Raw genomic sequence first — 57,671 nt, forward strand, 5'->3', positions numbered from 1 at the left:
GCATCCGGATCCCCTGCATCACTCCGGTCGTTCCGATTCGGTACGACGTCCCGCAGCCGCTCGATCAACGGACGCAGCGCGGCCTTCTCGACCGCTCTCTCCACCGCCTGCACCGTGACAAACCTCGCCAGACCCAACGGGTCCAACTTGCCGAACGACTCGCGGTAGTCCGTCAGCAGTCCCTTCGCCACCAGCTGCAGCAGGACCGTGTTGTCGCCCTCGAAGGTCGTGAACACATCGGTGTCCGCCTTCAGCGTGGCCAGCCTGTTCTCGGCCAGGTACCCCGCGCCGCCGCAGGCCTCCCGGCACATCTGGATCGTCTCGGTCGCATGCCACGTCCCGAGCGCCTTCGTCCCGGCCGCCTGCGCCTCCAACGCCCGCCGGTCGTGCTCGCCCTGGTCGTCGTTGAACACCCGGGCGAACTCTTCCACCAGCTCGGCCTGCGCGAAGTGGAGTGCATACGTCCGCGCGAGCAACGGCAGGAGCCTGCGTTGGTGCATCCGGTAGTCGAGCAGGATCGCCTCCTCGTCGCTTCCCGGAGCGCCGAACTGGCGCCGCTGAGCGCCGTACCTGATCGCGATCGTCAGCGCCACCTTGCTCGCGTTGATCGCCGCGCCGCCGACCGACACCCGGCCCTGCACGAGCGTGCCGAGCATCGTGAAGAACCGGCGGTCCGGGTTCTCGATCGCGCTGCTGTAGTTGCCATCCACATCGACCTGGGCGTAGCGGTCGAGCAACGCCTCCCGCGGCACCCGAACCTGGTCGAAGACGATCCGCCCGTTGTCGACACCGTTCAGCCCGAGCTTCGGCCCGCAGTCCGACAACGTGACGCCCGGAAGCGCCGCACCGTCCGCACCCCGGATCGGCACCAGCAGGCAGTGCACACCGTGACTCTCGCCGCCGACGATCAACTGCGCGAACACGGCCGCCATCCGCCCATGACGTGCCGCGTTGCCGATATAGTCCTTCCGCGCCGCCGTCGACGGCGTGTGCACGACGAACTCTCCCTTCGCCTCGTCGTACGTCGCTGTCGTGCCGAGGGCCTGCACGTTTGACCCGTGACCGGTCTCGGTCATCGCGAAGCAGCCGAGCAGCCGTCCGCTGACCGCATCCGCCAGATACCGCTCGTGGTGCTTCTCGGTCCCCAGGTGCTGGATCGCGCCGGCGAACAGACCGAACTGCACACCGGCCTTCACCATCAGCGACAGGTCGCCGAACGCCAGCGTCTCGAACGCCGCGATGAACCCGCCCAGGTCCCCCTCGCCGCCGTACTCCTTCGGATAGCCCCGCGCGGGCAGCCCGTCCGCCGCCGACTGCAGCAGCAGGTCGAGGATCCGGTCCCGGTACTCGTCCCGCGGCAGCCGGACCGCGAGGTCACCCAAGTCAGCGTGCGCTCCCAGCCCTGCCCGCACGACGTCCCGCGCCGCCCTGTGCGGCCCGTCCAAGTAGTCCCGCATCGCCGATGTGCTCATGTCCTATAACTTACGAGGAATCGCCACTACTTTCCGTCACGGCCTCGTGACTGTGGAAAACCTGGCATCAATCCGCATCTGCGGCGGTAGGCTGTCTCCCGTGCCGAACTTGCGGGTCAGCGAGGTGGCCGCGCTTCTGGGGGTCAGCGACGACACGGTGCGTCGCTGGATCGATCAGGGCCGGTTGCCGTCGAAGCAGGAGAACGGGCGGATGGCCGTCGACGGGCGAGCGCTCGCCACGTTCGCCCAGGAGCTGGCGGACTCACCGGAGCCCGGTCACACCGCCGCGGCGTCGGCGCGCAACCGGATGCGAGGGATCGTCACCCGGGTGCTCAAGGACGGTGTGATGGCCCAGGTCGAGATGCAGGCCGGGCCGTTCCGCGTCGTGTCGCTGATGAGTCGTGAGGCCGCCGACGAACTCGGCCTGGAGCCCGGGGTGGTGGCCGTCGCCTCCATCAAGTCCACCCACGTCGTCGTCGAGATCCCGGAGGCATGATGTTCCGCCGTACCGCGTTCGCCGTCCTTGCCGCGGCCGCCGCGCTTGCGCTCGCCGGGTGTGGCGACGACACCCCGGCGGCATCGTCTCCGTCGAGCAGCTCGTCGGCCTTGTCGGGCACGGTGAACGTGTTCGCCGCCGCATCGCTAACTGGCACGTTCACCCAGCTGGGCAAGGACTTCGAGGCCGCCCACCCCGGCGTGAAGGTGACCTTCAACTTCGCCGGCAGCTCCGCGCTCGCGAAGCAGATCAACTCGGGCGCGCCCGCGGACGTGTTCGCGTCGGCGGCGCCGAAGAACATGGACGACGTCAAGGACAAGGGCGCATCGACGAACTTCGTGAAGAACACGCTGGAGATCGCCGTACCGAAGGGCAACCCGGGCAAGGTCACCGGGATCAAGGACTTCGCGGACAAGAACAAGAAGATCGCGATCTGCGCCGCGCAGGTGCCGTGCGGCGCGGCGGCCGCGAAGGTGTTCGCGGCGGTCGGGATCACCGCGCAGCCGGACAGCCTCGAGCAGGACGTGAAGGCGGCGCTCACCAAGGTCAGTCTTGGTGAGGTCGACGCGGCCCTCGTGTACAAGACCGACGTACTGTCCGCCAAGGACAAGGTCGAGGGCATCGAGTTCCCGGAGTCGAGTAAGGCCGTCAACGAGTACCCGATCGCCACACTGACCAAGGCTCCGAACCCGGACGGCGCCAAGGCGTTCGTCGACTATGTCTTGTCGGACAAGGGCAAGGCAGTCCTGACCGCCGCGGGCTTTGACGCACCGTGAGTCGTCGTAGCAGGAGCACTAGTGGGCGGCTGCCCCTAGTACTTCTGCTGCCTGCTCTGCTCGGGTTGGCGTTCCTGCTCGTCCCGTTGGTCGGTCTGCTGATCAAGGCGCCTTGGTCGACGTTGCCGGGACGCCTGTTCAGTGCCGATGTGTGGCAGGCGTTGCGGCTGTCACTGGTGTGCGCGACTGCTGCTACTGCGTTGTGCTTGCTCCTAGGTGTTCCGCTGGCCTGGTTGCTCGCCCGCGGCGGGCTGCCTGGGCGGAGTGTGATCCGGGCGTTCGTGACGGTTCCGCTGGTGCTGCCGCCGGTGGTTGGTGGCGTTGCGTTGTTGCTGGTACTCGGACGACGCGGTCTGGTCGGTCAGCACCTCGACACGTGGTTTGGCATCTCGCTACCGTTCACGACTGCCGGTGTGGTTGTTGCAGAGGCCTTTGTGGCTATGCCGTTCCTGGTGATCTCTGTGGAGGGCGCACTGCGTGCTGCTGACCCGCGGTACGAAGAGGCGGCCGCAACACTCGGTGCCGGACGGTGGCTGACGTTCCGGCGGGTGACGCTGCCTTCGATCGCACCTGGTGTTGTTGCCGGGACAGTGCTCTGCTGGGCGCGTGCCCTGGGTGAGTTCGGCGCCACCATCACGTTCGCCGGCAACTTCCCGGGCCGTACGACGACCATGCCGCTGGCCGTGTACCTGGCGTTGGAGACTGACCCCGATGTGGCCGTCGTACTGAGCCTGGTGCTTCTGCTGGTGTCTGTCGTCGTACTGGCGTCTCTCCGCGAGCGCTGGATCGGTGGGCTCCGTTGACTCTGTACGCCGATGTGCAAGTGAGCCGTGGCTCCTTCGAGCTCGCGCTGGACCTGACTGTCGAGCCAGGTGAGGTTGTCGCGCTTCTCGGCCCCAACGGCGCCGGCAAAACCACAGCGCTCCGTGCCATCGCCGGACTGCTTGCATTGGACCGCGGACGCATTGCCCTCGACGACACGGTGTGGGACGAGCCGCCGCGCACCTTTCGTACGCCGGACCGCCGGCCGATCGGCGTGGTGTTCCAGGACTACCTCCTGTTCAACCACCTGAGCTGCTTGGAGAACGTGGCCTTCGGTCTTCGCGCCCGCGGCGTGGAGAAGCAGACCGCCCGGATGGAAGCCACGCGCTGGCTCGAAACAGTCGGCTTGTCGGAGTACGCCCGTACTCGTCCCCGCGCTCTGTCCGGCGGACAGGCCCAACGCGTGGCCCTGGCCCGGGCACTGGCCACGGACCCCGAACTCCTGCTGCTCGACGAACCACTAGCCGCACTCGACGCCGGTACGACGCTTCACGTCCGAGCCGAACTGGGCCAGCACCTCAATCGCTTCGAAGGCCGCACCCTGCTGGTCACCCACGACCCGCTCGACGCCATGGTCCTGGCCGACCGCCTGGTCATCATCGAGAACGGCCAGGTAGTCCAGGAAGGCAAACCCACCGAGGTGGCCCACCGCCCCCGCACCGACTACGTAGCTCAACTGGTAGGCCTCAACCTCTACCGCGGCGACGCTTCAGGCACCACAGTCAGACTGCCCGAGGGCGGCACGATCACGCTTGCCGAACCAGCCACCGGCCCAGTCCACGTAGCGTTCCCGCCCACCGCGGTCAGCCTCTACGTGGAGCCCCCGTCCGGCAGCCCCCGCAACACCTGGCCCGCGGTAGTCACCGGCATAGAACAGCACGCCCACACAGTCCGAGTCCGCCTGGATGCCTCCCCTACCGGCCCCGCCGACCTCCTCGCCGACATCACCCCCGCCGCAGTAGCCGACCTCCACCTGACCCCCGGCCAACCCCTTCACACCACCCTCAAAGCCACCGAGGTCCACACCTACCCGGTCTGACCGCGGCGGCGGTACGAGGCAGCTGGCTCGGGGTTACGGGCTGTGATGTTGTTGCTGTTGATTGACATGCCCTCGCGGGGGGATTCACGCTCAGGATTCGCGGTTCGGTAACAAAGAGTGCTTAGTTACTCACTCGTAGTGCGTGGGTTCTTCACACGAGAGTGATGACATCGTGCACTACGCCGACCCCGGTCGCGGCGCCCAAGATGTGGCGGGGCCACGAAAGGGGGGTCGGACAGTCATGCACGAGAGTTACGAGTTCTACTGCCTTGCGGATCGGCGGTTCTACGAGACGCCGGCCAACCGTGGTGCGCAGCATCCGGATTTCGCCATCACGCAGCGGCCGGTGCCGACCGGGTGGCAGCACGTGCCGGGTGAGCAGTGGATGCACTACGCGCCTGACGGTCTCCGGCTTCCTCAGCAAGGCTGGAAGATCCACGTCTCGGCACAGCTCAAGGATGTCGAGCGGACGCTCGAGGCCGTGTGGGAGTACTGCGTCCCGCGCGGCATCGCGTTCAAGTTCCTGCGCAACGAGGCCGTCCTCGTGATGACGAACTCGAAGGCCGCTCCCCGCGGGTCGAGCGGCAAGCTGGTGACGATCTACCCGACCGACGACACGCAACTCGAGCTCGTACTCAAGGAGCTCGACGAAGCACTTCACGGCGTCGAAGGCCCTTATATCCTGAGCGATCTGCGCTACGCCGAAGGTCCGCTGTTCGTCCGGTACGGCGCCTTCGTCAGCAGGTACTGCCTCTCCCCGACCGGGGAACGCGTCCTGGCAATCGAGGACGCCGAGGGCAATCTCGTCCCGGACCACCGCGGCCCGACCTTCGTCCTGCCGCCCTGGATCCAGCTCCCGGACTTCCTGAAGCCGCACCTCGACGCACGCAACGCCGTCACCACCAACGACCTCGCATACACGATCGACGGCGTCATCCAGTTCTCGAACGGCGGCGGCGTGTACCTCGGCCACCACAACGAGACCGGCGATCGCGTCGTACTCAAAGAGGGCCGCCCGCACGCGGGTCTCGACATGGCCGGCCGGGACGCGGTCGCGCGGATCGCCCACGAGCGCGACATCCTCGAGCAACTCGACGGCCTCGACGCCGTACCGAAGACGCACGACTACCTGCAACTGGGCGACCATCACTTCCTCGTGCAGGAGCACATCGATTCGGTGTCGCTCCAACGCGAGCTGGTACGCCGTTACCCGCTGACGCATCCGGACGCGACCGAGGCCGACAAGGCGACGTACGCCGAATGGGCGACCGCGATGATCGCCAAGGTCGGCGAGGCAGTCGGCCAGCTGCACGAGCGCGGTGTGGTGTTCTGCGACCTGCATCCGGACAACCTGCTGCTCGATGTGAACGGCAAGCTGACGCTGATCGACTTCGAGGTCGCGACCAGGGCCGAGGACCACGCCCGGTCCACACTCGCCCATCCCGGGTACGCCGCTCCGCAGGACCGGCAAGGTGTCGACGTCGATCGGTACGCGCTCGCCTGTATCGCACTCGGTGTTTATGCGCCGCAGGCAACGATCCTGCTGAATCTCCATCCCGGCAAGGCGTTCCAGCTCGCTGACATGATCGCCGACACCTTCCCGGTGCCGCGCGCCACGCTCGATGAGGCCGTCCGGACGATCGTCGGCGCCAACACCACCAACGAGCTCGAAGACCTGGCGCTGCCCGGCAAGGCCGAGTGGACCGACGTACGCGCGGCGCTCGCCAAGGCGATCGTCGCCGCAGCGACCCCGGAACGCACCGACCGCCTGTTCCCCGGCGACATCGCGCAGTTCCGCGACGGCGGCGGCATCAACCTCGCCACCGGAGCAGCCGGCGTCCTCTACGCGCTCGCTAGGACAGGCGCCGGGCGCTTCCCGGAGTACGACGACTGGCTGCGCAAGCAAGCCCTCAACACCGCGACCGGCCCCGGGCTGTACGACGGTCTGCACGGCGTAGCCCACGTCCTCGACGAGCTCGGCCACCGGCAGGACGCGCTGGACCTGGTCGAACGAACCCTCACCGACGACTGGAGCTCCCGCGAGCTCGGGCTGCACTCCGGCCTGGCCGGCATCGGCCTGAACCTCCTGCACTTCGACACCGAGCCGGCGCTCCGAGCGAAGGCAGTACGCGTCCTCGACCTGGTCGCAGACCGGCTCGACCACGACGTACCAGAAATCAGCGGCGGTCAGCACGCCCGCGCCGGCCTCATGTACGGCTCCTCTGGTCCGGCGCTGCTGTTCCTCAACGCGTTCGAGCAGCTCGGCGACACCGGTCTGCTCGATCTCGCGGAGATCGCGATCCGGCAGGACCTCAAGCGCACCGTGCTCACTGAGGACGGCATGCGTCAGGTCAACCAGGGCTGGCGGACCCTGCCGTACCTCGAAGAGGGCTCGGCCGGCGTCGCGCTCGTCCTTGAGCGCTACCTGCGGCACCGCCCGTCCGAAGAGCTCACAAACACCCTCGACGAACTGAAGCGCGTCACGCACTGCTCTTACTACGTCCAGCCTGGCCTGTTCATGGGTCGCGCCGGTGTTCTCCTGGCCGCCGCCTCACTCGGTGACCAGGTCGACGACCTGGTGCACGGCCTCGGCTGGCACGCGATGCCGTTCGAGGGCGGCCTCGCGTACCCGGGCAACCAGTTGCTCCGTCTCTCGATGGACCTGGCCACCGGATCGGCCGGCGTCCTGCTGGCTCTGGGTACGGCGCTGCAGGACGCGCCGGTGTCCCTCCCGTTCCTCGGACCTCCCCAGTGGTCCGAGTCCTCATCCCGACGACTTGCACCGAAGGAGGTGTAAACACATGGCACTTCTCGACCTTCAGGGTCTGGAGACCCCGGGTTACGGCCACGGCGGCCACCACCACGGCGGCTCCACGCTGACCGTGCTGGGCTGCGCTTCGCAGACCCCGAGCAACCTGAGCCTGCTGCTCTGCCACTGATACGGCACCTGTATGTCAGGTAGTGAGGCCCTGGGTGGGCGCAGGCCTACCCAGGGCCGACCTGTCTCCGAACCGGTAGCCCCGAGCCCGCGGGCTCGTTGTGTTGGTGGACAAGGAGAGAGTGAGGTGATTGTCTCCGTGCAGTCTTATCCATGCGCCGAGCGTCTGACGCTCGTGGAGCAGGTGCACGGTTGTACCGTCGCGGACCCGTACCGCTGGCTCGAGGACCCTTCGGCGTCCGAGCACTGGCTGCGGGACCAGGACGACCTGTGGCTGACGTACGCCGCGTCGCTGACCAACCGGTTCCGCTGGAAGAACCGGGTGAGGCAGTTGTCCGACGTCAGCAGCGTGTCCACGCCCGTCTGGCGCGGCGACCGCTGCTTCACCCTGCGCCGTGAGACCGGGCAGCAGTACGCCGTGCTGAACGTCGACGAGACGCCGCTCATCGACCCGAAGCAACTCGATCCGAGCGGTCTGACCACGCTCGACGCCTGGCAGCCCTCTCCGGACGGCACCAAGCTGGCATACCAACTCTCCCGCGGCGGTGACGAGCGTTCGTCGCTCCACGTCCTCGACGTGCTGTCGGGCGAGCTGATCGACGGCCCGCTCGACGGCTGCCGCTACTCCCCCGTGGCCTGGCTCCCGGACAACGAGACCTTCTACTACGTGCGCTTCCGTCAGGTACGCCGCCACCGCCTGGGCGACCCCGACGACGCCACGATCCTTGCCGACGAGGCGTCGTACGGGCTGGAGATCAGCGCGAACGGTCGCTGGCTGACGATCTGTACGACGACCGATGTGTGGCTCGCCGACCTGACAACGAACGCGCCCCCACGGCACCTCCCGCAGGACACGACCACGATCATGTCGGTCGGTCCGGACGGCCGTTTGTACGTCGTCACCACCCAGGACGCGCCCACCGGTCGGATCTGCGTCGGCGACCCGACCGAGCCGACCGTCTGGCACGACTACATCCGCCCGAACGCACCGCTAACCGGTCTCGCCGTCCTCGACGACGTCGTCCTGGTCAGCACGGCAACCGAGATCGCCGTCCACGACCGCCCAACCGGCCGTCGGCTCCGTACCCTCGAATTGCCCGTCCACGGGTCCATCGGCTCGCTCACAGCGCACGGCAATCGCGCCTGGTTCAGCTACACCGACAGCGTCACGCCGCCGACGGTCTGGTGCTACGACGCGAGCATGGGGCAAACGACCGGCCGGTCAGAGTCACAGGACCTTGAGACACACCAGCTGGCGACCAGTTCCGGCGTCGAGCTGCGGGTCATCGGCAAACCAGGGCCGCGTCCCACGATTCTCTACGGGTACGGCGGGTTCGGGCAGGCGCTCACCCCGACGTACTCCGCCTTCGCGCTGGCCTGGGTCGAAGCCGGCGGCTCGTTCGTCACTGCGACCGTCCGCAACGACACCCGCCACAACAAGCAGAACAGTTTCGACGACTTCATCACCGCCGCCGAGCACCTGATCGCCGAAGGCTGGACGACCGCCGACCAGCTCGCCATCTGCGGTGAGTCGAACGGCGGTCTCCTGACGGCGGCAGCACTCACCCAACGCCCGGAACTGTTCGCCGCCGCGGTCTGCTCAGCACCGCTGACCGACATGATCCGCTACGAACTCTCGGGTCTCGGCGAGCGCTGGACCGCGGAGTACGGCTCGGTCAAGAACCCCGACGACTTCAAGACTCTGGCGAGCTACTCGCCGTACCACCGCGTCGCCGACGGCGTGAAGTACCCGGCCGTGCTGCTGACGGCGTTCGGGAACGACACCCGCGTCGACCCGCTGCATGCGAGGAAGCTGTGCGCGGCGCTGCAGCACGCGACGGCGAGCAGCCGGCCGGTGCTGCTGCGGTTCGAGCCGGACGCCGGACATACGACCGGCGGCATCAACCTGGCCGCCGACATCCTCGCCTTCGTCGCCGATCAGACGGGCCTGGGCTCATGATCAGCTTCGGAGAGGTGGCGAAGCACGGTCGGGGCTGGTTGCCGTTGATCGGGGTCAACGCACTCATCGGCAGCGCCGTCACGCTCGCACTGCCGACGATCCTCGGTCGTTCGGTCGACTCGATCGTGGCCGGCACCGGCTACACGCGCTGGCTGGTCGTCGCGGCCGCGCTCATCGGACTCGGGATCGCGGCGAGCATCGTCGACGCGTTCGCCGGCGCGGCCTGCGTCGCCGAGACCACCGCCTGGCTGCGCCATCGGCTGGTCCGGCACGTCGTCCGCGGCGGTCCCGGCGGTACGCGCGACTTCGAGACCGGCGACCTCGTCACCCGCGTCTCGGCCAACGCCACCGACGCCGCCCAGGCCGGACCGGCCGCGGTGACCGCGATCGCCGCCATCGCTCCCCCGCTTGGCAGCCTCGTACTGCTGGCAGTGATCGACCCCTGGCTCGCCGCCGCGTTCTTCGGCGGCGTCCTACTCGTGGTCGTCGTCCTCTGGACCTTCGCCAAACGGACCGCCGACGTCAGCCTCGCCTACCAGGAGACCCAGGGCCGTATCGCTGCCCTACTGTCCGAGTCGCTGACTGGCATCCGCACCATCACGGCCGCCGGTACGACGGAGCGCGAGGAGCGCCGCATCCTCGGTCTGCTCCCCGAACTGCACCGCAACGGCGTCGTCACCTGGCGGATCCTGGCTCGCTCCGGCGCGCAGGCCGCGGTCGTCGGCCCGCTCGTTTTGGTCGCCGTCCTGGCCGTCGGCGGACTGCAACTCGTAGCCGGCAACATCACGGCGGGCGAGCTGTTCGCTGCCTCGCAGTACGCCGTTCTTGGCGCCGGTCTCGGCAACCTGACCGGTGTGCTCGGCGAGCTCGCCCGCGCCAAGGCCGGCGTCCGGCGGTCCGCCGAGGTGATCGGGGTCGAGCCCGTCGCCCACGGCACCTTGACGCTGCCGGCCGGTCCCGGGCAACTGACGTTCGACGGGGTCAGCGTGGTCGCCGACGGGAACGTCCTGCTGGACAACGTGAATCTCGATCTCCCGGGTGGGATCACGATCGCCGTCGTCGGCCCGAGCGGAGCCGGCAAGTCCGTCTTCGCGGCGGTCGCCGCGCGGCTGCGGGACCCGTCGACCGGTCAGGTCTCGCTGGACGGCGTACCGCTGCAGGCCGTCAGCCGGCGTGCGCTGCGCAGCGCGGTCGGGTGCGCGTTCGAGCGTCCGCAGTTGGTCGGCCGGACGGTCGGCGAGGCGATCGACCCGCACACGGTCAGCCCGGTCCGTACGCTCGCCGCCGCCCGCGCCACGCACGCCCACGACTTCGTCAGCCGCCTGCCCGACGGGTACTTCACTTCGTTGCGCAAGGCACCGATGTCCGGCGGCGAACGGCAACGCCTCGGCCTTGCCCGCGCCTGGTCGGCCGGTCGCCTGCTGGTCCTCGACGACGCGATGTCGAGCCTGGACACCGCGACCGAACGCCAGATCAGCCGCACCCTCACCGAGGACCGGCACCACCGCACCCGCCTGATCGTCACCCACCGCCCGGCTACCGCCGCCCGCGCAGACCTGGTCATCTGGCTCGACCACGGCCAGGTCCAAGCCATCGCTCCGCACGCCGACCTCTGGCACAACACGTCGTACAGATCTGTCTTCGGATGAGACGAGAGCTGTCGTACGGCGCTGCCGCGCTGCGGAAGCGGGCCACGGTCAAGTTGATCGGGTGGTCGGTTCCGGAGATCCTGCCGACGGCGGTGTACGGGATCGCGGTGGCGCGGGCGACGGACAGCTTTCTCGATGGACACGCGTGGCAAGGAATCGCCTGGCTGGGTGGGTTGATCGTGACGGCTTGCCTGGGGGCGGCCGGCGCGCGGCAGGTGTACGGGCGGCTCGGTGAGCTGGTCGAGCCGTTGCGGGACGATCTGGTACGCCGGGTTGTCGGCGGCGCGCTCCGGTCCGGGGACGACGGGGCGGTCGCGCGGCTGAACCGGCAGGTGGAGATCGTCCGCGACACGTTCGCGGGTCTGGTCCTCGTACTGCGCAGTTTCGCGGTCACGCTGTTCGGCGTACTGACCGGGCTGTTGTCACTCGCTCCGCTCGTTGCCGCATTCGTCGTACCGCCGTTCTTGCTGGGGTTCGTGCTGTCGCTCGCGGTCCTCGGGATGGCAGCAGACCGGGTGCGCGCGTCGCTGACCGCGGACGAGGAACTCGCCGCGTCGGCCGGGATGGTGTTCGGCGGGGTGCGCGACATCTCCGCGGCCGGCACCGAGGAGTACGCCGAGTGGTTGGTCGGCCAGCCGATCGAGGCCCACGCGGCGGCGGAGCGCGCGCTGGCGAAAGTGTCGGCGCTGCGGACGTTGTGCTTCGCGGTCGGCGGTTGGCTTCCGTTGCTGATCCTGCTCGCGGCCGGGCCGTGGCTGGTGGGGCGTGGAGTCAGCACGGGCACGTTGCTCGGGGGCCTCACCTACGTTCTGATCGGCTTGCAACCGGCGCTGAACACGGTGATGAACGCTCTGGGCGACAGCGGCCTGCGGTACGTGATCACGCTCGGCCGGATCCTCGACGCCTCGACACCCGCCGAAGAACCGCGACCGGTCGACGAATTGAACGGCTACCAGGTCCGGCTGCGTGGGCTGACGTTCGCGTACGGCCCCAAAGCCGAGCCGGTGCTCGACAACCTCGAGCTGACGATCCCCGAAGGTGAACACCTCGCCGTCGTCGGCCCCAGCGGCATCGGCAAGTCGACGCTGGCCGGCCTGGTCTGCGGAATGCTCACGCCGACGGCCGGCCGATTGCTGCTGGGCGGTGCACCACCAACCGATGTCGCCACCGATCGACTCGCGCAGACCCGGGTCCTGATCCCGCAGGAGGCCTACGTCTTCAGCGGCACCGTTCGCGACAACCTCGCCTACTTGTTGCCCGACGCAACAGATCACCAGCTCGAGCTCGCCGCGAAGACCATCGGCGCCGAGCAACTCGTCGAACGCATCGGCGGCCTGCACGCCACCGTCCGGCCGAACGAGCTCTCCGCCGGCGAGAAGCAACTGCTTGCGCTGGTGCGCGCCTATCTGTCACCCGCACCGCTCGTAGTGCTCGACGAGGCGACCTGTTTCCTCGACCCCGAGGCCGAACGGCTGGCCGAAGAGGCGTTCGCGAAGCGGCACGGAACGCTCATCGTGATCGCGCACCGCATCAGTTCCGCCCTGCGCGCGCGCCGCATCCTCGTCCTGGACGGCAACCAGGCCACCCTCGGGACCCACGCCACCCTGATGCGAACGTCCCGCATGTACCGCGACCTGCACGGCAACTGGACGCCCGGCGCTCAGATCCAGCCGGCGTCCTGAGCCTTCCGGATCGCCTCGATCCGGCTGCGGGATCCGGTCTTGGCGAGGATCCGGGACAGGTAGTTCCGCACGGTGCCCGCGCTGAGGCTGAGCGTGCGGGCAACCTCCTGCGCCGTCGCGCCGGTGGTGACGTGCCGCAGTACTTCGCACTCACGATCGGTCAGCGGGTTGTCACCAGCCTTCAACGCCGCCACAGCCAGCCGTACGTCGACCACGGGCAGTCCTTTCGCGACATCGCGCACCGCCTGCACGAGGAGGTCCGTGGTCGCATCGGTCGCGATCAGCCCGATCCGCGGCGCCTGCTTCACCAGCGCCAGGCTGGTCGCCGCGATCGCCTCGTGGTCGATCAGCACCAGCACGCCGCGCCCGGCGAGTTTGCGGCAGAGTTCCTCGATCCGGATGCGGCCGGGCAGTTGCGGGTCGAGCAGGAACACGTCCGGACGCCGCCCGGCCACCTGGAGGACGTCGTCCGAGCGGTCCAGCTCGGCCACCACGTCCAGGTCGTTCTCCCTTGCCAGCACCGCGGCCAGTGCACCACGCACCAATGTGCCGCGATGGCCGAGAGCCACTCGGATCAACGCTTCTGCCCCCATCACATCCGTCGCCTCATCCACTGGCTGCCGCATCCCGATCGCCGGACGGCGGCACCCGTGTCTCGATAACGAGCGAACTGTCCGGACGACACGGGACAGCGCCGTCGAAGTGGCCCCGGAAAGCCGTTTTCAGGCGGTGGTAAACCGATCGGTTCCGACCATCGGCCATCGGCGTGTCGAGCCCGGAAACCGTTCTGTTGTTGGGGTTTCGGAATGTCAGGCCCTGGAAAAAGTTCGGGGCAGATCGGAATCCGGGGTTGCGTTTCCGCCGAACGTCCCACAGGATGACTCAGGTCACGCCGTTACCGGGGCGTGACCGTTCGGACGCCGTCCTGTGACCTGTCCGAGTGCCCCTCCCCTGCACGGGGGGCCTGGTGCGTCCCACCATGCCCAAGCTCACAAGGAGCGCTTTTCAGATGTCCAAGGCCCGACATGCGCGCACCCGGCGAAGTACCCGCCGGGTGGCTCGAACCCTCTCCATCGCCGGTCTGGGAGCCGGCATCACCGCGGCCGGCGCCGGTGCGGCGTTCGCGACCGACTACCAGGTCAAGTCCGGTGACACCCTCTCCGAGATCGCCCAGGCCAACGGCGCCGACTGGCACGAGCTGGCCCGGATCAACAACCTGAAGGACCCCAACCTCATCCTGATCGGGCAGACCCTGTCGCTGGACGGCGTGAAGAAGGCCGCCACCTCTGCGCCGAAGAAGGTCACCAAGAAGGCCGAGAAGAAGACCTCGAAGTCCGAGAAGACCGAGCGCAAGGCCCGGTCCAGCCGTTCCGAGGACCGCCCGGCGACCAGGAGCGGCAAGGCCAACCTGAGCGGTGCCTGGGCCAAGGTCGCGAACTGCGAGTCCAGCGGCAACCCGCGCGCGGTGAACCCGGCCGGCTACTACGGGCTGTTCCAGTTCGACCTCCGGACCTGGCGCAGCGTCGGCGGTTCAGGCAACCCGGCGAAGGCCTCCGCGGCCGAACAGTTGATGCGTGCGAAGAAGCTCTACGCGCAGCGCGGCGCCTCCCCGTGGCCCGTCTGCGGCAAGTACCTCCGCTGACCCGGCAGCCGGGCGGGCCGGTGGTAGACCGTCCTCCCACCACCTGCCCGGCACACCCCTGGACGCTTCCCGCTCATCGTGGCGGGTAGGCGCAAACTCATCCGTGAGCGCGATGAGCGGGAAGCACCAGTGGATCAGGCGCGCTTGATGACGAGCATCTCGTCGGCGCCGACCTGGAACTCGAAGGGCACCTTGCGGATCTCGTAGGTCACGCCCTCGAGTGAGTCCAGCAGTTCCGGCAGCCACGGGATCGGTTCGCCGGCCCCCTGCAGCACCAGCGGGAAGATCCGCACCTCGGCGTTGCTGACCCGGATCAGTTCACGCAGCGCGGTCTCGTGCCAGTCCCGGTCGTACTTATCTGCCCAGGTGAACAGCAGGTGCGAGCACAGCACCAACTCGAACCGCCGATCGCCGAACGGCAGATCCGGCAGTCCCGCGGCGACGTACCGCTCCGGCGCGGCCGCGACGTCCTGCAGGAACCGGTCGGCCGCCTCGATTCGGAGCTGGTCCTTCCGCTCCGGCGATCCGTACCAGTGCCAGACGAAACTGCCCTCGTGCTCGCCGATGATCCCCGACGTCGCCGGCAGGCTGCGCCGGACACTGTCGACGAGTTCGGGATGGTCCAGCTCGTACGCCGGATCGACGGCGATCGCGTCCACGCCGCGGGCCGCGGCCTCGGCGGTGAAGCCGGCGCCACCCGCGCAGCAGTCGAGCACGGAGTCGGGGAGTTCCTTCAGGTCGAACATCGCTTCGTACTCGGCGTACGAGCGCGAGGTCACCAGCACGGGTCTACCTTTCGACGGTTGTCTTCCGGCGCAGCCTGCCGTCGAGGGTGGTCGCCCCCGCCGCCAGAGCCAGGAACAGTACCGCCACCAGCAGACAGTTCAGTAGCACCCGCCCGTAGCCGTGCTCGTCGACGTTCACGAACGGGTACGGGTAGAAACCGACGAACGCGCCGCGCACCAGCGTGAACACCAGCCACAGCACCGGGTACACGATCGACCACCCGACGACCCGCCAGTCGGTGAGACCGCGCGGCCCGAACAGCAGCCAGCCCAGTACGCCGACCACCGGCGCGGCGGTGTGCAGCAGCAAGTTCGCGACCGACCCCCAGCCGTGCAGGTCGTCGGTCCCGGCCAGTACGGCGTGGTAGACGATCCCCGTCACCGCGATACAGAGCACGCCATTCAGCCGGAGCGTCTTGAACAGCTCGTCACCCGACCGGCCCGGCTGCACCGCGAGCATCAACGCCGTCCCGCCGAGCAAGAGGTTCGACTGGATCGTGAAGAAGGCGAACACGTTGAACACCCGCTCCGGGTTGTCCGGGAAGAACCCCTCGCTCCCGTTCGCCGTCACCGCCAACTGGATGACGATCCCGCACACCACGATCAACCCGGTGATCGCCGCCCAGACCCGCCCGACCTTTGTCATGCCGAGAATGTACGACGAGTCACCGTGTGATTCCGGGAGGTCAGACGGACTGCTTCTCCCGGGACGCCCCGTCGAACGAGTAGCTGAACGAGACGACGGCGTCGATCGCCAGCACGAGCGTCCAGGTGCCGGCCGGGGCGAGCACCGCGTCGTACCCGCGACCGGAGAGCAGGCCGAGGCCGATCATGATGCCGACGCCGACGCCGTACGCGAGCAGGTGTCGGAACCAGCCGGCGCGTTCGCGGCGGGCGCGCTCCGGACCTTTCTTCGGCGGCTTCACCGGACGCGGCGCGCCACCCATGAAGTGTGCGGCCCACTGGTCCGCCCACTTCAGCGTCTGGTGCCCGAACCCGACGCTGACGCCGATGAAGATCGCGGCCAGCGAGTGCTTGAACGAGGGCTCCGCTCCCCGGTGGATGTCCAGGACGCTCGCGACCAGCATCACGACGTCGACCAGGGGTACGCCGGCCAGCAGGACGAGACCGGCCTTCGGCTGCCGCAGCAGGTAGCGCGTCACCAGGCCGGCAGCGAGCAGGACCCAGAATCCGATCTCACACGCGGCGATCACAGCGATCAGCACAGCGTCCCTCCCGAGAAAGTTTTCAGTACGACTGTGTTGTAAAACGAGACTAACACAGGTGTGCTAAAAAGGACGGCATGCCGAAGATCGTCGACCACACCGCCCGTCGCGAGGAGATCGCCGAGGCGCTGTGGCGGGTGGTCCGCCGGGACGGGATCCGGGCGGCCTCGGTCCGCACCATCGCCGCCGAGGCGGGCTGGTCCGCGGGCGCGGTGCGGTACTACTTCCCGGACCAGGACGGGCTGCTCAGCTTCGCGATGGACCTGGTCTCGCGCCGGGTGACCGAGCGGATCAGCGCGATCGAGCACAAGGGCAGTGTGCAGACCATCGTGCTGCGCTACCTGGACGAGGTTCTCCCCTTGGACGCCGAGCGCCGAGCCGAGTTCGACATCTGGCTGGCGTTCACGGCGCAGGCCCGGGCCGAATCCGACGCCGGCGCACTGCAGGAACACCTCGACACGGTGCACAACGGACTGCGCAAACTCTGCGAGTCGCTGCTCCGCTCGCTCGCCGATGCGGGCGTGCTGAAGGACGGTCTCGATCTGCGCCGCGAGGTCGACCTCCTGCACGCCGTACTCGACGGCCTCGCACTGCACGCGGCGATCCAGCCCGAGCGCACCACACCGTCGCGGCTGCGGCAGCTGATGCGCCACCATCTGGAGTCGCTGATGGCCGAAAACCCCTGACAAACCTGGGGTTTTCGAAGAAGAATCGCCGAGACCGGACTAAAACGTCGCGGCACGTGGCACGATCACCGCATGGAGTCCGAGGGGGTGATCGTCGTCAGTGGAATCATGGCGGCGGGGAAGTCGTCGGTGTCCCAAATGCTCGCCGAGAGATTCCAGTACGGCGTGCATCTTCGGGGGGACGTTTTCCGGCGAATGATCGTCAGTGGTCAGGCCTCGATGGCCGACGACGTACTCGAGGCACAACGCCAATTGCAGCTGCGCTACCGGCTGGCCTGCCTGTCCGCCGACGAGTACGCGAACGCCGGGTTCACGGTGGTCCTGCAGGACGTGGTGATCGGTGAATTGCTGCGCGAATTCCTGGACGGCATCCAGACCCGGCCGCGGTACCTCGTCGTACTGACGCCGCGACCGGAGGTCATCTCGACCCGGCTCGGCGGCGCGCACCATCTGGTCGACGAGCTCGACTACGAGCTGCACGCGTTCAGTCCGCGGCGCGGGTTGTGGCTGGACAACTCCGATCTGTCGGTCGGTGAGACCGTGGACGCGATCCTCGGACGTCTCGACGAGGCGCGCTTCGACTGATGCGGCTTTCGCTACCCGAGGGTAGTTTGAGTGGATGACCGTACGGCGGACGTCCTGCAATCTCTGTGAAGCGATCTGCGGTGTCCTGGTGACCGTCGAGGACGGCAAGGTCACCGACATCCGCGGCGACGAGTCCGACCCGCTGTCGCGCGGTCACATCTGCCCGAAGGCGGTCGCACTACGCGATCTCCAGGACGACCCCGATCGGTTGACGACGCCGGTACGACGTACTCCGGACGGCTGGCAGGAGATCGGGTGGGAGGCGGCGTACGAGCTCGTCGTCGACAAGCTCACCGGGATCCAGCGCGAGCACGGGCGGAACTCGGTCGGGGTGTACCTGGGGAACCCGAACGTGCACAGTCTCGGCGCGCTCACGCACATGCCGACGATGGTCCGGCAGTTGCGGACCCGGAACCGGTTCAGCGCGACCTCGATCGACCAGTTGCCGCACATGCTGGCGTCGTACCTGCTGTACGGGCACCAGTTGATGGTCGCGGTGCCGGACATCGACCGGACGTCGTACCTGTTGATGTTCGGGGCGAATCCGCTGGCGTCGAACGGCAGCATGATGACCGCGCCCGGGTTCGGAAAACGTTTGAAGGAGTTGCGGAAACGCGGCGGAAAGCTGGTCGTCATCGACCCCCGCCGGACCGAGACTGCAGCGGTTTCCGACGAGCACCATTTCGTCCGTCCGGGAACGGATGCGGCGTTTCTGCTCGCGGTCATCCATGAGGTGATCACGCAGGGCTCCGCGCGGCCGGCGGCGTACGTCGACGGGTTCGAGGCCGTGGAGGCAGCGGTCGAGGCGTGGACGCCGGAGCGGGCGGCGGGGATCACCGGGATTCCCGCGGACGTGATCCGGCGGATCGCGCGGGAGTTCGCGGCGGCCGAGCGAGCGGCCTGTTACGGGCGGGTCGGGGTGTCGACGCAGCAGTTCGGCGCGGTCTGCCAGTGGGCGATCCAGGTGCTGAACATCATCACCGGCAACCTCGACCGGCCCGGCGGGACGATGTTCCCGCGGCCGGCGGTGAACCCGTTGCTCGGGCTCGGGCGCGGGCATGTCGGCGTCTGGAAGAGCCGGGTGCGCGGGTTGCCGGAGTTCGGCGGTGAGCTGCCGGTGTCGACGATGGCGGAGGAGATCCTGACGCCGGGCGAGGGCCAGATCCGGGCGATGGTGACGGTCGCCGGGAACCCGGTGCTGTCGACACCGGACGGGCGGCGGCTGGACGAGGCGCTCGAGTCGCTGGACTTCATGGTCGCGGTGGATCCGTACATCAACGAGACGACGCGGCACGCCGACGTGATCCTGCCGCCGGCGCCGCCCCTGGAGCGGGACCACTACGACATCGTGTTCCATCAGCTCGCCGTACGGAACACGGCGCGGTGGAACGACGCCGTACTCCCGAAGCCCGCCGAGGCGCGGCACGACTGGGAGATCTTCCGGGATCTCGGGCTGGCTTTGGTACGGCGTACTCCGTGGAGCCGGCGCCGGGTCGAGACGACGGCCCGGCTGCGGTTGTCGCCGCGACGGATCGTGGACGCGGGGTTGCGGATCGGGCCCTATCGGTTGTCCGTCGGGAAGTTGCGGCGTTCGCCGGGCGGGGTCGATCTGGGGCCGTTGCAGCCGGCGTTGCCCGGGGCGTTGCACAAGAAGTCGAAGCGGATCGATCTCGCGCAGCGGATGATCCTGGACGACCTGCCGCGGCTCGACGCGTTGACCACTGTTGCGGTCGACGAGCTCCTGCTGATCGGCCGCCGGCACCTGCGCAACAACAACTCCTGGATGCACAACTCCGCGCGACTGGTGAAGGGGAAGCCGCGCCACCAGCTCCTGATGCATCCGCACGACCTGGCCGACCGCGACCTCGCCGACGGCCAGGTGGTGACCGTTACCTCCGCCGCCGGGTCCATCTCGGTGGAGGTTGCCTCCAGCAACGACATCATGCCGGGTGTGGTCAGCCTGCCGCACGGCTTCGGCCACAACCGGCCCGGCACTCACCTGACGGTCGCCAATCAGCTCGCAGGGCCGAGCGCCAACGACATCACCGATCGCAACCGCATCGACCCCACGTCCGGCACCGCGGCCGTCAACGGAGTCCCCGTGACCGTTACCGCGGGGCAGAGCTCTCCCGAATGAGCAGCAGCGGCGTCGAGTACAGGTGGGACTGAGGTTGGGCGCCTGCCAGGACATCCAGCAGGCGGTGCATCACCTCGGCGCCGTAGCCGACCACGTTGTGACTCAGAGCCGTGAGGGTCGGATGCGTGATCCGGCAGAGGGCCGAGTCGTCCCAGGCGACCAAGGTGATGTCGTCCGGGATGCGTAGGCCGAGCGCCTGGATGACGGCCATACCGGCCACTGCCATCAGGTCGTTGTCGTAGATGATCGCCGTCGGCCGTGGGATAGCGGCCAGTACGTCGCGGGTCGCATCGGCACCCTGCGTTGCCGAGTAGTCGGTGTGATGGATCGAGGCTGTCAGCGCGAGCCGGCGGGCAGCCACGTCGTACGCCTGGTCACGGATCCAGACGTCGCCGAACTCGGGCGGACCGGCGACCCGCGCGATCACCCGGTGCCCGAGGGACTCCACATGATCGAGCGCCGCGGTCATCGCCGCGGTGCCGTCGGTCCACACGCACGGCATCCCGTCCGCGAGGGCGGGATCACCGACCAGAACGGCCGGCAGACCGAGCTTGCGCAGTACCGGGATCCGGGGATCGGCGACGCGGAGGTCGACGACGATCACGCCGTCGACCCGGCGCTCGGCGGACCACTTCCGGTACGTCGCGATCTCCTCGTCCAGGTCGGCCACGACCTGCAGGGCCAACGCGAACGACTTCTCCGACAGGACCGATTCGACGCCGCCGACGAAGCCCATGAAGTACGGCTCCTCGATCAGCGTCTGCGCGGACCTGGCGAGCACCAGCCCGAACGTCTCACTGCGCGCGGCGGACAGTTGCCGCGCGGCCCGGTTCGGCACCCACTCCAGTTCGGCGGCGACCTTCAGCACGCGCGCCCGGGTCGCCTCCGACACACCGGGCTGGTTGTTGAGCGCATACGACACCGCTCCTTGGGAGACCCCACAACGCCTGGCGATCTCTTTGATGGTCACACGAGACACGACAACACCCTCCTCACGGGCGGCCGGATCGCTGACGGTCGATCCAGCACCCTTCAGTGTTGCGCCGTTTCAACCCTCTGTCATCACCTGGGCACACAAAGTGACCGTTTGATCAAACCCGTGGCACCCGGCGAAAACTGACGGTTGCGGCTGTTGGTGACCGCCCAGTCGTTGGGCGGAGGGTGGTGTGGACGGGGCCGATTGGGATACGGTTTCCTTCGTTACTTAACCGGTTCGGCTTATCAATCGGCGTTGACCCCAGGGCAGCGGGTAAAGGCGCCGCCGACAAGGAGAAACCATGGTCGCAAAGGACCACCTGTCCCTCCAGCTCTACACGGTCCGGGGCAAACTCGAAGAGGACTTCGACGGCACCCTGGCCCGGATCGCGGAGATCGGCTACACCAAGGTCGAGCCCTTCGGTGTGACCGCCTACGCGGATCGTCTGGCCGAGGCGCTGCCCAAGCACGGACTCTCGGCCCCGACCACGCACGCCGGCCTGCTCCGCGAGGACAGCGCCCCGATCTACGCCGCCGCCGAGCGGCTCGGCATCACCACGGTCATCGACCCGCACACCGACCCGGCGCGCTGGCAGTCGGCCGACGAGATCAAGGTCATCGCCGACGGCCTGAACAAGGCCGCGGTCGAGGCCGCCGGCCACGGCATCACGGTCGGGTACCACAACCACCAGTTCGAGCTCGAGTCGAAGATCGGCGGCGTGCACGGCCTGGAGATCCTGGTGGACAACCTGTCCGACGAAGTGATCCTCGAGGTCGACACGTACTGGGCCGCGGTCGGCGGTGCCGACGTACCGGCGCTGCTGAAGAAGTTCGGCGACCGGGTCACGGCGATCCACGTCAAGGACGGCGACGGCACCCTGGACAACAAGGCGCAGGTCGCGGTCGGCGACGGCATCATCGCGGTCCGGGACATCCTGGCCGCCGCTCCGCAGGCGCTCCGCGTGGTCGAGCTGGACGACTTCTCCGGCGAGATCCTCGACGCGGTCGCGGGCAGCTACGCGTTCCTGACCGGAGAGGGTGCACCTGAATGAGCCCGGTCGGTGTAGGTGTTGTCGGCGCCGGAGTGATCTCCGACGCCTACATCAAGAGTATGCAGAGCTTCCCGGACCTGAAGGTCGTCGCGATCGGCGACCTCCGGCCGGAGGCCGCCAAGGAGAAGGCCGAGCAGTACGGCATCGAGACCCACGGGGGTCCCGAGGCGGTGCTGAGCAACCCGGACGTCGAGATCGTGGTCAACCTGACCATCCCGGTCGCGCACGTCGAGGTGGCCCTCGCCGCGGTGGCAGCCGGTAAGCACGTCTGGAGCGAGAAGCCGTTCTCGCTCGACCAGGAAAGCGGCCTGAAACTGCTGGCGACGGCACAGGACGCGGGCGTGCGGCTGGGCTGCGCACCCGACACGATCCTGGGCCCGGGTCTGCAGGAGTCCCGCCGGATCATCGAGCGCGGTGACATCGGTACGCCGTTGACCGCACTCAGCCTGATGCAGTCCCCCGGTCCGGAGTCCTGGCACCCGAACCCGGCGTTCCTGTTCCAGGAGGGCGCGGGTCCGCTGTGGGACATCGGCCCGTACTACCTGACCACGCTGGTCCAGCTCTTCGGTCCGGTCGCCGCGGTCGCGGGGCTCGGCTCGAAGTCGCGGGAGAAGCGCACCATCGGCTCCGGTCCGCTGGCGGGGACCGACTTCGACGTCACCGTGCCGACGCACGTCAGCGCGATCGCGAAGTTCGAGTCGGGTCAGTCGTCGCAGAGCATCTTCAGCTTCGACTCGCCGCTCCCGCGGGCCGGGTTCGTCGAGATCACCGGATCCGAGGCGACGCTCGCCGTACCGGACCCGAACGGCTTCGACGGTGCGATCAAGATCCGCCGTCGCGGTGCGGAGGACTGGGAGACGATCGCCGACACGAAGGCGGTCGCGCAGCGCGGTACCGGCGTACTCGAGATGGCACGCGCCATCCGGGCCGACCGGCCGCACCGGGCGACCGGGGCGCTGGCGTTCCACATCGTCGACGTGATGGCCTCCATCACCGACTCGATCGACACCGGCGCGTTCGTGGACGTGAAGAGCACGGTCGAGGTCGCGGCGATCCTGCCGGACGACTGGGACGTCACCGCGGCCACCCTCTGACGACCGTGACGAACATCCTCCTCGATCCCCGGCGGACCGTCGTGTTCGCCGGGGACTCGGTGACCGACTGCGGCCGCCGCACCGACCCCGACGGGCTCGGCGACGGCTACGTCCGCAACCTGTACGACGATCTCGGCGAACGCCAGCCGGCGATTGTCAACGCCGGCATCAGTGGCAACCGGGCGGCCGATCTGGCCGCCCGGTGGGCCGCCGACGTACTGACCCACGATCCGTCGCTGGTGTCGATCATGATCGGGATCAACGACACCTGGCGGCGGTACGACGAGGACGACCCGACGACACCTGAGGACTTCGAGGCGTCGTACCGGTCACTGCTCGACCCGCTGTCGTGTCCGGTGGTCCTGATGGAGCCGTTCCTGCTGCCGGTGAAGGACGGGCAGGAGGAGTGGCGGGAGGACCTGGACCCGAAGCTCGACGTGGTCCGGAAGCTGGCCGTCGAGTACGGCGCGATCCTCGTTCCCACCGATGTCGAGCTGACCAAGCAAGCAGGATCCGTCGGGCCGGCGGCGCTGGCCGGCGACGGCGTACACCCGTCCGCCGCCGGACATCGTGCCCTCGCCGATCTGTGGCGACGGTACGTCCTGGACGCCTGACGTTCACCGCTCCCCGGTTTTCGCGGGGAGCGGCGCTGTTCTACTAAACCGGTTCACCTGGGAGCCCGACTGTGACATCACTCAAGACCTTCGACCTGACCACCGACGGCGGTGCGGCCTGGACCGTGCAAGCGGTCGAAGGTCCGGCACCTGACGGCCTGATCGGACGCGCCGTGGCCGCGACCGTGCCGGGCGAGGTGCACACCGACCTGCTCGCCGCCGGTGAGATCCCGGACCCGTTCGACGGCGACAACGAGTCGGCGCTGCACTGGATCGGCCGCACCCGCTGGAGTTTCCGGACCACGTTCAGCTGGGTCGCCGATGGCAACGAGCGGCAGGAGCTGGTGGCCGAGGGTCTGGACACGGTCGCGACGGTCACGCTGAACGGCCAGGAACTCGGCCGGACGGCGAACCAGCATCGCTCGTACCGGTTCGACGTCACCGGCGCACTGGTTGCCGGGGACAACGAGCTGGTGATCGAGTTCGAGGGGCCGGTGGCGGCGGCCGAGGCGGAGCGGGCGAAGGTCGGCAGCTGGCCGCACACGAACCTGCACCCATACAACGAGCTGCGGAAGATGGCCTCGAACTTCGGGTGGGACTGGGGACCGGACGTCGCGACCGCGGGGATCTGGCGGCCGATCCGGATCGAGTCCTGGTCCGGCGTACGCATCGACTCGGTCCGGCCGCTCGCGGGCGCCGACGGTGTTCTGAACACCTTTGTCTCATTGGTCTGGACCGACACCGCCGCCGAGTACGCCACCGTCACCGTGGACGTCGGCGGGACGACGCAGTCCGTGAGCGTGAAGCCCGGCACCGACACCGCCGTCGTCACCAACAGGGTCCCCGCGGTGGATCTCTGGTGGCCGCGAGGGTATGGCGAGCAGCCGTTGTACGACGTGACGGTGACGCTGGCCGACGACGCGTGGACCGGCCGGGTCGGCTTCCGGGATATCAGCGTGAACGTTGCCCCGGACAACGACGGTACGCCGTTCGTACTGTCCGTGAACGGCAAGCCGATCTATGTCCGCGGCGCGAACTGGATCCCCGACGACGCGTTCGTCACCCGGCTGAACGCGGACACGTACCGGACGAGCATCGAGGACGCGGTCGACGCCGGCATGAACCTGCTGCGCGTCTGGGGCGGCGGGATCTACGAGAGCGAAGACTTCTACGACGTCTGCGACGAGCTGGGAATCCTTGTCTGGCAGGACTTCCTGTTCGCGTGTGCGGCGTACTCCGAGGACGAGCCGCTCCGGAGCGAGGTCGAGGCCGAGGCGCGCGAGGCCGTCACGCGGCTGAGCCGGCATGCCAGCCTCGCGGTGTGGAACGGCAACAACGAGAACATCTGGGGGTACGTCGAGTGGGGCTGGCGGGTCCCGCTCGCCGGGCGGGCGTGGGGCGCGGGGTACTACCTCGACCTGCTGCCGAAGATCGTCGCGGAGCTCGACCCGCGGACGCCGTACTCGGCCGGCAGCCCGTACTCGTTCGACCAGTTCATCCACCCGAACGACGACCGGCACGGGACCATGCACATCTGGGACGTCTGGAACCAGGTGGACTACACGACGTACCGCAAGTACAAGCCGCGGTTCGTGTCAGAGTTCGGGTTCCAGGGGCCGCCGGCGTGGTCGACGCTGACGTCGGTCGTGCACGACTCGCCGCTGGATCCCTACGGCGATCAGATGCTCGTGCACCAGAAGGCGTTCGAGGGCAACCTCAAGCTGGAGCGAGGACTCGGCGATCACCTGCCGATCTGGAAGAACATCGACGACTGGCACTGGACGACGCAGCTGAACCAGGCCCGGGCGATTGCTTACGGCATCGAGCATTTCCGCAGCCTGTTCCCGTTGAACACCGGCGCGGTCGTCTGGCAGCTGAACGACAACTGGCCGGTGGTCTCGTGGGCGGCTGTCGACGGGCACGGGATCCGGAAGCCGTTGTGGTACGCGTTGAAGCGCGTGTACGCCGACCGGCTGCTGACCGTGCAGCCGCGGGAGGACCAGCTGGTCGTTGCCGCGCACAACGACACCGACGCGACCTGGTCGACCGAGGTGACCGTCACGCGCCGTTCGACCGCGGGCGATGAGGTGCTGGCCCGAGAGACATTCGCGATCGAGATCGCAGCCCGGTCGGCAATTGTCAGCGAGCTTCCGGAGTCGGTTGTGGTTGCGTCGAACCCGCGCGCCGAGTATCTGGAGGTGCGTGGCGCTGACGACGTCACGGCGTACTGGTACTTCGTCGAGGACACCGAGCTGCAGCTCGCGGGCAACGCCTACACGTCCACGGTCACACCGACCGAAGGCGGGTACGACGTGACGGTCAGCGCAACCGCACTGGCGAAGGACCTGGCACTGTTCCCGGACCGGCTGGACCCGGAGGCACGAGTCGACTCGTGCCTCATCACCCTCTCCGCAGGCGAGACCCACACCTTCCACGTAACGGGCGCCGCCGCCCCGGAGGAGGTCGCCGTACCGGTCCTGCGCTCGGCAAACGACCTACTGAACTGACGGCAGGAGATACGCTGCGGGGGTGGTCAGTCGACGTTGACGGCGACGTACTTGACGTCCAGGTACTCGTCGATGCCGACGGTGCCGCCCTCGCGGCCGACGCCGGACTGTTTTACGCCGCCGAACGGTGCGGCGGGGTTGGACACGATGCCCTGGTTGAGGCCGATCATGCCGGCCTCGAGCCGTTCGGACACCCGGAGCGCGCGGCTCAGGTCCTTGGTGAACAGGTAGGAGACCAGGCCGAACTCGGTGTCGTTCGCCATCCGCACGGCCTCGTCCTCGGTCTCGAACGCCGTCAGCGGCGCGACCGGCCCGAAGATCTCCTCCTTCTGCAGCCGGGCACTTCGCGGTACGTCGGCCAGCACCGTCGGCTGGAAGAAGTACCCGTTGCCCTCGGCAATCGTCCCGCCGGTCAGCGCGCGGGCGCCCTGCGCGATCGCGTCGGCGACCAGATCGGCGACCTTGTCCCGCTGCTTCCCGTCGATCAAGGGCCCGACGTCGACGCCGTCCTCGGTGCCGCGGCCGACCTTCAGCGCGGACATCCGCTCGGTCAGGCGGGCCGCGAACTCGGCCATCACCGACGACTGCACGTAGATCCGGTTGGCCGCCGTACAGGCCTCGCCGCCGTTGCGCATCTTGGCCAGCATCGTGCCTTCGACGGCCTTGTCCAGGTCCGCGTCCTCGAACACCAGCAGCGGCGCGTTCCCACCGAGCTCCATGCTGGTCCGCAGCACCTGTTCCGACGCCTGCTCGAGCAGCTTGCGGCCGACCGGGGTCGAGCCGGTGAAGGAGAGCTTGCGGGCACGGCCGTCACGGATCAGCGGTTCCATCACGCCGCCCGCGTCGTGCGTGGTGACCACGTTGAGCACGCCGGCCGGGAGCCCGGCCTCGGTCATCAGCTCGGCCAGCTTGAGCATCGACAGCGGCGTCTGCGCAGCCGGCTTGATCACCATCGTGCAGCCGGCAGCGACCGCCGGGCCGATCTTGCGGGCGCCCATCGCCGCGGGGAAGTTCCACGGCGTGATCAGCAGGCATGGGCCGACCGGCTGGCGCATCACCAGGAAGCGGCTCGCACCGTTCGGCGCGATCTGGTAGCCGCCGTCGATCCGGACCGCTTCCTCGGCGAACCAGCGGAAGAACTCGGCCGCGTAGGCGATCTCGCCCTTCGATTCGGCGACCGGCTTGCCCATCTCGAGCGTCATCAGCAACGCGAGGTCGTCGACCCGCTCGGTCATCAGCTCATAGGTACGGCGGAGGATCTCGCCACGTTCCCGTGGTGCGGTTGCGGCCCACTCGGCCTGTGCGGCGACCGCGGCGTCCAGTGCAGCCAGGCCGTCCGCCGGGCTTGCATCGGCCACGTCGCAGAGCGTCGTACCGGTGGCCGGGTCCTCGACAGCGAGGGACCGGCCGCTGTCGGCCGCCACCCACTTGCCGCCGATGAACAACTCGGTCGGACACGCCTCGACGACTTCCCGCTCTCGTGACATGAGCCTGCCTCTCGACTAGTCGGCAGTACCCACATTAGGCCGTGGCTATGAGGGGCGGTGCAGACCTCGGGACCGTGCGGACGACCCGGGTCAGCGCGGCTGCGACGTTGCGCAGGATGGACGACCGGATCAGTCCGTCGAAGGCCAGCGGAACGAGCATGAGCTCGTCCGCGGTCGTCTCGATGACCAGCTCGCCCAGCGCGGCCGCCACGGTCGCACGGGAGCCGACAACGTGCCCCGGGTAGTCCAGCAGCCGTTCAGCCCGGCCGCGCTCGCGTCCGGTCAGCGGGGGCTCCAGCAACGCCATCAGCTGCCCTGGCGTCGCGCGCGGTCCCGCAGCGGCGAGGCGCGTCTGCACCCGAACGTACTCGGCGAACCGGATGAGCGCCTCCTCATCCGAGTCCGCTGCCACCACTCCGACCGTGGCAGCGATGTACGGCCGCGTTTTCGGCCCGGTCGGCTCGAAGTGCTCGCGGTACGCCGCCATCGCAGCGGGTGTCGTCTCTGCCGCGTAGTGATGCGCCAGGAACACCGGCAGTCCACGTGCGGCGGCTGTCATCGCAGCAGCCGGGCGATCGGCCAGTACGAACACAGGTGGTGGCTGCCCGGCCAGCGACAGCCGTACGTCGCCTACCGGTGCCCGTCCTGGCGTTCCGTCGCGCAGGAAGCCGCAGAGCTCGTCCAACCGCTGCGGAAACGTGTCGCGTGCACCACCGGCGAGTGCAGCCGCAGTGCTAGGTGCAACGCTGCTTTGCTCCGCTACACCGAGGTCGATCCGACCCGGGTACGCCGCAGCGAGCGCAGCGAACTGCTCAGCAACGACCAGCGGCTGGTGGTTGGTCAGAAGGAGCCCGCCGGCTCCCACCCGGATGCCGTCCGTGCGCGCGGCCAGAACGGCTGCGAGCACAGCCGGCGCGGCACCGCCGACACCTCGGACGCCATGCTGCTCCCCTAGCCAGAATCTGCGGTATCCGAGGTCGTCGGCGGTCAGTGCCACCTCCGCGGTTTCCCGGAGCGCGGCCGCAGCCGACTGACCGGGCAGCTGCGGTACGACGTCCAGCACAGAGTGAGCCGAGACTGGCAGTCCGGGAGCGACAGGGGTGAGCACCCGACCACATTCGCAGTGGCGGTCCGGATCCCGCATGGGGATTCGGCCCCCATCTTCCGGCAGTTATGCCCCCATCCGGAACACGCGGCCCAGCACCCGAATTTGGGGGTTCGCAGCCCTTGCCGCAGCCCTCACCGCGCAGGCAGTGTTCCCGGCGTGCCGGCGGACCGTCACCCCTAGGTCGTCACGCCACGACAGGCACTGATTGCGGAGGAAATATGGGGGCCGACTACCCATGCCCGCACCCAGGGGGCGGTGGCAGCCTGAGCGCGTGCTCAACTCCGCGATCCGCACCGACCAACCAGATGTCTGGTGGTCCGCCGGCCTGCGGCCGCACGAGCTGATCCACGCCCTCACCCGGTCCGCACCGGCCTGGGCGGAGTACGTAGAACGCAGCATCTCTCTCCCACCGAGCGCGCCTGCCGCCGGTCGAGACCCTGCAGGGACCGGTGTCACCGGCGGCCACACTTCAGGTGGGGCGGCCAGGACAGCGGGTGGGTCCGGCACGGACTGGCGGCAGGCGCTTATGCGTTGCCTGGAGCCGTTGCTCGACTCCGCTCGCCAGGACCTGACCGCGGCCGGGCACACCGGAGCCGTCGCCGAGGAGTTTCTGCAACGGCAGGGGCTCCGGCTGGTGCAGCTGGCCTCGCGGACGCTCGTCCTGGAGCTCGCCCGCGCCCGTGACCGCGGCGAGCTGGCCGGTGACACCCCGGCCGAACGCTTCCTGGACTTCACCCACCGGCTCGTCGGAGGGAGCGAGCTGGCGGAGTTCCTGGCCGCCTATCCGGTGCTGGCCCGGGTCCTGAGCGAGTCGTGCCGGCAAGGCGTCGAGGGACACCTCGAGCTGGTGGCACGACTCGCCGAGGACCGCGAGTCGCTGGTCGCCGGGCTGCTGGACGGCAGGGACCCCGGCGCCCTGACTGCGATCGAGCCCGGCGGCGACCCGCACCGCGGCGGACGCAGCACCGCGATCCTCACCTTCGCGGACGGTCGGCGGGTGGTCTACAAGCCCCGGTCGCTCGAGCTGCACAACCACTTCAACACGTTCGTGGATTGGCTGAACTCGCGATCCGCGCTGGGCATCCGCACAGTGCGGCTGCTCCCCCGCGACGGCTACGGCTGGCTGGAGTACGTCGTCCACGAGCCGTGCACCGATCTGGCCGGCGTACGGCGGTTCTACCACCGGCAAGGCGCGCTGCTGGCGTTGCTGTACGTGCTCGACGGCACGGACATGCACTTCGAGAACCTGATCGCAGCGGGCGACCAGCCGGTGCTGGTCGACCTGGAGACGTTGTTCCACCCCAGTCAGCTGCCGCTGACCGCAGTAAGCCTTGATCCGGCGTACCGCTCGCTGGTCGGCTCGGTCTACCGCACTGCGTTGCTGCCGCTGCTCGTGGCGGGTGAACACGGTATCGCGGACGTGTCCGGTCTCGGCGGGGACGACAGCTCGACGGCCCCGATGAGTGTGGTCGACTGGGCAGACGCCGGGCTGGACTCGATGCATCTGGTACGGCGTCCTGGACGGACCAAGAGCGCCGCCAACCGTCCCGCGCTCGACGGACAGCTGATGGAGCCGCGGGATCACGAGACCGCTGTGCTCACAGGGTTCCGGGCCGCGTATGAGGCGATTGCCCGGCACCGTGACGAGTTCCTCGGACCGGACGGTTTGCTGGCGCAGTGTGGTGCTGACCAGATCCGGTTCGTGCCTCGCAGTACGCGCCTGTACACGAGCTTGCTGGACGAGTCGACGCATCCGGATGCACTGCGTGACGCGGCGGGCCGGAGTCAACTGCTCGACCTGCTGTGGGATGCGGACGAGTCGCTGCACGCCATCGTTCCGTTCGAGTTGGCCGACCTGTGGGCGGGCGACGTACCGCTGTTCACCGCGCGGCCGGACAGCCGGGACGTGTGGGCGTCCGACGGCACTCGCATCGCGGACGTGCTGGCCATCCGGGGCCTGGCTGCGGTGGAGGCGAAGATCGCGAGCCTCGACGACATCGACGAGCAGCGGCAGGCCTGGCTGATCTCCGCATCTCTCGCCACGCGCCCAGAGCCGATCACGCACGCCAGCACGACCTCACGACCACACGTCGGGGCGACCGAACCGGACCCCGAGCAACTCCTGTTCGCGGCCGCGGACATCGCCGACGAGATCGTGGCGCAGGTGGTCAGCGAGAAGGGCGGTGCGGCCAACTGGCTCGGCCTCGAACTGCTCGACGACCACCACTGGGCCGTCCGTCAGATGGGCGCCGGCCTGTCCAACGGCTACACCGGTACGGCGCTCTTCCTCGCGCAGGTCGGCGTACTGACCGGCGCGAACAAGTACTGCGAGTTGGCCCGCGATGCGATCCGTCCGATCCCGCAACTGCTCGAGGCCCTCGCCGGCGACCCGGAGTCCGCCCAACTGATCGGCCCTGGCTTCCACGGGCTCGGGGGCATCAGCTACGGGCTCAACCGGCTGTCCGCACTCCTCGGCGACTCCGACCTCGCCAACTGGCTGGCCGCGTCGCTGGAGCTCAGTGAACGGCTCGAGCCGGGTCCCACCGAATTCCCGTCGTACGCCGAAGGTGCGGCGGGTGGGCTGGCCGCAATGCAAGCAATGCAAGGCTTTCCGGCCGCCGGCCGGCTGGCCGAGCGCTACGCGAATCACCTGGTGACAACCGTCGAGAGTGGGCTCCGTGGCCGAGTAGCAGCGGACCACGGCTTCGCTCGCGGCTTCCAGGGAATCGCGTGGTCGCTCGGCCAGTACGGCGTACCCGGCGACCGGTACCTGGACGCAGCTCGCACGGCGGCCGATCTGGATCGCCGCGACGGCCGCAGTGGGCACGGTGGACCAGGCTGGTGCTCCGGTGACGCTGGAACCGCGCTGGCGCGCGCCGCGACCGGAGTACCCGCGGACCTCGACGCCTACCTGAGGGCCGCAACAGAACGCCCCGTGCTCGCCGACCTGAGTCTGTGCCATGGCGAGCTCGGCGCGGTGGAGCCACTCGTGTGGCTCGCCGGACGTGAGTACCCAACTGCAGAGGCGGCACGGCGACGTCGTGCCGGGTTGGTGCTCGCGGCTGTGCAGCAGTACGGACCGCAATGCGGGACACCCCGTGCCATACCGTCTCCAGGCCTGCTGACCGGTCTGGCAGGAATCGGCTACGGACTGCTCCGTCTTGCGTTCCCCGACAGGGTTCCGTCCGTGCTCTTGCTCGAACCAACCAACGGGTCGAGGTGTGGCACAGCACCAACGCCCACACTGTGACAAGGGGAACAGCATGACCGCCCAGCACCACGATGTTCAGTCAAACCTTCCGGCCGACCAGCACTGCCCGGAGCCGGAGAGCACCGACCCGCTCGGCCCGATCACGTTGCCGAAGCGGAGCAAGGTCGGCGCGCGGGCGATGGCCCTCGCGGGGACCGTCGGCCTGAGCGCGTTCGCGGCCGCGGCCGTCGTCGCGGCGCCCGACAGCATTCCCTGGACGACGATCTAGGTCCAGTCGTCTACGAAACGTTTGACGGAGTGGCCGGCTGCCGTCCGAAAGCGGTCGGCCCCCCGTCGAACAACCTGCGCCGACAACCATCCGTCGTTACAGTTGGCAACCATGCAGACCCGCTCGCCGACTGTCGTCGGCAGAGACCTAGAGATCGAGAGCCTTGACCGCCTGCTGGCCGGAGCCCGCGGCGGTCACGGTGGTGCGATCTTCCTGGTCGGCGAGCCCGGGATCGGCAAGAGCCGGCTGGCCGCGACAGCCACCGCCCAGGCCCTCGACGCCGGTATGACGACGCTGCGCGGACGGGTCGGTGCGATCGGGACGATGGTTGCGTTCCGCCCGTTCACCGAGGCACTGCTCTCGCTGATCCGGCGCCGCGAGATGCCCACGACGGAGAGCCTCGGTCCGTACCGGCAGGTTCTCGGCCGGCTGGTGCCGGACTGGGACGACGGCAGCGCACATGCCACCGCTGCGTCACCGGTTGTACTCGGTGAGGCAGTACTGCGGCTGCTTGCCCTGGTGGGCCGGGACCGCGGTTGTCTGCTGGTTCTCGAGGACCTGCACGGATCCGACCCGGAGACGTTGGCCGTGATCGAGTACCTGCTCGACAACCTCGACGAGCAACCGATCGCACTGGTCGCGACGATGCGGTCCGAGACCTGCGCGGCGTACGAGCTGGCACAGTTGTCGGCACAGCGCGGTGCGGCCGAGCTGACCGAGCTGCACCCACTGGGCCGGAGCGAAGTGGCGGAGCTCGCCGCGGGTTGTCTGGAGGTTGCGGTCAGCGGCGTGCCCGAACAACTGGCGGACCAGTTGTGGAGCGACAGCGCCGGAATCCCTTTCATCGTCGAGGAACTGCTGCAGGAGGCGAGCCGCAGCGGACAGCTGCTGTCCGGTCCGGACGGCAGCGTGCAGATCGTCGACGACCTGCAGACGAACGTCCCGCCCGCGGTGGTGCGCAGCATCAGCAGCCGTACGGCGCAGCTCGGGTCGCAGTCGCGTGACATCCTCGTACTGGCCGCTGTGATCGGGCACCGGTTCCCACTGAGCGTCGTGCGCAAGGCGACGGGGACGGACGAACGGTTGCTGCTGGCAACGCTTCGGGCCGGCGTCGCCGCCCAGCTGGTCGGTCCGGACGAGCCGGTGCCGGACTGGTACGCCTTCCGGCATCCACTGACCGCCGAATCGCTGCTCGCCGGTCTGACGCCGACCGAACGCTCTACCTTGGCCAGTCGCTGCGCGGATGCGGTCGAGGAATTGCATCCCGGTCTGCCGGGCGAGTGGTGCCCGATGGTCGCCGAGCTGGCCGAGACCGGTGGCGACCCGATCCGCGCCGGGCGGCTGTTCGCACTGGCCGGGCGCCGGTCGTTCGACGACGGCTCGACCGGGTCGGCGGCCAACCTGCTCGACCGTGCGAACACCCTGCTCGCCGCCGATCCCGACATCAGCCACCGGGCCGACGTTCTCGGTTCGCTGCTGCTCGCGCTGAGCGCGACCGGCCGCTTCGAGCACATCGCCGCACATGCCGCGTCGGTCGACGAGCTGGCGGACCGCAACCTCGACAGCCGTAAGGTCGCCGCGCTGCACGTCCAGCTCGCGAACGCCGAGATGATGGCCGGTCGCTGGTCGGCCGCGCTGGCGCACGTCACGACCGCCCGGTCCCTGCTCGGCAGCAACGCCGGCGACGCCGACCTCGCGCCGGTGGACGTCGTCGCGGCGAACCTCGAGCTGGCCCGCACGAGTCCCGGCCGGCTCCGGGCCGCCACCGAGCTCGCCACCCGCGCGGCCTCGGCGGCGGAACGCGCGAAGCTGCCCGAGGTCGCCTGCGAGGCGCTGCAACTGCTGGGCATCCTGGCCCGCGAACACGACCTCGACGAGTCGATCGACTACTTCCACCGGGCACGGCAGGTCGCCGAGGACCACGCGATGACGTTCCAGCGGGTCGTCTCGCACATTCTCCAGGCAGGCACCATCTGCCTGGCAGGAGGCAGCATCCTCGAGCTCGAGCGGGCCCGTCAGCAGGCGCTGCGGATCGGCGCCATCCCGTTGGTGTACGAGGTGGACGGGATCCTCGGCCAGCAGGCGATCCTGCGGTCGGAGTACTCGCGGGCCGCCGAGATCATCGACGAGTGCCTCGAGGTCACCCGCCGGCTGCGGATGGGCCGGTCGGCGACGTACTTCCTGGCCACCAAGGCGATCCTCGAGGCGCACCAGGGCCGCCGGTCCGCGATGGAGTCGACGCTGGCCGAGGTCGCGAACTGGGGCGGCGAGCGCGCGTCGTACGAGCTGCCGTACTCGTATGGACTGGCGCGGGCGTTCTGCGCGCTCCTGGAGGAGAACCGCGAGCTGGCCGACTCCGAGATGGCACAGGCCCTCGCGTACGACGCACAGAACCCGACCACGCTGCACACAGCGGGAAAGAACGGTCTGGGGTTGTTGCTCGGCGTACTGTCCGGCCGGAACGGCTGGGCGCACTTCGAGGTCGTCACCGCGACCGCTGCCAGTGGGATGCGGTGGAACAAGCAGTTCGTCCAGCTGGCTCATGCCGTTCTGCTCGGGCGGGACGGACAGGTGGAGGCGGCGAACGCGATGGTGCTATCGGCGACGGAGACCGCGTCGCTGTACCCGATGGCGCACCACCTCGGTCTGCGTCTGGTGGCTGAACCCGCCCACGCGGACGGTTGGGGTGAACCGGTCACGTGGTTGCGGCGGGCCGAGGACTACTTCCACAACGCCGACGTCCAGGCAGTGGCGAGCGCGTGTCGCAGCCTGATGCGGCAACTCGGTGCGACAGTGTCACAACGGCGGAGCGGTTCGGAGCAGGTTCCGGCGTACCTGAGGCAGATGGGTATCACCACCCGCGAGTACGAGGTGTGCCGGTTGCTGGTGGACCGGATCGGTAACAAGTCGATCGCATCCCGGCTGCACATCTCGCCGCGAACCGTCGAGAAGCACGTGGCCAGCCTGATGACCAAGACGCAGCAACCGGACCGGGAGGCGCTGAGCAGTTTCGCCCGGACCGTACTTCAGGACTAAGTTGTCGACTCACGCACCGGTATCCGCCAATCGGTGGGTCAATGGACAGTATTTACGAACGCTCGCTATCTATACTGTGCGAGTGGCAGGCAAGGGGTCGGACATGAGCAAGGGAACGGTCGGCGGCGGCGGTACGACGATGCTGCGGCGGATCAACGTGGCCGCGGTACTGGACGCGGTTCGCCGCTCCGCGCCCGCGCCGTTGCGCGTCGCCGAGCTGGTCGAGCGCACCGGTCTGGCCAGGCCGACGGTCGCCCAGGCCGTCGACGAGCTGCTCGACGCCGGCTGGCTGCAGCAACACGGCCCCGACTCCGCGGACCGCTCGCTCGGTCGCCCGGCCATCCGCGTCTCGCTGCGTGGCCGCGCCGCGCCGGTGCTCGGACTCGACGTCGGCCCGCACCGGGTCACCGTCGGCGTCTCGGACCTGTCCGGCCGCAAGCTGTCGCTGGTACGGCGCTCCGGACCCGGATGGACCGCGCAGGAGTTGCTCGGCGTCATCGGTGAGGTCATCAACGAGGCCCTGGCCGAGGCAGAGGTGCCGGCCGAGGACATCGCCGCCGTGGTCGCCGCGAGCCCTGGCATCGTCGACGAGCACACCGGCCGGGTCCAGCTGGTCCCGAGTGTGCCGGGCTGGTCCGCGATCGACCTGATCAAGCACGTCCGCGGTCTGCTCGACTGCCCGGTCATGCTGGACAACGACGCCAACCTGGCCGCGCTGGCGATCGCCGCCGCACGCGGTGGGACCGGCACGCTGCTCGCCGTCCAGTGGGGTGAGCGGCTCGGTGCGGGCATCGTCATCGACGGCCGGTTGCACCGCGGCACCGGGGCGGCCGGTGAGATCGGCTTCATCGCCACCGACACGGACGACGTGATCAACCCGGAGGACAGCCGCGGCCCGTTGGAGCGTGCGGTCGGTTCGGAGGCGATCGCGGCGCTGGGTCGCCAGGCCGCGCTGGACAACCCGCAGTCGCGGCTGGCCGAGCTGGGTGGAGAGCAGCTGGACACCGCGGACGTGTTCGCCGCTGCGGCGGAGCGTGACCCTGTGGCGCAGGCCGTCGTACAGCAGGTCGCCCGGACGTTCGCACGCGCGCTGGCGCCGTCCGTGCTCGTGCTGGATCCGACTGCGGTGGTGATCGGCGGCGGTGTCGCCCGCGCCGGCGCCGTACTGCTGGACGCCATCTCGGACCAGTTGCGCCTGCTGACGCTCAACCACCCGAAGCTGGAGCTCTCTGCCCTGGCTGAGGATGCCGTCGTCACCGGTGCCATGCGCATGGCTCTCGACGAGGTCTGGCAACGCAAGCTGCCGACCCCGGCGATGACCAGCACTACCTAGCCGCAACAGGTCCCTTCACGACCTTCGCACCGGGCGCACCACACCAACAGATGTAGGTGAGCTCGTAGAGCACCTGTCCCGCCAGATCTACCCGGCGGTCCAGGCCCGTCACCATGCTCATCGGCAGCAGCATGCGCCGGTCACACGCCGAGCAGGTGATGACGATCATCGCCTGCCCCAGCTGTATGCGCGGCTGACGTAGAGGCGGTGGATCCGACGCCAGTGGGTCCAGGCGTCGTCGAGGAGCCAATGCCAGCGGAGGCTTGCCGGTATGCGATCACTCATTGTGCACATCCACTACAGAGTTACTGCCACGACTGTTTCAGTGGAATGAGCGTAAAGCACTCCGGCCGCTGAGTGGAAGGGGTTATCCGCGAACTACGGCGGCGATGGCGTCGGGGCGGTCGAGATGGACCAGGTGAGCGGAGTCGGACAGGACCTCGACTGTTCCGCCCAGGGCGTCAGCCAGGCGTTGCTGGCCGGCCAACCAGCTGCCGGCGGTGAAGCGCGACGTACCGCCGGTCGCCACCAGGAGAGACGTCGGAGCGATTGCACCGACCGGGCCGGCGACCAGCTTGGCCACCTCTGCTGCCAGCTCCCAGCTGCCCGCGAGCTCGTCCCAGAACAGCAGCCACGACGTGTCCCCGCCGTACCGTGCCTTGGCCGTTGCTTTGGACAACAGGTCATGGTTCGACGTGCTGCCGAGGCGCACGATCAACCGTCGTACCGCAGGACCGAACAGCTGCGGTACGCCGACCCGCCCGAGGAACCGCGCCGCCGCGCGAACCACGCGGTCACCACGCTTCCCGGGGTAGAACGCACGCCACCCCGTCTCCGACGTGAGGCTGCTGTCGACCAGCACCAGCCGGGTCACCTCGAGCGGCCGTGTCAGCGCCCAGCGCAGTGCAGCCAGTCCGCCGATCGAGTGCCCGATCAGTCCGATCTCCGCATCAGGCCGTACGCCGACAGCCGCCCGCAACGCGTCCACGTCCGAGGTGATCGGCGTACGCCACGGATCGATGACGCGAACATCCTCGTCCGGGAGCAACTCAACGAGCCGGCTGAACTCCTCCGGAGTCTCAGCCAGCCCAGGCACCACGATCCACGTCACGCTCATTGAGATAAAGCGTGCCTTAATGCTGGTAACACTGTCCCCAGCATTAAGCAGACAAGCGCGATCGAGACCCGCTGCAGGATGCCCGGAGCATCCAGTTCGTTGCCGGTGAGGACATCGCTCCCGGTCTGGACACCGAGCCACGTCTGCGTCACTGCGACCGCTCCGGCCAGTACGGCGACTACCTTGGCCCACGGTCCACCCCAGCCGAACCGCCGGAGTACGAGGACCGCGAAGACGCCCATGGCGATGCTGCCGAGACCTGCGAGGGTGGAGGTCACCTCGTGGAGCACCATCGCCACCCCGACCTGTCCGTTCGCCTCTGCCGCTCGGCAGGTCGCACTGGCCGACGGTGCGCAGTCCATCGGCGAGAACGAGTCGAACAACGTGCCGAGCCCGAATACCGCCGTACTGATCAGCAGACCGGTCAGCTCCCGCTGCGACCGAGCCGCAGGCCTGGCCAGCAGTACGGCGACCAGCAGCAACACGCCCGTGGCCAGGTCCATCCCGCGCGCGTAGAGACTCGTGGACTGGTCCCGCGCCCCCAGCTCACTCAGGAACGAACTGTGGACGTCCAACGGGAAGCCGGCCGCCGCCTCGAGCAGCAGGCTGCAGTAGAGCACGCCTGCGGCAAGCATCAGGTTGCGGACGAGGCGGTAAGGGACGGCGGCCATACACAACACCGTCGCATGTCAACCTAAGTATTGACTGTGGCGTCAGCTGTACTGTCGAGGTAGTGCTAGGTCGACCGAAGTCGCAGCGAACTAGTGGGATGATCGGCTGGTGCCGTCGGAACAAGTAGCAATGATCCCGGCGTGGCAGCACCGGGCCGCGGGCTGGGTGGGCCGCGTTGTCGTGCTCGCCTCGATATGGTCGTTCATCGCCATCCCGCTGCACGTGGGCGCGCCGAGGTTCGTCAAGCACGTCGACTTCGCGTTCGACTTCGTCGGTATCCCGGCCGGGCACACGATCTTCTCCGCCGTCTACCTCGCGGTGGTCGGCAGCGCGTTGCTGCGCGGTAAGCGAGCGGCACTGCTCTGGGTGCTGTGGGTCTTCGAGGCGCTCTGGTTCCTCGCGCAGGTCGCCGGGATCGCGTTTACCAGCGTCCGGCTGGCCAACCCGACGGACGCGGACCTGCTCCGCGACTTCGGGCCGGCTAGCGTCGAGGACCTGGAGTGGGGCATCGTCCAGGCGGTCGTGGTGGCTGCGATCGTCATCCTGCTGTGGAAGATCCGCGGCGCGTTCCCGGCCCGGCTCGCACCCGGTAGCCGGCGGCTCGCGGTCGGCGCGCTGGTCTTCGGCATGCTGATCTCGATCGCGGTCAGCGTCACCCTCACCCAGATCTTCCCGCGAACCCTCGACGGGCAACGGCAGAAGATCGGCTGGGCCGTGATCGCCGCGCTCGGCCAGTCGCGCAGCAAGATGGGCGGGCACGAGGGCCACGGCTGGATCGGTCTGACCGTCGGCGCGATCTCGGCGGCCTCGCTGGTGCTGGCGTTCTGGATCTTCCTCCGCTCGGTGCAGCGGGTCCGGTACCTCACGCAGCCCGAGGAGCTCGAGGTACGGCGCCTGCTTCTGCTGCACGGCGAGCGGGACTCGTTGGGGTACTTCGCCACCCGCCGGGACAAGGCGGTCGTGTTCGCACCGGGCAACGACGCCGCGATCGCGTACCGGGTGGTGAACGGCGTCAGCCTGGCCAGTGGCGATCCGCTCGGCGACCCGGTCGCCTGGCCGGCGGCGATCCAGCGCTGGCTCGCCGAAGCCCGCAGGTACGGCTGGTCACCGGCGGTCTTGTCGGCGAGCGAGGAGGCAGCGCAGGCGTACGTCGACGCGGGCCTGCGCGCACTGTCGATGGGCGACGAGGCGATCATCGACGTCGCGGACTTCACCCTCGAAGGCCGCACGATGCGACCGGTGCGCCAGGCCGTGACGCGGGTCCAGCGGGCCGGGTACCACGCCGAGGTCGTGCGGCACGGAGACCTGTCACCGGAGACGCTGGCGCAGTACGTCCACCTGGCGGAGAAGTGGCGTGGGGCGCGGACCGAGCGCGGGTTCTCGATGGCACTCGGGCGGCTCGGCGATCCGGCCGACGCGCGCTGCGTGATGGTGATCGCGCGGGACGCCGACGGCGTCGTCCGCGGGCTGCTGTCGTTCGCCCCGTGGGGTGTCCGGGGGGTGTCGCTGGACCTGATGCGGCGCGATCCCGAGTCCGTGAACGGGTTGATGGAGTTCATGGTCACCTCGCTGATCGACGCCTCCGGCGATCTCGGCGTACACCGGATCTCGCTGAACTTCGCGATGTTCCGGGAGATCTTCAGCGACGCCGAGCGGGTCGGCGCGGGACCGGTACTGCGGCTCACGAACGCGTTGCTGACCGCGGGATCGCGCTTCTGGCAGCTGGAGAGTCTGTACCAGTCGAACGAGAAGTACTTGCCGCGCTGGTCGCCGCGGTTGATGTGCTACTCGCGGGGCGCGTCGCTCGCGCAGGTGGTGCTGGCGGCCGGTACGGCGGAAGGCTTCCTGCCGGCGCCGCGGCCGTGGACCCGCGTCGACAGTGTCGAGGCTGCGGAGCGGCACGCGATCATGGCTGCGGACGGTCGCGCGTTCGCAACCGCCGTACACGACCAGGAAGTGGACTTGCTGCGGCCCGCGTTGCCGACGCGGAAGCTCACCGAGCAGGAGCAGATCCGGCGTTCCAAGCTCGCCGAACTCGTTGCTGCGGGCATCGATCCGTACCCGGTCGAGGTGCCGCGGACGGAGACGCTGGAACGCGTCCGGGAGCTGTACCCGAACCTGCCGCCGGACCATCACACCGGGCACACGGCGTCCGTGACCGGCCGGGTGCTGCGGATGCGGAGCCACGGCGGTCTGGCGTTCGCGCAACTGCAGGACGGGCTCACGCAGTTGCAGGTGATGCTGACGGCCGAGTCCTGCGGCGACGTACCGCTGGACCAGTGGCAGCGGCTGGTCGACATCGGCGACCACGTGAGCGTCACCGGCGAGGTCGTCACGAGCCGCCGGGGTGAGCTGTCGATCGCCGCGACGTCGTGGGTGATGGCGGCGAAGTGCCTGCACCCGCTGCCCGACAAGCGGAAGGGTTTCACCGACCCCGAAGCGCGCGTCCGGCAGCGGCACCTCGACCTGGTGATGAACCCGGATTCGCTGCGGATGATGCAGCAGCGCAGTGCCGCAGTACGGGCCCTGCGCAACGGATTCGAGGGGCGTGGGTTCATCGAGGTGGAGACGCCGATGCTGCAGGCGGTGCACGGCGGCGCGAACGCGCGGCCGTTCGTCACGCACATCAACGCCTACGACACCGAGCTGTTCCTGCGGATCGCGCCGGAGCTGTTCCTGAAGCGGCTGAGCGTCGGCGGGATGGGCAAGGTCTTCGAGCTGAACCGGAACTTCCGCAACGAGGGCGCCGACGCGACCCACAACCCGGAGTTCACGTCGGTCGAGGCCTACCAGCCGTACGCCGACTACCACGTCATGCGCGAACTCACCCGGGAGCTGCTGATCGAGGCCGCGACCGCGGTGCACGGCAAGCCCGTCGTACGCCGGGACGGTGAGGAGCTCGACATCTCGGGCGAGTGGGCGGTCGTCACCGTCCACGACGCGGTCGGCCTGGCCGCCGGTACTGCGATCGACTCGGAAACGCCCGCGGACCAGCTCCGGGCGTTGTGCGCGGAGCACGGCGTCCACACGACGTTCGAGATGTCGGCCGGTGAACTCGTCCTGGAGCTGTACGACGAGCTCGTCGAACCGAACACCATGCTGCCGACGTTCTACACCGACTTCCCACTCGAGACGTCCCCGCTGACCCGCAACCACCGCACGAATCCACGGCTCGCCGAGCGCTGGGACCTGGTCGCGTTCGGGGCCGAGATCGGTACGGCGTACTCCGAGCTCGTCGACCCGATCGAGCAGCGCCGCCGGCTCACCGAACAGTCCTTGAAGGCCGCCGCCGGCGACCCGGAGGCGATGTCGCTGGACGAGGACTTCCTGTCGGCGCTCGAGTACGCGATGCCTCCGACCGGCGGTCTGGGCATCGGCGTCGACCGGGTCATGATGATGCTCACCGGCCAGAACATCCGCAGCACGCTGGCGTTCCCGTTCGTCCGTCCCGCACCACGGGATTGATGCCTTACCCTTACAGCTCACGGGTTGGGGACCTGGGGGGCTGGGGTGGGGATGAAATGCTGGGTTGCGCTCTGTGCCGGGGTGGGTCTGGTTGCGGGTTGCGGTGGGGAGCCGAAACCTGCGCCGAGCCCTGTCGCGACTTCTTCGAGCAGTAGTGCCGCGCCGGCGCCGACGTCATCGATGCCGGCTGCGGGGCCGTTGAGTCCGGCGGGCTATCAGGCCGAGCTGACCCGGATCGACCAGGTGCTGGCCGGGCCGACACGTGCGCTGACCCGGGTCCGAACGGCCGAGGGTCTGAGCGAGGCGATGAGCACACTCGCGGAGTCGCTCAACACGATCGCGATCCGGCTGTCCGCGCTGACGGTGACGTCCCGGCTGACCGGCGTACACGCGCTGCTGCAGGAGCGCGTCGGTGTGGCGGCGACGCGGCTGACGAGCTCGGTAGAGAAGACCGAGGAGGATGCGCGCTGCGGTGGTACGGCGTACACCTCGCAGAAGGTGCAGCGGCAATTGCGTGCCGACCTCAGCACCGCACTCGTGCAGCTGCAGCGGGTCAAGCTGACGTTCGGCCGGACGCTGCCCGATCCCGGGCCCGCACCGAAGCAGGTGCGTCCCGACAACGGCGACGTCCTGGTACGGCGTGATCTGGAGGGGATGGGCCGGCTCAAGATCACCAACGGCACTACGAAGGACGTCGCGATCTCGATCGTCAGCGACGGCAAGCCACCGGGTACCCCACAGGTGATGGTGTATCTGCGGGCAACCCAGTCCGCGACCGTGAACCAGATCGGCGGCGCGTACCGCCTCTACTTCAAGAGCGGCACGGACTGGGACGCCGAGCACCGCAAGTTCCGGGCAGACTGCTCCTTCAAGAAGTTCGACCAGACCTTCGGCAAGAACCAGGCCTGGCAGGTCAACCTGCAACCCCGCCCAGGCGGCAACGCCGACACCACCGAGGTCGAGGCCTACTAGAGCCCGAGCTTGTCGAGCAGATTGCCGAGGATGCCGCCGAGGAGTCCGGGGTCGTCCGGGTCGTCAGGCGGTGGTGGCGGAGGGGTCGGGGTGGTGGTGGGCGGCGCGGTGGGCGGCTTCGTGGGGGGCTTCGTGGGGGGCGCGGTCGGGGTGCTCGACGCGGTCGGGCGACTTGTCGGCGCGGTCGTCGCCTTCGTCGGAGGCGCGGTCGGGACCGTCGGGGGTCGCTTGGTCGCGGGCGGGGCCGTAGGTCCGGTGGTCTCGACGATCTGCGGCGTCGGCGTACCGGGGACGATCGTCGGGTACGGCGTACTGGTGGCACCGACCGGTAGCTGCGTCTCGCCCGGCTTGGTTGCTGTCGGCAACGGCGTCGCGACGGCACTGGGTGTCACGCCGGGCGTGGGAACCGGAGTCGGGCTGGTCCGGGGCGGGAGTCCAGGGATGTTCTGCGTCGGCTCGCCGGGCTGTGGGCCGGCGATCGGCGCGGCCGGCTTCGGCCCGCCGCCGGGCAGCGGCAGGAACCCGGCGCCGATCCGCGGGCCGCCGAGCAGGGCGATGAAGACCAGCACGAGGTAGCCGAGCAGCAGAATGCCGGCGCCGGCGGCAGCCTGGCGGCGACGCCGCGGGTTCTGCCAGGGCGGGCGGCGGAAAGCCGTGGCAGACATCGGTTTCACAAGACCCGCAGAGTATCGGCAGATGAGTCGTTTCAAACAGACCTTGGAACAAATTCCACGCCAAACAGATATGTTCCGGGAATTCGGTGCCCTTTACGCGACCGTAGGAATGCAGTGCGTTAGCTGACAACGCGCCGACCGGCGCGCAACGGCCGCATTCCTCTGCCAGCCTGCTCTCATGGCGAATCTGGTGCTGCTGCACGGTCTCGGAGCCAACGGCCGCGTCTGGGACACCTGGCCGCACACCAAGTACGCTCCGGACCTCCCGGGCCGCGGCTCGGCTGCCCCGCTCTCGACGTACACCTTCGCTGCCATGGCCGAGGCAGTCGAGGCCGTCGACCACGTCCTGCTCGAGCAGGACGGGCGCTGGCGTCTCGCCCTGGATCCCGGAACGTTCGGCGTCGGCGCACCGGACATGCCCGCGCTGATCGCGGCGAGTCAGGCCGACGTCGTGCTGGCGCGCGGCGAACGGGATCCCATGAACAGCGACGCCGAACTGCACGCCCTGCACCATCGGGCCGTCACGCTACCCGGCCTCGGGCACAACGCTCAGGTCGAGGATCCTGCGGCGGTGGCGGCGCTGCTCAGGTGAGTGCCTGCAGACCGATCACCGACAGCAGGCGGAGCTTCTCGGCGGCCTCGGTGTTCGGGGCGGCGGTGTAGACGACCATCCGCAGGTCGCTGCCCGGGACCGCGAGTACGTCGCAGTCGATGTCGAAGGTGCCGACCTCCGGGTGCCGGATCGTCTTCCGCTCGCTCTGGTGGAAGCGGACGACCGGCCGCTCCCACAGTTGCGCGAACTCGTCGTACCCGGCACGGAGCTCCTCGATCAACGCCTTGAGATCCGGATCGCGCGGATACCGGGCGAGGGACGCGCGCAAATCCGTCACCATCGCGTTCCGGAAATTCTGCTGCTGCTCCGGCGTCATGACGACGCGGTCGCCCGGATCCACGAAATGCCGGTAGACGATGTTCCGCCACCGCCCCTGCCACGGCGAGAAGTCGCCGATCAGCGCGGCGAACATCGGGTTCCAGGTGATCACCGTCCAGGCGGCGTCGGTGACGCACAGCGGCGCGCCCTCCAACTGGTCCACGATCCGCTGCACACCGGGCGGGATGTACGCCGACACCCGCCCGGGCGACGGCTCGACCTCGCCCGCGAGCACGAACAGATGGTTGCGCTCGGCATCGGACAACCGGAGCGCGCGGGCCAGCGCGGTCAGTACCTGGGCCGACGGCGAGTCCGACCGGCCCTGCTCCAGCCGGACGATGTAGTCGACCGACAACCCGGCGAGGTGCGCGAGCTCCTCGCGCCGCAGCCCGGGAGCCCGCCGCTTGCCACCGGCCGGCAGTCCGACCTCCGAAGGCGCGACCCGATCACGCCACGCGTGCAACGTCCGCCCGAGCTCGCCCATGTTCCCCAGTATCCCGGGCGGCACGCGTTTCAGCCTGGTACTGCTGTTCCCAGGCTGGCTAGCACTCGATGACGTTGACGGCGAGGCCGCCGCGGGACGTCTCCTTGTACTTGACCTTCATGTCGGCGCCGGTCTCGCGCATGGTCTTGATGACCTTGTCGAGGGTGACCACGTGGACGCCGTCGCCGTGCATCGCCATCCGGGTCGCGTTGATCGCCTTCACCGACGCCATCGCGTTCCGCTCGATGCACGGGATCTGCACCAGTCCGCCGACCGGGTCGCAGGTCAGGCCGAGGTTGTGCTCCATCGCGATCTCGGCGGCGTTCTCCACCTGTTCCGGCGTACCGCCAGAGACCTCGCACAGCCCGGCGGCGGCCATCGAGCAGGCGGAACCGACCTCGCCCTGACAGCCGACCTCGGCGCCGGAGATCGACGCGTTCTCCTTGTAGAGCACGCCGATCGCACCGGCGGCCAGCAGGAACCGGACCACGCCGTCCTCGGTCGACCCGGGCACGAAGCGCCGGTAGTAGTGCAGTACGGCGGGAATGATGCCGGCGGCACCGTTCGTCGGGGCGGTGACGATCCGGCCGCCCGACGCGTTCTGCTCGTTGACCGCGAGCGCGAACAGGTTCACCCAGTCCATCACCTTGAGCGGATCGACCGACCACGGGTCCTGGGTGAGCTTCTTGTGCAGGGCGTGGGCGCGGCGCGGCACCTTGAGTCCGCCGGGCAGGATGCCCTCGGTCTCGCATCCTTCGCGGACGCAGTCCTGCATCACCTGCCAGATGTGCAGCAGCCCGTCCCGGACCTCGTCCTCGGTCCGCCAGGCGAGCTCGTTCGCGAGCATCACCTCGCTGATCGACAGTTGCGACTCGCGGCACCGGTCGAGCAGCTCCGCGCCGGTGGTGAACGGGTACTTCAGCGGGGTCGTGTCCGGCACGATCCGGTCACCCGCGGCGGCGTTCTCGTCGACGACGAATCCGCCGCCGACCGAGTAGTAGGTGCGTTCCCGCAGTACTGCGTTGTCGGCGTCACGGGCGACGAACATCATCCCGTTCGGGTGGTACGGGAGCGCCTTGCGGCGGTGCATGAGCAGGTCGGTGTTCTCGTTGAACGTGATCTCGTGGGTGCCGGCCAGCAGGATCCGGCCGCGCTCGCGGATCGTCTCGACGCGGGCGTCGACCGAGTGCGTCGCGACGGTCTCCGGGTCGGCGCCCTCGAGGCCGAGCAGGACGGCCTTGTTACTGCCGTGCCCGTGCCCGGTGGCGCCGAGCGAGCCGAAGAGCTGGGCCTCGACGGTTGTCGTCGCGGCCAGCAGGCCGTCGTCGGCGAGACCGCGTGCGAAGGTGCGGGCCGCACGCATCGGTCCCACGGTGTGGGAGCTCGACGGGCCGATCCCGATACTGAACAGGTCGAAGACGCTGATCGCCATCGTGTGGAGGTTCCTTCCGGTCGCCGTTGACCGTTTGGTGTCCTCCCCGCTCTGTCAGGCGGATGCCTTCCAGAGGTGCCTCGCCCGCGCGGTGAAGGTGCCTGAGAGATTCTTGGGGAGAGTTGCTCCTACGGCGCCCGGTTCGTGCCCGGGTCTCTCCCGCACGGGTTCATGCGGCTGTTGAGTTGACTTCTGCTGTGGACGGTACGGCGGTCTCCCGGCCGGCGTCAATCCGGCCCGTGCGGACTGCCCAGATCTCGAAGAACCAGGTGAACAACGGGGGAATGCTGGCCGCCAGCGCGACCAACGTCACCAGCCAGGACCACCGCAACGGGCCGCGCACGGCCAGCACGGTGACCACGTAGGCGATGAAGATGCCGCCGTGGATCGGGCCGAAGATCTTCACCCCGATCTCGTTGTCGGACAGCACGTACTTGAACAGCATCCCGACCAGCAGTCCGGTCCACGAGATCGCCTCGGCGATCGCCACCGTCCGGAACCACGCCGCATGTTTGGTACTCATCAACAGCGACCCTAACAAGCCCCCCAAGCCGCGTTCGGGGTCGCACGGGGGCGGCTCCCTGATGCCGGTAGCAAGCGATTGCCGAAGGATCGGCGCATGACGTTCACCCAGCGCGCCGTCACCGGCGCTGTACTGCTCGGCGTCGCGACCGCCGGGCTGACAACACTCCCCACAGCAGCGACTACGACCGGGGTGCAGTGGGCCGACTGCAAGCCCGAAGGCAAGGACGACCCGGCCGAGGTTCGCGGCTCGCAGTGCGCGACGCTCAAGTTGCCGATCGACTGGCGCGACCCCGACGGCCCCACGTTCGAGTTCGCGATCGCCCGCCGTACGGCGAAGGTGCCCAGCGAACGCGTCGGCGTCCTGGTGTTCGGCCCAGGTGGTCCCGGCGACTCGGGAGTCGACCGGATCAAGACCGGGATCGACCGGTTCAGCACGGACGTGCAGGACCGCTTCGACATCGTCAGCTTCGACCCGCGCGGTGTGGCGCGCAGCAACCCGGTGCGCTGCTCTGCCGAGCTCCTCAACAAGCAGCCGTCGCCGATCATCAAGAGCGCGGCCGAGTTCACCTCCACGATCACCTACAACCGGCAGCTCGCCACGGACTGCCGCGAGCACACCGGTCCGCTGTACGACCACATCGACACGTGGCAGACGGTGCGCGACGTCGACGCCGTACGGCGAGCGCTCGGCGAGTCCACGATCTCCTTCCACGGCAGTTCGTACGGGACGGTGCTCGGAGCGCAGTACGCCGAGACGTACCCACACCGGGTCCGCGCGATGGTGCTGGAGAGCGTGAGCGACCACAGCTCGTCCAGGGCAGGTGACTTCCTCGACGACCAAGCGGCCGCGGGACAGGACTCGTTCGACGAGTTCGTGAAGTGGTGCGACGCCACGACGACCTGTGCACTGCACGGGCGCGACATCCACGCTCTCTGGGCGGATCTGCTCGCCAAGTCACCTGACCCGTTCACACTGAGCTTCTCCGTGTTCCGGGCGCTCTACGGACCGCAATGGTCGGCGCTGGCCGAGATGCTGAAGGCCGGCGGCACTCCCCCGAAGCCGGTGCAGACGGGAGTCGCGCCGTACCCGCTGGCGGTGTTCTGTCAGGACTGGAACCTGCCGGTCCGCAGCTACCGCGAGTACGCCGGACATCTGCAGCGGCTCGCACGCAATAACCAGGACCTGCGCTACCCCGGTCAGCTGATGGCTGTGTCCATCTGTCTCGGCTCACCGCCCGCGAACAACCCGCAGCACCTGCTGAAGGTCCGTGCGCTCAAGACGCCTGTACTGCTCGCCAACGCGATCCACGACCCGGCTACTGGCTACGCCTGGGCGCAGAGCGTGGAGCGGCAGCTCGGACGGTACGGCGTACTTCTGACGTACGAGGGTTGGGGACACGGGAGCTACTCGAAGAGCCCGTGCATGCAGAGCACGATCGACTACTACCTGATCGCGCGGGACGTACCGAAGCGCGGCAGCAGCTGTGCCGCCGTACCGCCCGCCGGCTGACGGGTCAGACCGGTACGCCGGTCACTTCGAGCACCCGGTCGAGGTGATCACCCCGAACCAGCCGGCCGGACATCAGCCGGAGCTCGGCGCAGGCGCTCTGCAGCGCCTGCGTCTGAGTCCGGCAGTTGTCTACGAACCAGAACGGATCGTCCGGTTGCGGATCGTCGGCGTCGTCGATGTCGGCGTACCAGTGCCGGCTTCCGCAGTTCATGACTCGCACTCGTAGGTTCATGCTGATTACTCCCCGTAACCCGGGATCCTGGGTCCCCCCTGGCCCCAGTCCGGGACCGAACCGGCCGGCGCGGGCATCGCGGCCCCCCACTGCCACGCGCCCAGCCGAGTTCGACCCTCCCCCGACCTGTACATCGTCGGCCAGCGACGAACGTTACTGCTTGTGACGAGTAATTTTGATTACAGGGCGTTGAGGTGCGACCGGGTCCACTGCTCGAGGCCGTCGGTGGTGATCGGGAGGTCCTCGGTGAGGATCTCCAGCCGGTCCTGGTGGACGACGACGTTGTCCTCGATCCGGATGCCGATACCGCGCAGCTCCGGCGGGACGGTCTCGTCGTTCGGGTGGAAGTACAGCCCCGGCTCGACCGCGAGCGCCATACCGGCCTCGATGGTGCCGGCGAAGTACGCCTCCGGCCTGGACGCGTCGCAGTCGTGCACATCGAGGCCGATGTAGTGACCGGTCCCGCAGACGATGTACCGACGGTGCTGCTGCCCGTCCGGGCCGAGCAGCTCGTCGAGCGAGACGTCGAGCACTCCCCAGTCCCGCAGCCCTTCGGCCAGCACCCGCAGCGCTTCGTACTGGAAGGCGCGGTACGGCGCTCCCACCTTGACCGCCTCCAGCGAAGCGAGCTGTGCCTTGTGCACCAGGTCGTGCACCTGCCGCTGCGCCGCGGTGTACTCGCCACTGGCCGGGAAGGTCCGGGTCACATCGGCGGTGTAGAGCGTGCGGGTCTCGACGCCGGCGTCCAGCAGGATCACGTCGCCTTCGTTCACGGCGCCGTCGTTGCGGACCCAGTGCAGCACCGGCGCGTGATTGCCGGCCGCAACGATCGACGCGTACCCGACGCCGTTGCCCGCGGTCCGCGCGCGCCGGTCGAAGGTGCCCTGCAGCCAGCGTTCGCCGCCGCCACGGATCGCCTCGGGCAGCTCCCGCGCCACGTCACCGAACGCGAGCACACTCGCCGCGACAGCCTCACGTAGCTGGTCGAGCTCCCAGTCGTCCTTGATCCGGCGCAGCTCGGCGAGCGTCTGCCGCAGCGCGTTGCCGTCGGTGGGCGACGTCCGTACCAAGGCGTCCAGCATCGGCTCGACACCGGGCACCGACAGCATGAACGGGACGGCGCCCCGGACCGCCGCCGGCAGCTCCTCGATCGGGCGGCAGGCGATCTGCAGCGCGTCCGACCAGTCCTTCAACCCCGGCACCGGGCCGATCCATAGCTCACCGTCGCGCGCGTTCGAGAAGAAGTCCGCCTCGTCCGGCCCAGCAGTCTCGCGGAGGTAGAGCGTCGCGTCGCCGTCCGCCGAGATGACCAGGACGGAACCTTCGGCCTGGCAACCGGTGAGCCAGACGAAGTCGCTGTCGGCGCGGAACTGGAAGTCGGTGTCGTTCGACCGGACCGGCGCACGACCGGCCGCGAGCGCGATCCTGCGGCCCGGCAGCGCAGCGGCGAGCTTGCGCCGGTGCTCCGCGGCGGCCTCCGCGAGCCCCTCCGGCACCGACACCGAACGGTCGACCGGCCCCCAGCCACGAGAGATGAAGTCCCGGAACCCCTTGGCGTCGATAGGGCGGTAGGACTTCGGCGTCTGGTCGGTCCGGGCGTCATCGGTCATGAGCTGTGCTCCCCTTTGCAGCTGACGTTGTCAAGGGCGTGTCTGATGGTGCAGCGCCGTAGCGAGGAGGTGCTCGGTGCGGTGCATCGGCGTGCGGGGGCGAAGGTCTCGATGCGGAGCATCGTGGCCTTTGCACCCGTGCGGCGAGGTGCCGTGCCGAGTGCCCCGCAGTAGGCGCTGCACCATCAGACACGCCCTCACATCAACTCAGGTTGTCGCGGGCGGGCGCAAGCCCTTATCCCGGAACGCGGTGAGGATGCCCTGTTCGGAGTCGAGCAGGTATTGGTGCAGGTCGGCGGCGGCCTGCTCGTACTTGCGGGCCTCGAGCAGTTCGAACAGCCCACGGTTCCGCGCGATGTACGGCTCGTGCAGCTCGCGCGGGGTCGCGATCACGTGGAAGAGAAGCCGCAGCTCCGCGAGCAGCCGGCCGGTCATCGCGTCCATCCGCGCGCTGTCGGCGAGCCCGATCAGGTGCTGATGGAAGCGCATGTTCGCCGTACCGACAGCCGGCCAGCGGTCCGCGCTGGCGGCGGCCTCGGCGGCTTCGACATCGTCGTGCAGGGGCTCGAGCCGACCGCCCGGAAGCTCCGGATCACGGTCGGCCAGGCCGCGTACGACGTCCACTTCGAGGACGCGCCGCAGCCGGTACAGGTCGATCACGTCGTGCTCGTCCAGCTCCGGCACGAAGACGCCACGGTGCAGCTTGTAGACGAGCAGGCCCTCGTGGGTCAGCAGCCGGAAGGCCTCGCGCAGCGTGTTCCGGCTGACCTCCAGGACCTCGGTCAGCTCGACCTCGGAGAGCTGGGCGCCGGGCGGCAACGCGCCTTCGGTAATACTGCGCCGCAGGATGTCCGCGGCGCGCTCGGCCGAACTGCTCCGGTCCAGTCGCGCGACATCGGCGGCGACGGTCCGCAACCACGCCTGCCGTCCGGTGTCCGTGTCCGCTGCAGTGTCCTCGGCCCCACCCGTACTCATGTCCGCATCATCTCAGCTGGGCAGGAAAAGTGGAACAAGCCTCTTGCAGGATTGTTCAACAATCCCTACGCTCGGGGCCAGGAGGTGGCACATGGACCTCAACGCGGACATGGGTGAAGGATTCGGCTCCTGGTCGATGGGGGACGACTCGGCGCTGCTCGGCGTCGTGACCAGCGCGAACGTGGCCTGCGGCTTCCACGCCGGCGACCCTTCGATCATGCGCCGGGTGACGGCCGAGGCGGTCGAGCGCGGTGTGGCGATCGGTGCGCATGTCGGGTACGCCGACAAGGCCGGCTTCGGGCGCCGGTTCGTGGACATCGAGCCGGCCGCGCTGCGCGACGAGGTGGTGTACCAGATCGGCGCGTTGGACGCGTTCGCCCGGATCGCGGGCGATCGGGTCAGGTACGTGAAGCCGCACGGGGCGCTGTACAACACGATCGGCCACCACACGGAGCAGGCCGCCGCGGTCGTCGCGGCTGTCGCGGAGTACGACAAGACCCTTCCGGTGCTGGGGCTTCCTGGCTCGGAGTGGCTCCGGCTCGCGGCCGAGGCCGGTCTGACCGCAGTACATGAGGCCTTTGCGGACCGCGCGTACACGCCTGCCGGCACGTTGGTGTCCCGACGCTCGTCTGGTGCGGTTCTGCACGACGCGGACGAGATCGCCTTGCGCTGTACGGCGATGGCGACCGGGCAGCCGATCCGTGACATCGAAGGTGGCTCGCTGGTGGTCGACGCGGCGTCGATCTGTGTGCACGGCGACACCCCTGGTGCTGTGGACATCGCCCGGCGGGTGCGGGGTGCCCTGGGGGGAGCGGGCGTCGAGATGCGCCCGTTCACCGGCTGATGCGTCTTCTCCCGTCGGGTGATCGGGCGCTGCTGGTCGAACTCGACGATCTCGACGAGGTGCTCGGGTACTACACAGCGCTGACCGCGGATCCGCCGGCGGATGTCGTGGACGTCGTACCGGCCGCGCGCACGGTGCTGGTTACGACGTCCGGCAGTCTCGACGTACTGTCTCGAGCTCTGCGCGCGGTCACCCCAATCGCCGGGGCGCAGACGTCGGGCGATCTGATCGAGATCCCGGTCGTCTACGACGGCGAGGACCTGTCGGATGTGGCGCAGCTGCTCGGGTGCTCGGCGGCCGAGGTGGTCGAGCGTCATACCGGGGACGAGTGGACGGTGGCGTTCTGCGGGTTCGCGCCTGGGTTCGGTTACCTGACGTCGGCCGGTTCGTGGGACATCCCGCGGCGGGAGTCGCCGCGGACGAAGGTGCCGACGGGCGCCGTCGCGCTTGCGGGAGAATTCAGCGGTGTGTATCCCCGTGAGTCGCCGGGCGGGTGGCAGTTGATCGGCCGTACGTCGGTGCGCATCTTCGACTCCTCCCGCGAACCCGCCGCGCTGTTCCACCCCGGGCGCCGGGTCCGGTTCGTCGACGCAGGTCGTGGATGAGCAGCCTGACCGTTCTCGAACCGGGGCCCTTGGCAACGATCCAGGACCGCGGACGAGCCGGCCAGGCGGCGCTCGGCGTACCGGCGTCGGGCGCATGCGATCGAGCGTCCTACTCGTTGGCGAATCGGCTGGTCGGCAACCCTGACGGCGCGGCCGCGATCGAGGTGACGTACGGCGGTCTGGTGGTGCACGCCGACACCGATCTCGTCGTCGCCATCACGGGCGCGCCGTGCGCCGGCGTACCGCTCAACGCGCCGACGACGCTGCACGCGGGTCAGGTACTGCGTCTTGGAGCGCCGGCGAGCGGGCTACGGACGTACGTCGCTGTCCGCGGCGGGATCGACGTACCCGCGGTTCTCGGCTCCCGCTCCACTGACTTGTTGTCCGGTCTCGGGCCGGCGCCGCTCGTCGCGAATCAGACGCTGCCGGTCGGGTCGTCGGTCGAACCGATGCCCGGTGTGGATCTGGCTCCCGTCGCGCATCCGGCCGAAGGGAACGTCGTACTGCGGGTTACGCCCGGGCCGCGGCGGGACTGGTTCACCGACGCGGGGTGGGCGTCGCTCGTTGCGCAGACCTATCACGTGAGCAGCAACAGCAACCGCGTCGGCGTTCGGCTCGACGGGGAACCACTCGAACGCGCCCGCACCGGCGAACTCGCCAGCGAAGGCATGGCCCGCGGCGCAATCCAGATCCCGCCGTCCGGCACGCCGGTCATCTTCCTCGCGGACCATCCGGTCACCGGCGGCTACCCGGTCATCGCGTACGTCGCCTCGCCGGACCTGGACGCGTGTGCCCAGGTCCGCCCCGGCCAACCGGTGCGACTGCTCAGTTCTTGATGCGCCTGCGCATCTCGTCGGCGAAGGTGGCCTGCGCGATGCGCATCTTGGCGGCCTCATCGGGGTCCGCGAACAGGGCCGCGACGGTGCTCGGGTCGACGTCATCGAGGTGGGTCTGCAGCCACCAGATGTTGCCCAGCGGATCCCTCACCCGGCCGCCGCGGTCGCCGGTGATCCCGGAGTACATCAGCTCGGTCACGACGGTCGCGCCGGCGTCGATCGCCCGCTGGAAGGTCCGCTCGACGTCATCGACGTACACACTGAGGAAGCTCGGGGTGTCCGGCCAGTCCGGCGCCGCGTCGAACGTCATCAGAACCGACGCGCCGACAGTGATCTCGGCGTGGCCGACCGTGCCGTCCTGGTTCGGCCATCGTCCGCTCGTCCGGACCTCGAACGTCTGCTCCACGAAGTCCAGGAACTTGTCGGCGCCCTTCACCGCAACGTACGGCGTGATGGTCGACTTACCGCCAGGGATCTGCTGTGTTGTCATGTCTCCAGTCTGGACAAGGAAGCGGACAGGTTCTGTCCTCTACAATTTCTTGTCCGGGAGCCCGGGGACGGGACAGGATGGGCGGTATGACGGAGAGTTCTGGAACGCCAGGCATCGACAGCACAGTTCCCCCGACCGGCACCGGATGCGTTGAGTGTCAGCAGGCCGACGGCTGGTGGTTCCACCTCCGCCGGTGCGCGCAGTGCGGTCACATCGGCTGCTGCGACTCCTCCCCCGCCCAGCACGCCTCCGCTCACGCGAGCGAGACCGGGCACCAGATCGTCCGCAGCTTCGAGCCGGGCGAGGACTGGTTCTGGCACTACGGCGAGTCCCAGTACTACGACGGCCCCGACCTCGCGCCGCCAGCCTCCCGCCCCGAAACCCAACCCGTCCCCGGCGGCAACGTACCCACCAACTGGCAATCCCAACTCCACCGCTGAGGGACGTCAGCCAACGACCTACTCGCCGTGCCCGCGTGCCTCGTCGGCCGTATACGTGAGGTCGACGTGGCTGCGGGCGGCCAGGTCTGGGGCTGGGGGATTGCTACTCACCTGCAGTGACCAGCTAGTGTCCCCAGTCGCCCGGCTGGACAGCTGCAGTTTTCGAGCATTGGCGAGCCGCAGTTTCGGCGGACTGCGCCTGCAGTGAGCGTGCCCCGGGGGAAGAGACACCCGCCGGGGGCCGTGGACAAGGAATACATGGTCCCAACCCACTAGAACCTGTCTCACGGCCCAGCAGTCCGCCCACACCTCGGACAGCAGAGCCGCAATAGCCTTGGCTCCCCACCATTTGCTTTCAGTGGACCTGGTCGCCAACCGAGGCCGGGGCTCTTGGAATCGGTCGGCTAGAGGACGAAACCGGTGGGGAAGGGGTCGTCGGGGTCCAGCAAGTAGTTGGCGGTGCCGGTGATCCAGGCTCGGCCGGTGACTGTGGGGACCACAGCGGGGTGCGGACCGACTGTGGTTTCTTCGATCAGGCGGCCGGTGAAGCGGGTGCCGATGAAGGATTCGTTGACGAAGTCGGTGTCGAGGGCGAGCTCGCCGCGGGCATGCAGTTGCGCCATCCGTGCCGACGTACCGGTCCCGCACGGCGAACGGTCGAACCAGCCCGGGTGGATCGCCATCGCGTTCCGGGAGTCGGCGCCGTCGAGACCGGGTGCGGTGAACTGCACGTGCTTGCAGCCGTTGATGCCGGGATCGAGCGGATGCACCGGACGGTCGGTGGCGTTGATCGCGTCCATGATGTCCAGCCCGGCCTTCAGGATGCGATCCTTCTCGGCCCGATCGAACGGGATCCCGAGCTGCTCCAGCGGCAGGATCGCGTAGAAGTTCCCGCCGTACGCCATGTCATAGGTGACCTTGCCCAGCCCGGGCACCTCGACCGAGGCGTCCAGAGCATGCGAGTACGACGGAACGTTGCGCAACGTCAGGTGCTCGGCGCGACCGTTGCTCACGGCAACGTCGACCACAACGAGGCCGGCCGGCGTGTCCAACCGAACCTCGGTCACCGGCTCCGTCACCTCGACCATCCCGGACTCGACCAGCACCGTCGCGACCCCGATCGTGCCGTGCCCACACATCGGCAGCAGTCCGGAGACCTCGATGTACAACACGCCCCAGTCCGCGTCCGCCCGCGTCGGCGGCTGCAGGATCGCTCCGCTCATCGCCGGATGACCACGCGGCTCGTTCATCAGGAACAACCGCAGGTCGTCCAGGTGCTTGATGAAGTACTCACGCCGCTCGGCCATCGTCGCGCCGGGCACCACGCCGACCCCACCGGTGACGACGCGGGTCGGCATGCCCTCGGTGTGCGAGTCGATCGCGGTGATCGTCCGGACGGACCTCATACCAGTGACTCCACTGCTTTCTTCATGTCCTGCTCCAACTGCGCGACGTGCTCGGGAACCAGCGGCCCGCGCGGCGGCCGGCACGGTCCACCGAACCGTCCGACGTAGTCCATGCCGTACTTGATCGCCTGGACGAACTCGGTGCGCGAGTCCCACCGGAACGCGGCGACCAACGGCTCGTACAACGCGCGGGCCTCCTCCAGCTTGCCCTGCGTGGCGAGCTCGAACAACTGAACGGATTCCTTCGGGAACACGTTCGGGAAGCCGGCGAACCAGCCGGTCGCACCCATCAGCAGTGCTTCGAGGGTCAGGTCGTCGGCCCCGGCGATCACGGCCAGGTCCGGCGCCAGCTCGCGGATCTCGAGGATCCGCCGTACGTCACCGGAGAACTCCTTCACCGCGACGATGTTCTCGATCTGCGCGATCTCCGCGAGCAGGTCGGGGGTCAGGTCGACCTTGGTGTCGAGCGGGTTGTTGTAGACCATCACCGGCAGGCCGGCCTTCGCGACCTCGGTGAAGTGCGCGATCACCTCGCCCCGGTTCGCGCGGTACATCGTCGGCGGCAGGCAGAGCACACCGTCCGCGCCGTCCTCGGCGGCCTTCTCCGCCCAGGCGCGGGCCTGGTGGGAGCCGACGCCGTGGACGCCGATCACCACGACACCGTCGTCGCCGACGGCCTCGATCGCGGTCTTCGCCACGGCGCGACGCTCGTCGTCGGAGAGCGACGAGTACTCACCGAGCGACCCGTTCGGCCCGACGCCACGGCAGCCGTTGTCGACCAGCCAGCGGCAGTGCTCGGCGTACTTGTCCAGGTCCGGGCGCAATCCCGCCGGCGCCGACGCGTCCTCGGCGTACGGCAGCGCGGTCGCGACGATCACGCCTTCCAGCTTCTCGCTCATTGTTCCTCCATGGTTTCCAGCATGGTGTCCAGCACGGTTTCTGGTGATTCCGCGACCTCGGCGTCCGCCAGATCCCGCAGCCTCACTGGTACGGCGATCGGTCGTTTCATGCTTGGTTCCGGTACGTCGCCCGGCGCGGCCAGCAACTCTGCGACGGTGCGCGAACACACCCGCCCCTGGCACATCCCGAGCCCAGCACGACTGCTCAGCTTCATCGCCCGCCCGTCGTCCAGCCCGCGCTCCTGCGCTGCGGCTTCGATCTGTCCGCGGGTCACTTCCTCACAGCGGCAGACGAGCGTGTCCGCAGTACTCCAGCTCTTCCACCCGTCCCGCACGGGATAAGCCCGAGCCAACGCCCCTGCAAACCGCCGCCCCCGCTCAACCGCACCGCGAACCGCCGCAACGTCACTCGCTTCTGATCCGGTGAGGGCGTGGTGGGCTGCGGTGGTGCCGGCGAGGGTGCCTTCTGCGGTGGAGAGAGCGGCGCCGCCGATACCGGTGAGTTCGCCGGCTGCGAAGACACCGGGGGTGCTCGTCTGCTGGTTGGCGTCGACCGCCACGGCCGGGCCGCCGTTGGGGCCGGTGGTGATCGTGCAGCCGGCGGAGACGGCGAGCTCCAGGTTCGCGGTGAAGCCGAAGCCGACGCAGACGGCATCGACCTCCACCCGGCGTTCGCTGCCACGGATCGGACGCCAATCGCTGTCCAGGCGTGCGATCGTGGCTGCCTCGACGTGGTCGATGCCATGCGCGGCGATCACGGTCCACCCGTGGCGGAGCGGGATGCGATGGCGGGCGAGCAACGCGCCGTACCCGACGGCCTCCCGGAGCTTGCTCGGGGCAACCAACGGATCGCTGGACCAGCCCTTGCGGACCGTTGTCAGCGAGTTGGCTTCGAGGAGCGCGACGACGTGTGCCCCGACGCCGACCAACGACTCGGCGACCGGCAGCAGGAACGGGCCGGTGCCGGCGACG

Annotated in this window: 50 protein-coding genes and 1 riboswitch (1 of these 51 running past the window's edge); of the genes, 29 read left to right on the forward strand and 21 right to left on the reverse strand. The window is 68.8% G+C overall.

The window, feature by feature from the left end:
* A partial coding sequence (locus tag EV649_RS34035) for an acyl-CoA dehydrogenase family protein (RefSeq protein ID WP_130387806.1) occupies positions 1-1,472 on the reverse strand: 1,472 nt, incomplete at its 3' end.
* A gap of 100 nt (positions 1,473-1,572) precedes the next feature.
* On the opposite strand from EV649_RS34035, the gene EV649_RS34040 reads away from it, so the two are divergent.
* The 9 genes from EV649_RS34040 to EV649_RS34080 all read left to right on the forward strand — a co-directional run bounded on the left by EV649_RS34040 (position 1,573) and on the right by EV649_RS34080 (position 12,834).
* Complete coding sequence (locus EV649_RS34040; RefSeq protein ID WP_130387807.1) at positions 1,573-1,968, forward strand: TOBE domain-containing protein; 396 nt, start codon at positions 1,573-1,575, stop codon at positions 1,966-1,968.
* A complete protein-coding gene (gene modA / locus EV649_RS34045) occupies positions 1,965-2,744 on the forward strand; it encodes a molybdate ABC transporter substrate-binding protein (protein ID WP_241999031.1) in 780 nt (259 codons plus the stop codon). Before EV649_RS34040 ends, modA begins: the two co-directional genes overlap by 4 nt.
* The gene (modB, locus tag EV649_RS34050; RefSeq protein WP_130387809.1) at positions 2,741-3,547 is read left to right on the forward strand and encodes a molybdate ABC transporter permease subunit; all 807 of its coding nucleotides are present in this window, start codon (positions 2,741-2,743) and stop codon (positions 3,545-3,547) included. Before modA ends, modB begins: the two co-directional genes overlap by 4 nt.
* Positions 3,548-3,567: 20 nt before the next feature.
* On the forward strand, positions 3,568-4,605 hold the full coding sequence (locus EV649_RS34055) for an ABC transporter ATP-binding protein (protein WP_241999032.1): 1,038 nt from the start codon (positions 3,568-3,570) through the stop codon (positions 4,603-4,605).
* Between the two features lie 241 nt (positions 4,606-4,846).
* Positions 4,847-7,402 carry a class III lanthionine synthetase LanKC gene (gene lanKC, locus EV649_RS34060; protein ID WP_130387811.1) on the forward strand — a complete coding sequence of 852 codons (2,556 nt, stop codon included), beginning with the start codon at positions 4,847-4,849 and terminating at the stop codon, positions 7,400-7,402.
* Positions 7,403-7,406: 4 nt separating this feature from the next.
* Entirely contained in the window at positions 7,407-7,544 is a 138-nt protein-coding gene (locus tag EV649_RS34065) for a SapB/AmfS family lanthipeptide (protein ID WP_130387812.1), read from the forward strand.
* A 138-nt stretch (positions 7,545-7,682) separates the two neighbouring features.
* The gene (locus EV649_RS34070) at positions 7,683-9,503 is read left to right on the forward strand and encodes a prolyl oligopeptidase family serine peptidase (RefSeq protein ID WP_241999034.1); all 1,821 of its coding nucleotides are present in this window, start codon (positions 7,683-7,685) and stop codon (positions 9,501-9,503) included.
* Positions 9,500-11,152, forward strand: a complete 1,653-nt coding sequence (locus tag EV649_RS34075) for an ABC transporter ATP-binding protein (RefSeq protein WP_130387814.1) — start codon at positions 9,500-9,502, stop codon at positions 11,150-11,152. Before EV649_RS34070 ends, EV649_RS34075 begins: the two co-directional genes overlap by 4 nt.
* Positions 11,149-12,834, forward strand: a complete 1,686-nt coding sequence (locus EV649_RS34080; protein ID WP_130387815.1) for an ABC transporter ATP-binding protein — start codon at positions 11,149-11,151, stop codon at positions 12,832-12,834. The genes EV649_RS34075 and EV649_RS34080 overlap by 4 nt, the downstream gene beginning before the upstream one ends.
* On the opposite strand, the gene EV649_RS34085 is transcribed toward EV649_RS34080, so the two are convergent.
* Positions 12,813-13,427, reverse strand: coding sequence for a response regulator transcription factor (locus EV649_RS34085; protein WP_130388215.1), 615 nt, complete (start codon positions 13,425-13,427; stop codon positions 12,813-12,815). The genes EV649_RS34080 and EV649_RS34085 overlap by 22 nt on opposite strands.
* Positions 13,428-13,843: 416 nt before the next feature.
* On the opposite strand from EV649_RS34085, the gene EV649_RS34090 reads away from it, so the two are divergent.
* Positions 13,844-14,476: a transglycosylase family protein gene (locus EV649_RS34090; protein WP_130387816.1), complete on the forward strand. Its 633-nt coding sequence runs from the start codon at positions 13,844-13,846 to the stop codon at positions 14,474-14,476.
* 134 nt (positions 14,477-14,610) lie between these two features.
* On the opposite strand, the gene EV649_RS34095 is transcribed toward EV649_RS34090, so the two are convergent.
* Genes EV649_RS34095 through EV649_RS34105 form a run of 3 tightly spaced genes read right to left on the reverse strand, consistent with a single transcriptional unit; the run spans position 14,611 to position 16,487 of the window.
* Positions 14,611-15,261: a class I SAM-dependent methyltransferase gene (locus EV649_RS34095; RefSeq protein ID WP_130387817.1), complete on the reverse strand. Its 651-nt coding sequence runs from the start codon at positions 15,259-15,261 to the stop codon at positions 14,611-14,613.
* Between the two features lie 4 nt (positions 15,262-15,265).
* Positions 15,266-15,907 (reverse strand): Pr6Pr family membrane protein, encoded by a 642-nt coding sequence (locus EV649_RS34100; RefSeq protein WP_130387818.1) that lies wholly within the window; start codon positions 15,905-15,907, stop codon positions 15,266-15,268.
* 40 nt (positions 15,908-15,947) lie between these two features.
* Positions 15,948-16,487: a 2TM domain-containing protein gene (locus EV649_RS34105; protein WP_130387819.1), complete on the reverse strand. Its 540-nt coding sequence runs from the start codon at positions 16,485-16,487 to the stop codon at positions 15,948-15,950.
* A gap of 77 nt (positions 16,488-16,564) precedes the next feature.
* Between EV649_RS34105 and EV649_RS34110 the strand changes: the two genes are divergently transcribed.
* The 3 genes from EV649_RS34110 (at position 16,565) to EV649_RS34120 (ending at position 19,895) form a co-directional block, all read left to right on the forward strand.
* A complete protein-coding gene (locus EV649_RS34110; protein WP_130387820.1) occupies positions 16,565-17,173 on the forward strand; it encodes a TetR family transcriptional regulator C-terminal domain-containing protein in 609 nt (202 codons plus the stop codon).
* Positions 17,174-17,245: 72 nt separating this feature from the next.
* Positions 17,246-17,758 carry an AAA family ATPase gene (locus tag EV649_RS34115; RefSeq protein ID WP_130387821.1) on the forward strand — a complete coding sequence of 171 codons (513 nt, stop codon included), beginning with the start codon at positions 17,246-17,248 and terminating at the stop codon, positions 17,756-17,758.
* A 34-nt stretch (positions 17,759-17,792) separates the two neighbouring features.
* A complete protein-coding gene (locus tag EV649_RS34120) occupies positions 17,793-19,895 on the forward strand; it encodes a molybdopterin-dependent oxidoreductase (RefSeq protein ID WP_130387822.1) in 2,103 nt (700 codons plus the stop codon).
* On the opposite strand, the gene EV649_RS34125 is transcribed toward EV649_RS34120, so the two are convergent.
* Positions 19,867-20,874: a LacI family DNA-binding transcriptional regulator gene (locus EV649_RS34125; RefSeq protein WP_130387823.1), complete on the reverse strand. Its 1,008-nt coding sequence runs from the start codon at positions 20,872-20,874 to the stop codon at positions 19,867-19,869. The two genes, EV649_RS34120 and EV649_RS34125, sit on opposite strands and share 29 nt — an antisense overlap.
* Before the next feature lie 298 nt (positions 20,875-21,172).
* On the opposite strand from EV649_RS34125, the gene EV649_RS34130 reads away from it, so the two are divergent.
* The 4 genes from EV649_RS34130 to EV649_RS34145 all read left to right on the forward strand — a co-directional run bounded on the left by EV649_RS34130 (position 21,173) and on the right by EV649_RS34145 (position 26,137).
* On the forward strand, positions 21,173-21,922 hold the full coding sequence (locus EV649_RS34130) for a sugar phosphate isomerase/epimerase (RefSeq protein ID WP_130387824.1): 750 nt from the start codon (positions 21,173-21,175) through the stop codon (positions 21,920-21,922).
* Positions 21,919-23,016 carry a Gfo/Idh/MocA family oxidoreductase gene (locus EV649_RS34135; protein ID WP_130387825.1) on the forward strand — a complete coding sequence of 366 codons (1,098 nt, stop codon included), beginning with the start codon at positions 21,919-21,921 and terminating at the stop codon, positions 23,014-23,016. The genes EV649_RS34130 and EV649_RS34135 overlap by 4 nt, the downstream gene beginning before the upstream one ends.
* Before the next feature lie 5 nt (positions 23,017-23,021).
* Complete coding sequence (locus EV649_RS34140) at positions 23,022-23,630, forward strand: SGNH/GDSL hydrolase family protein (RefSeq protein WP_130387826.1); 609 nt, start codon at positions 23,022-23,024, stop codon at positions 23,628-23,630.
* 71 nt (positions 23,631-23,701) lie between these two features.
* Positions 23,702-26,137 carry a glycoside hydrolase family 2 protein gene (locus EV649_RS34145; protein ID WP_130387827.1) on the forward strand — a complete coding sequence of 812 codons (2,436 nt, stop codon included), beginning with the start codon at positions 23,702-23,704 and terminating at the stop codon, positions 26,135-26,137.
* Between the two features lie 26 nt (positions 26,138-26,163).
* Here the strand turns inward: EV649_RS34145 and EV649_RS34150 are convergent, their stop codons facing one another.
* Positions 26,164-27,624, reverse strand: a complete 1,461-nt coding sequence (locus tag EV649_RS34150) for an NAD-dependent succinate-semialdehyde dehydrogenase (RefSeq protein WP_130387828.1) — start codon at positions 27,622-27,624, stop codon at positions 26,164-26,166.
* A 34-nt stretch (positions 27,625-27,658) separates the two neighbouring features.
* Positions 27,659-28,687: an MsnO8 family LLM class oxidoreductase gene (locus EV649_RS34155; protein ID WP_241999038.1), complete on the reverse strand. Its 1,029-nt coding sequence runs from the start codon at positions 28,685-28,687 to the stop codon at positions 27,659-27,661.
* A 316-nt stretch (positions 28,688-29,003) separates the two neighbouring features.
* Here EV649_RS34155 and EV649_RS34160 point away from each other — a divergent pair, with 316 nt between their 5' ends.
* From EV649_RS34160 to EV649_RS34175, 4 genes are all read left to right on the forward strand, one after another.
* Positions 29,004-31,982, forward strand: coding sequence for a type 2 lanthipeptide synthetase LanM family protein (locus EV649_RS34160; protein ID WP_130387830.1), 2,979 nt, complete (start codon positions 29,004-29,006; stop codon positions 31,980-31,982).
* Positions 31,983-31,995: 13 nt separating this feature from the next.
* Positions 31,996-32,211, forward strand: a complete 216-nt coding sequence (locus EV649_RS34165) for a hypothetical protein (RefSeq protein WP_130387831.1) — start codon at positions 31,996-31,998, stop codon at positions 32,209-32,211.
* Between the two features lie 111 nt (positions 32,212-32,322).
* On the forward strand, positions 32,323-35,247 hold the full coding sequence (locus EV649_RS34170; RefSeq protein ID WP_130387832.1) for an AAA family ATPase: 2,925 nt from the start codon (positions 32,323-32,325) through the stop codon (positions 35,245-35,247).
* A gap of 103 nt (positions 35,248-35,350) precedes the next feature.
* On the forward strand, positions 35,351-36,580 hold the full coding sequence (locus EV649_RS34175) for an ROK family transcriptional regulator (protein ID WP_241999040.1): 1,230 nt from the start codon (positions 35,351-35,353) through the stop codon (positions 36,578-36,580).
* A 367-nt stretch (positions 36,581-36,947) separates the two neighbouring features.
* Here the strand turns inward: EV649_RS34175 and EV649_RS34180 are convergent, their stop codons facing one another.
* Both EV649_RS34180 and EV649_RS34185 read right to left on the reverse strand, forming a co-directional pair.
* Complete coding sequence (locus tag EV649_RS34180) at positions 36,948-37,697, reverse strand: alpha/beta fold hydrolase (protein ID WP_130387834.1); 750 nt, start codon at positions 37,695-37,697, stop codon at positions 36,948-36,950.
* Positions 37,694-38,368, reverse strand: coding sequence for a DUF998 domain-containing protein (locus tag EV649_RS34185; protein ID WP_130387835.1), 675 nt, complete (start codon positions 38,366-38,368; stop codon positions 37,694-37,696). The genes EV649_RS34180 and EV649_RS34185 overlap by 4 nt, the downstream gene beginning before the upstream one ends.
* A 109-nt stretch (positions 38,369-38,477) precedes the next feature.
* Between EV649_RS34185 and lysX the strand changes: the two genes are divergently transcribed.
* Together lysX and EV649_RS34195 are read left to right on the forward strand one after the other, a co-directional pair.
* Positions 38,478-41,834, forward strand: coding sequence for a bifunctional lysylphosphatidylglycerol synthetase/lysine--tRNA ligase LysX (gene lysX, locus EV649_RS34190; RefSeq protein ID WP_130387836.1), 3,357 nt, complete (start codon positions 38,478-38,480; stop codon positions 41,832-41,834).
* Between the two features lie 180 nt (positions 41,835-42,014).
* A complete protein-coding gene (locus EV649_RS34195) occupies positions 42,015-42,806 on the forward strand; it encodes a hypothetical protein (RefSeq protein WP_130387837.1) in 792 nt (263 codons plus the stop codon).
* On the opposite strand, the gene EV649_RS34200 is transcribed toward EV649_RS34195, so the two are convergent.
* Complete coding sequence (locus EV649_RS34200) at positions 42,803-43,471, reverse strand: hypothetical protein (protein WP_130387838.1); 669 nt, start codon at positions 43,469-43,471, stop codon at positions 42,803-42,805. The genes EV649_RS34195 and EV649_RS34200 overlap by 4 nt on opposite strands.
* 187 nt (positions 43,472-43,658) lie before the next feature.
* On the opposite strand from EV649_RS34200, the gene EV649_RS34205 reads away from it, so the two are divergent.
* The gene (locus EV649_RS34205) at positions 43,659-44,072 is read left to right on the forward strand and encodes an alpha/beta fold hydrolase (RefSeq protein ID WP_130387839.1); all 414 of its coding nucleotides are present in this window, start codon (positions 43,659-43,661) and stop codon (positions 44,070-44,072) included.
* On the opposite strand, the gene EV649_RS34210 is transcribed toward EV649_RS34205, so the two are convergent.
* The 3 genes from EV649_RS34210 to EV649_RS34220 form a co-directional block, all read right to left on the reverse strand.
* Positions 44,065-44,895, reverse strand: a complete 831-nt coding sequence (locus EV649_RS34210; RefSeq protein ID WP_130387840.1) for a helix-turn-helix transcriptional regulator — start codon at positions 44,893-44,895, stop codon at positions 44,065-44,067. The genes EV649_RS34205 and EV649_RS34210 overlap by 8 nt on opposite strands.
* A 58-nt stretch (positions 44,896-44,953) precedes the next feature.
* Positions 44,954-46,327: an L-serine ammonia-lyase gene (locus EV649_RS34215; protein ID WP_130387841.1), complete on the reverse strand. Its 1,374-nt coding sequence runs from the start codon at positions 46,325-46,327 to the stop codon at positions 44,954-44,956.
* Between the two features lie 79 nt (positions 46,328-46,406).
* A riboswitch (glycine riboswitch) is annotated at positions 46,407-46,499 on the reverse strand.
* Complete coding sequence (locus EV649_RS34220; RefSeq protein WP_130387842.1) at positions 46,497-46,850, reverse strand: DUF3817 domain-containing protein; 354 nt, start codon at positions 46,848-46,850, stop codon at positions 46,497-46,499. Its footprint overlaps the riboswitch before it by 3 nt.
* Before the next feature lie 96 nt (positions 46,851-46,946).
* On the opposite strand from EV649_RS34220, the gene EV649_RS34225 reads away from it, so the two are divergent.
* On the forward strand, positions 46,947-48,362 hold the full coding sequence (locus EV649_RS34225) for an alpha/beta fold hydrolase (RefSeq protein WP_130387843.1): 1,416 nt from the start codon (positions 46,947-46,949) through the stop codon (positions 48,360-48,362).
* Between the two features lie 4 nt (positions 48,363-48,366).
* Here the strand turns inward: EV649_RS34225 and EV649_RS34230 are convergent, their stop codons facing one another.
* The 3 genes from EV649_RS34230 to EV649_RS34240 form a co-directional block, all read right to left on the reverse strand.
* A complete protein-coding gene (locus tag EV649_RS34230) occupies positions 48,367-48,594 on the reverse strand; it encodes a hypothetical protein (protein WP_130387844.1) in 228 nt (75 codons plus the stop codon).
* 179 nt (positions 48,595-48,773) lie between these two features.
* Positions 48,774-50,204 carry an aminopeptidase P family protein gene (locus EV649_RS34235; protein WP_130387845.1) on the reverse strand — a complete coding sequence of 477 codons (1,431 nt, stop codon included), beginning with the start codon at positions 50,202-50,204 and terminating at the stop codon, positions 48,774-48,776.
* Between the two features lie 207 nt (positions 50,205-50,411).
* Positions 50,412-51,179: a GntR family transcriptional regulator gene (locus EV649_RS34240; RefSeq protein WP_130387846.1), complete on the reverse strand. Its 768-nt coding sequence runs from the start codon at positions 51,177-51,179 to the stop codon at positions 50,412-50,414.
* A gap of 91 nt (positions 51,180-51,270) precedes the next feature.
* Between EV649_RS34240 and EV649_RS34245 the strand changes: the two genes are divergently transcribed.
* Genes EV649_RS34245 through EV649_RS34255 form a run of 3 tightly spaced genes read left to right on the forward strand, consistent with a single transcriptional unit; the run spans position 51,271 to position 53,464 of the window.
* Entirely contained in the window at positions 51,271-52,023 is a 753-nt protein-coding gene (locus EV649_RS34245) for a 5-oxoprolinase subunit PxpA (protein WP_130387847.1), read from the forward strand.
* A complete protein-coding gene (locus EV649_RS34250; RefSeq protein WP_130387848.1) occupies positions 52,023-52,628 on the forward strand; it encodes an allophanate hydrolase subunit 1 in 606 nt (201 codons plus the stop codon). The genes EV649_RS34245 and EV649_RS34250 overlap by 1 nt, the downstream gene beginning before the upstream one ends.
* Positions 52,625-53,464 (forward strand): biotin-dependent carboxyltransferase family protein, encoded by an 840-nt coding sequence (locus EV649_RS34255; RefSeq protein ID WP_130387849.1) that lies wholly within the window; start codon positions 52,625-52,627, stop codon positions 53,462-53,464. Before EV649_RS34250 ends, EV649_RS34255 begins: the two co-directional genes overlap by 4 nt.
* Here EV649_RS34255 and EV649_RS34260 read toward each other — a convergent pair.
* Entirely contained in the window at positions 53,454-53,954 is a 501-nt protein-coding gene (locus tag EV649_RS34260; protein WP_130387850.1) for a VOC family protein, read from the reverse strand. The genes EV649_RS34255 and EV649_RS34260 overlap by 11 nt on opposite strands.
* Before the next feature lie 86 nt (positions 53,955-54,040).
* On the opposite strand from EV649_RS34260, the gene EV649_RS34265 reads away from it, so the two are divergent.
* Positions 54,041-54,394: a UBP-type zinc finger domain-containing protein gene (locus tag EV649_RS34265; protein ID WP_130387851.1), complete on the forward strand. Its 354-nt coding sequence runs from the start codon at positions 54,041-54,043 to the stop codon at positions 54,392-54,394.
* A gap of 404 nt (positions 54,395-54,798) precedes the next feature.
* On the opposite strand, the gene EV649_RS34270 is transcribed toward EV649_RS34265, so the two are convergent.
* The 3 genes in view from EV649_RS34270 to EV649_RS34280 are tightly spaced (each overlapping or abutting the next) and all read right to left on the reverse strand, a layout consistent with a single transcriptional unit that may run on beyond the window.
* Positions 54,799-55,800: a proline racemase family protein gene (locus tag EV649_RS34270; RefSeq protein ID WP_130387852.1), complete on the reverse strand. Its 1,002-nt coding sequence runs from the start codon at positions 55,798-55,800 to the stop codon at positions 54,799-54,801.
* Positions 55,797-56,699: a dihydrodipicolinate synthase family protein gene (locus EV649_RS34275; RefSeq protein WP_130387853.1), complete on the reverse strand. Its 903-nt coding sequence runs from the start codon at positions 56,697-56,699 to the stop codon at positions 55,797-55,799. Before EV649_RS34275 ends, EV649_RS34270 begins: the two co-directional genes overlap by 4 nt.
* Positions 56,696-57,671, reverse strand: the 3' portion of a protein-coding gene (locus EV649_RS34280) for a 2Fe-2S iron-sulfur cluster-binding protein (protein ID WP_130387854.1). It continues 827 nt past the right edge of the window; the window shows 976 of its 1,803 coding nt (coding positions 828-1,803); the start codon falls outside the window, past its right edge; its stop codon occupies positions 56,696-56,698. The genes EV649_RS34275 and EV649_RS34280 overlap by 4 nt, the downstream gene beginning before the upstream one ends.

It is taken from the genome of Kribbella sp. VKM Ac-2569 (assembly GCF_004216905.1).
Taxonomy (GTDB): Bacteria; Actinomycetota; Actinomycetes; order Propionibacteriales; family Kribbellaceae; genus Kribbella.

Bases quoted from the DNA above. Each gene is read 5' to 3' on its own strand.
- EV649_RS34080 (WP_130387815.1), top strand. From the start codon at position 11,149: ATGAGACGAGAGCTGTCGTACGGCGCTGCCGCGCTGCGGAAGCGGGCC.
- EV649_RS34200 (WP_130387838.1), bottom strand. From the start codon at position 43,471: ATGTCTGCCACGGCTTTCCGCCGCCCGCCCTGGCAGAACCCGCGGCGT.
- EV649_RS34225 (WP_130387843.1), top strand. From the start codon at position 46,947: ATGACGTTCACCCAGCGCGCCGTCACCGGCGCTGTACTGCTCGGCGTC.
- EV649_RS34255 (WP_130387849.1), top strand. From the start codon at position 52,625: ATGAGCAGCCTGACCGTTCTCGAACCGGGGCCCTTGGCAACGATCCAG.
- EV649_RS34250 (WP_130387848.1), top strand. From the start codon at position 52,023: ATGCGTCTTCTCCCGTCGGGTGATCGGGCGCTGCTGGTCGAACTCGAC.
- EV649_RS34090 (WP_130387816.1), top strand. From the start codon at position 13,844: ATGTCCAAGGCCCGACATGCGCGCACCCGGCGAAGTACCCGCCGGGTG.
- EV649_RS34135 (WP_130387825.1), top strand. From the start codon at position 21,919: ATGAGCCCGGTCGGTGTAGGTGTTGTCGGCGCCGGAGTGATCTCCGAC.
- EV649_RS34185 (WP_130387835.1), bottom strand. From the start codon at position 38,368: ATGGCCGCCGTCCCTTACCGCCTCGTCCGCAACCTGATGCTTGCCGCA.
- EV649_RS34110 (WP_130387820.1), top strand. From the start codon at position 16,565: ATGCCGAAGATCGTCGACCACACCGCCCGTCGCGAGGAGATCGCCGAG.
- EV649_RS34275 (WP_130387853.1), bottom strand. From the start codon at position 56,699: ATGAGCGAGAAGCTGGAAGGCGTGATCGTCGCGACCGCGCTGCCGTAC.
- EV649_RS34210 (WP_130387840.1), bottom strand. From the start codon at position 44,895: ATGGGCGAGCTCGGGCGGACGTTGCACGCGTGGCGTGATCGGGTCGCG.
- EV649_RS34235 (WP_130387845.1), bottom strand. From the start codon at position 50,204: ATGACCGATGACGCCCGGACCGACCAGACGCCGAAGTCCTACCGCCCT.
- EV649_RS34075 (WP_130387814.1), top strand. From the start codon at position 9,500: ATGATCAGCTTCGGAGAGGTGGCGAAGCACGGTCGGGGCTGGTTGCCG.
- EV649_RS34180 (WP_130387834.1), bottom strand. From the start codon at position 37,697: ATGAGCGTGACGTGGATCGTGGTGCCTGGGCTGGCTGAGACTCCGGAG.
- EV649_RS34265 (WP_130387851.1), top strand. From the start codon at position 54,041: ATGACGGAGAGTTCTGGAACGCCAGGCATCGACAGCACAGTTCCCCCG.
- EV649_RS34175 (WP_241999040.1), top strand. From the start codon at position 35,351: ATGAGCAAGGGAACGGTCGGCGGCGGCGGTACGACGATGCTGCGGCGG.
- EV649_RS34130 (WP_130387824.1), top strand. From the start codon at position 21,173: ATGGTCGCAAAGGACCACCTGTCCCTCCAGCTCTACACGGTCCGGGGC.
- EV649_RS34220 (WP_130387842.1), bottom strand. From the start codon at position 46,850: ATGAGTACCAAACATGCGGCGTGGTTCCGGACGGTGGCGATCGCCGAG.
- EV649_RS34165 (WP_130387831.1), top strand. From the start codon at position 31,996: ATGACCGCCCAGCACCACGATGTTCAGTCAAACCTTCCGGCCGACCAG.
- EV649_RS34260 (WP_130387850.1), bottom strand. From the start codon at position 53,954: ATGACAACACAGCAGATCCCTGGCGGTAAGTCGACCATCACGCCGTAC.
- EV649_RS34270 (WP_130387852.1), bottom strand. From the start codon at position 55,800: ATGAGGTCCGTCCGGACGATCACCGCGATCGACTCGCACACCGAGGGC.
- EV649_RS34195 (WP_130387837.1), top strand. From the start codon at position 42,015: ATGCCGGCTGCGGGGCCGTTGAGTCCGGCGGGCTATCAGGCCGAGCTG.
- EV649_RS34240 (WP_130387846.1), bottom strand. From the start codon at position 51,179: ATGAGTACGGGTGGGGCCGAGGACACTGCAGCGGACACGGACACCGGA.
- EV649_RS34120 (WP_130387822.1), top strand. From the start codon at position 17,793: ATGACCGTACGGCGGACGTCCTGCAATCTCTGTGAAGCGATCTGCGGT.
- EV649_RS34100 (WP_130387818.1), bottom strand. From the start codon at position 15,907: ATGACAAAGGTCGGGCGGGTCTGGGCGGCGATCACCGGGTTGATCGTG.
- EV649_RS34170 (WP_130387832.1), top strand. From the start codon at position 32,323: ATGCAGACCCGCTCGCCGACTGTCGTCGGCAGAGACCTAGAGATCGAG.
- EV649_RS34230 (WP_130387844.1), bottom strand. From the start codon at position 48,594: ATGAACCTACGAGTGCGAGTCATGAACTGCGGAAGCCGGCACTGGTAC.
- lanKC (WP_130387811.1), top strand. From the start codon at position 4,847: ATGCACGAGAGTTACGAGTTCTACTGCCTTGCGGATCGGCGGTTCTAC.
- EV649_RS34065 (WP_130387812.1), top strand. From the start codon at position 7,407: ATGGCACTTCTCGACCTTCAGGGTCTGGAGACCCCGGGTTACGGCCAC.
- EV649_RS34245 (WP_130387847.1), top strand. From the start codon at position 51,271: ATGGACCTCAACGCGGACATGGGTGAAGGATTCGGCTCCTGGTCGATG.
- EV649_RS34085 (WP_130388215.1), bottom strand. From the start codon at position 13,427: ATGGGGGCAGAAGCGTTGATCCGAGTGGCTCTCGGCCATCGCGGCACA.
- EV649_RS34215 (WP_130387841.1), bottom strand. From the start codon at position 46,327: ATGGCGATCAGCGTCTTCGACCTGTTCAGTATCGGGATCGGCCCGTCG.
- EV649_RS34205 (WP_130387839.1), top strand. From the start codon at position 43,659: ATGGCGAATCTGGTGCTGCTGCACGGTCTCGGAGCCAACGGCCGCGTC.
- EV649_RS34150 (WP_130387828.1), bottom strand. From the start codon at position 27,624: ATGTCACGAGAGCGGGAAGTCGTCGAGGCGTGTCCGACCGAGTTGTTC.
- EV649_RS34115 (WP_130387821.1), top strand. From the start codon at position 17,246: ATGGAGTCCGAGGGGGTGATCGTCGTCAGTGGAATCATGGCGGCGGGG.
- modA (WP_241999031.1), top strand. From the start codon at position 1,965: ATGATGTTCCGCCGTACCGCGTTCGCCGTCCTTGCCGCGGCCGCCGCG.